51 protein-coding genes, 1 other RNA gene and 1 riboswitch (1 of these 53 running past the window's edge) are annotated in these 56,828 nt (G+C 70.2%); of the genes, 15 read left to right on the forward strand and 37 right to left on the reverse strand.

Translation table 11 applies throughout. The features are described 5' to 3' along the window. Positions 1–19 precede the first annotated feature (19 nt). From serA to I5731_RS16115, 3 genes are all read right to left on the reverse strand, one after another. The gene (gene serA, locus I5731_RS16105; RefSeq protein WP_197312436.1) at positions 20–1,603 is read right to left on the reverse strand and encodes a phosphoglycerate dehydrogenase; all 1,584 of its coding nucleotides are present in this window, start codon (positions 1,601–1,603) and stop codon (positions 20–22) included. Between the two features lie 261 nt (positions 1,604–1,864). After that, the gene (locus I5731_RS16110; RefSeq protein WP_197312437.1) at positions 1,865–3,037 is read right to left on the reverse strand and encodes a phosphoserine transaminase; all 1,173 of its coding nucleotides are present in this window, start codon (positions 3,035–3,037) and stop codon (positions 1,865–1,867) included. 425 nt (positions 3,038–3,462) lie between these two features. Continuing rightward, the gene (locus I5731_RS16115; RefSeq protein WP_197312438.1) at positions 3,463–4,293 is read right to left on the reverse strand and encodes an alpha/beta fold hydrolase; all 831 of its coding nucleotides are present in this window, start codon (positions 4,291–4,293) and stop codon (positions 3,463–3,465) included. Between the two features lie 118 nt (positions 4,294–4,411). Between I5731_RS16115 and I5731_RS16120 the strand changes: the two genes are divergently transcribed. Continuing rightward, on the forward strand, positions 4,412–5,395 hold the full coding sequence (locus I5731_RS16120; protein WP_197312439.1) for a GlxA family transcriptional regulator: 984 nt from the start codon (positions 4,412–4,414) through the stop codon (positions 5,393–5,395). A 114-nt stretch (positions 5,396–5,509) separates the two neighbouring features. Here I5731_RS16120 and I5731_RS16125 read toward each other — a convergent pair whose 3' ends face one another. From I5731_RS16125 to pal, 8 genes are all read right to left on the reverse strand, one after another. After that, positions 5,510–6,265, reverse strand: coding sequence for an outer membrane protein (locus I5731_RS16125; RefSeq protein ID WP_197312440.1), 756 nt, complete (start codon positions 6,263–6,265; stop codon positions 5,510–5,512). A 231-nt stretch (positions 6,266–6,496) separates the two neighbouring features. After that, a complete protein-coding gene (glmM, locus tag I5731_RS16130) occupies positions 6,497–7,843 on the reverse strand; it encodes a phosphoglucosamine mutase (RefSeq protein ID WP_197312441.1) in 1,347 nt (448 codons plus the stop codon). A 198-nt stretch (positions 7,844–8,041) separates the two neighbouring features. Beyond that, entirely contained in the window at positions 8,042–8,731 is a 690-nt protein-coding gene (locus tag I5731_RS16135) for a hypothetical protein (protein ID WP_197312442.1), read from the reverse strand. A gap of 391 nt (positions 8,732–9,122) precedes the next feature. Further along, on the reverse strand, positions 9,123–9,434 hold the full coding sequence (locus I5731_RS16140) for a hypothetical protein (RefSeq protein ID WP_197312443.1): 312 nt from the start codon (positions 9,432–9,434) through the stop codon (positions 9,123–9,125). A gap of 144 nt (positions 9,435–9,578) precedes the next feature. Next, positions 9,579–11,510, reverse strand: coding sequence for an ATP-dependent zinc metalloprotease FtsH (gene ftsH, locus I5731_RS16145; protein WP_197312444.1), 1,932 nt, complete (start codon positions 11,508–11,510; stop codon positions 9,579–9,581). A gap of 336 nt (positions 11,511–11,846) precedes the next feature. Next, positions 11,847–13,178 (reverse strand): tRNA lysidine(34) synthetase TilS, encoded by a 1,332-nt coding sequence (gene tilS, locus I5731_RS16150; RefSeq protein ID WP_235981848.1) that lies wholly within the window; start codon positions 13,176–13,178, stop codon positions 11,847–11,849. 1 nt (position 13,179) lies between these two features. Further along, entirely contained in the window at positions 13,180–14,313 is a 1,134-nt protein-coding gene (ybgF, locus tag I5731_RS16155; RefSeq protein ID WP_197312445.1) for a tol-pal system protein YbgF, read from the reverse strand. Positions 14,314–14,625: 312 nt separating this feature from the next. Continuing rightward, the gene (gene pal / locus I5731_RS16160) at positions 14,626–15,165 is read right to left on the reverse strand and encodes a peptidoglycan-associated lipoprotein Pal (protein WP_197312446.1); all 540 of its coding nucleotides are present in this window, start codon (positions 15,163–15,165) and stop codon (positions 14,626–14,628) included. Between the two features lie 292 nt (positions 15,166–15,457). Beyond that, a riboswitch (TPP riboswitch) is annotated at positions 15,458–15,577 on the forward strand. A 191-nt stretch (positions 15,578–15,768) separates the two neighbouring features. Here pal and I5731_RS16165 point away from each other — a divergent pair. The 4 genes from I5731_RS16165 (at position 15,769) to I5731_RS16180 (ending at position 20,848) form a co-directional block, all read left to right on the forward strand. Beyond that, positions 15,769–16,509, forward strand: coding sequence for an ABC transporter permease (locus I5731_RS16165; protein WP_407941852.1), 741 nt, complete (start codon positions 15,769–15,771; stop codon positions 16,507–16,509). Between the two features lie 44 nt (positions 16,510–16,553). Next, positions 16,554–17,519, forward strand: coding sequence for an ABC transporter substrate-binding protein (locus I5731_RS16170; RefSeq protein WP_407941847.1), 966 nt, complete (start codon positions 16,554–16,556; stop codon positions 17,517–17,519). A 321-nt stretch (positions 17,520–17,840) separates the two neighbouring features. Then, the gene (amaB, locus tag I5731_RS16175) at positions 17,841–19,340 is read left to right on the forward strand and encodes an L-piperidine-6-carboxylate dehydrogenase (RefSeq protein WP_197312447.1); all 1,500 of its coding nucleotides are present in this window, start codon (positions 17,841–17,843) and stop codon (positions 19,338–19,340) included. 308 nt (positions 19,341–19,648) lie between these two features. Continuing rightward, positions 19,649–20,848, forward strand: a complete 1,200-nt coding sequence (locus tag I5731_RS16180) for an NAD(P)/FAD-dependent oxidoreductase (RefSeq protein WP_328839003.1) — start codon at positions 19,649–19,651, stop codon at positions 20,846–20,848. Positions 20,849–20,858: 10 nt separating this feature from the next. On the opposite strand, the gene I5731_RS16185 is transcribed toward I5731_RS16180, so the two are convergent. The 7 genes from I5731_RS16185 to I5731_RS16215 form a co-directional block, all read right to left on the reverse strand. Next, positions 20,859–21,281: a type II toxin-antitoxin system VapC family toxin gene (locus I5731_RS16185; RefSeq protein ID WP_197312448.1), complete on the reverse strand. Its 423-nt coding sequence runs from the start codon at positions 21,279–21,281 to the stop codon at positions 20,859–20,861. Continuing rightward, positions 21,278–21,523, reverse strand: coding sequence for a FitA-like ribbon-helix-helix domain-containing protein (locus I5731_RS16190; RefSeq protein WP_197312449.1), 246 nt, complete (start codon positions 21,521–21,523; stop codon positions 21,278–21,280). The genes I5731_RS16185 and I5731_RS16190 overlap by 4 nt, the downstream gene beginning before the upstream one ends. A 64-nt stretch (positions 21,524–21,587) precedes the next feature. Continuing rightward, a complete protein-coding gene (tolB, locus tag I5731_RS16195; protein WP_197312450.1) occupies positions 21,588–22,955 on the reverse strand; it encodes a Tol-Pal system beta propeller repeat protein TolB in 1,368 nt (455 codons plus the stop codon). A gap of 147 nt (positions 22,956–23,102) precedes the next feature. Then, complete coding sequence (locus tag I5731_RS16200; protein WP_197312451.1) at positions 23,103–24,272, reverse strand: cell envelope integrity protein TolA; 1,170 nt, start codon at positions 24,270–24,272, stop codon at positions 23,103–23,105. 17 nt (positions 24,273–24,289) lie between these two features. After that, on the reverse strand, positions 24,290–24,745 hold the full coding sequence (tolR, locus tag I5731_RS16205) for a protein TolR (protein ID WP_197312452.1): 456 nt from the start codon (positions 24,743–24,745) through the stop codon (positions 24,290–24,292). Positions 24,746–24,748: 3 nt separating this feature from the next. Next, positions 24,749–25,492, reverse strand: a complete 744-nt coding sequence (gene tolQ, locus I5731_RS16210) for a protein TolQ (protein ID WP_407941853.1) — start codon at positions 25,490–25,492, stop codon at positions 24,749–24,751. 480 nt (positions 25,493–25,972) lie between these two features. After that, entirely contained in the window at positions 25,973–26,446 is a 474-nt protein-coding gene (locus I5731_RS16215) for a YbgC/FadM family acyl-CoA thioesterase (RefSeq protein ID WP_197312453.1), read from the reverse strand. Positions 26,447–26,670: 224 nt separating this feature from the next. Between I5731_RS16215 and I5731_RS16220 the strand changes: the two genes are divergently transcribed. Then, complete coding sequence (locus I5731_RS16220) at positions 26,671–28,350, forward strand: methyl-accepting chemotaxis protein (protein WP_197312454.1); 1,680 nt, start codon at positions 26,671–26,673, stop codon at positions 28,348–28,350. 93 nt (positions 28,351–28,443) lie between these two features. On the opposite strand, the gene ruvB is transcribed toward I5731_RS16220, so the two are convergent. From ruvB to I5731_RS16245, 5 genes are all read right to left on the reverse strand, one after another. After that, positions 28,444–29,589: a Holliday junction branch migration DNA helicase RuvB gene (gene ruvB, locus I5731_RS16225; protein ID WP_197312455.1), complete on the reverse strand. Its 1,146-nt coding sequence runs from the start codon at positions 29,587–29,589 to the stop codon at positions 28,444–28,446. Beyond that, a complete protein-coding gene (locus tag I5731_RS16230; RefSeq protein ID WP_197312456.1) occupies positions 29,586–30,293 on the reverse strand; it encodes a hypothetical protein in 708 nt (235 codons plus the stop codon). Before I5731_RS16230 ends, ruvB begins: the two co-directional genes overlap by 4 nt. Before the next feature lie 220 nt (positions 30,294–30,513). Further along, positions 30,514–31,131, reverse strand: a complete 618-nt coding sequence (ruvA, locus tag I5731_RS16235) for a Holliday junction branch migration protein RuvA (RefSeq protein ID WP_197312457.1) — start codon at positions 31,129–31,131, stop codon at positions 30,514–30,516. A 143-nt stretch (positions 31,132–31,274) separates the two neighbouring features. Beyond that, on the reverse strand, positions 31,275–31,790 hold the full coding sequence (gene ruvC, locus I5731_RS16240) for a crossover junction endodeoxyribonuclease RuvC (protein ID WP_197312458.1): 516 nt from the start codon (positions 31,788–31,790) through the stop codon (positions 31,275–31,277). Next, positions 31,787–32,779: a DMT family transporter gene (locus I5731_RS16245; RefSeq protein WP_197312459.1), complete on the reverse strand. Its 993-nt coding sequence runs from the start codon at positions 32,777–32,779 to the stop codon at positions 31,787–31,789. Before I5731_RS16245 ends, ruvC begins: the two co-directional genes overlap by 4 nt. Before the next feature lie 131 nt (positions 32,780–32,910). On the opposite strand from I5731_RS16245, the gene I5731_RS16250 reads away from it, so the two are divergent. From I5731_RS16250 to I5731_RS16260, 3 genes are all read left to right on the forward strand, one after another. Next, the gene (locus I5731_RS16250) at positions 32,911–33,378 is read left to right on the forward strand and encodes an Lrp/AsnC family transcriptional regulator (protein WP_197312460.1); all 468 of its coding nucleotides are present in this window, start codon (positions 32,911–32,913) and stop codon (positions 33,376–33,378) included. A 274-nt stretch (positions 33,379–33,652) separates the two neighbouring features. Then, positions 33,653–34,633 (forward strand): hypothetical protein, encoded by a 981-nt coding sequence (locus tag I5731_RS16255; RefSeq protein ID WP_197312461.1) that lies wholly within the window; start codon positions 33,653–33,655, stop codon positions 34,631–34,633. A gap of 380 nt (positions 34,634–35,013) precedes the next feature. Next, the gene (locus I5731_RS16260) at positions 35,014–36,027 is read left to right on the forward strand and encodes a hypothetical protein (protein ID WP_197312462.1); all 1,014 of its coding nucleotides are present in this window, start codon (positions 35,014–35,016) and stop codon (positions 36,025–36,027) included. A gap of 43 nt (positions 36,028–36,070) precedes the next feature. On the opposite strand, the gene I5731_RS16265 is transcribed toward I5731_RS16260, so the two are convergent. The 9 genes from I5731_RS16265 to I5731_RS16305 all read right to left on the reverse strand — a co-directional run bounded on the left by I5731_RS16265 (position 36,071) and on the right by I5731_RS16305 (position 42,999). Then, the gene (locus I5731_RS16265; protein WP_197312463.1) at positions 36,071–36,667 is read right to left on the reverse strand and encodes a glutathione S-transferase family protein; all 597 of its coding nucleotides are present in this window, start codon (positions 36,665–36,667) and stop codon (positions 36,071–36,073) included. Between the two features lie 167 nt (positions 36,668–36,834). After that, positions 36,835–37,596: a sulfite exporter TauE/SafE family protein gene (locus I5731_RS16270; RefSeq protein ID WP_197312464.1), complete on the reverse strand. Its 762-nt coding sequence runs from the start codon at positions 37,594–37,596 to the stop codon at positions 36,835–36,837. A gap of 340 nt (positions 37,597–37,936) precedes the next feature. Then, positions 37,937–38,686, reverse strand: a complete 750-nt coding sequence (locus I5731_RS16275) for a YebC/PmpR family DNA-binding transcriptional regulator (protein WP_197312465.1) — start codon at positions 38,684–38,686, stop codon at positions 37,937–37,939. 164 nt (positions 38,687–38,850) lie between these two features. Further along, complete coding sequence (locus tag I5731_RS16280; RefSeq protein ID WP_197312466.1) at positions 38,851–40,071, reverse strand: OpgC family protein; 1,221 nt, start codon at positions 40,069–40,071, stop codon at positions 38,851–38,853. Between the two features lie 151 nt (positions 40,072–40,222). Beyond that, on the reverse strand, positions 40,223–41,047 hold the full coding sequence (locus I5731_RS16285) for a TIGR00282 family metallophosphoesterase (RefSeq protein ID WP_197312467.1): 825 nt from the start codon (positions 41,045–41,047) through the stop codon (positions 40,223–40,225). Continuing rightward, on the reverse strand, positions 41,044–41,682 hold the full coding sequence (locus tag I5731_RS16290; protein ID WP_197312468.1) for a 5-formyltetrahydrofolate cyclo-ligase: 639 nt from the start codon (positions 41,680–41,682) through the stop codon (positions 41,044–41,046). The genes I5731_RS16285 and I5731_RS16290 overlap by 4 nt, the downstream gene beginning before the upstream one ends. A 340-nt stretch (positions 41,683–42,022) precedes the next feature. Continuing rightward, positions 42,023–42,178: non-coding RNA, 6S RNA (ssrS, locus tag I5731_RS16295), on the reverse strand. Between the two features lie 96 nt (positions 42,179–42,274). Continuing rightward, positions 42,275–42,643: a cell division protein ZapA gene (locus I5731_RS16300; RefSeq protein ID WP_197312469.1), complete on the reverse strand. Its 369-nt coding sequence runs from the start codon at positions 42,641–42,643 to the stop codon at positions 42,275–42,277. 74 nt (positions 42,644–42,717) lie between these two features. Beyond that, positions 42,718–42,999 (reverse strand): DUF4164 domain-containing protein, encoded by a 282-nt coding sequence (locus I5731_RS16305; RefSeq protein ID WP_197312470.1) that lies wholly within the window; start codon positions 42,997–42,999, stop codon positions 42,718–42,720. Positions 43,000–43,386: 387 nt separating this feature from the next. Here I5731_RS16305 and tkt point away from each other — a divergent pair, with 387 nt between their 5' ends. The 4 genes from tkt to I5731_RS16325 all read left to right on the forward strand — a co-directional run bounded on the left by tkt (position 43,387) and on the right by I5731_RS16325 (position 49,130). Continuing rightward, a complete protein-coding gene (tkt, locus tag I5731_RS16310) occupies positions 43,387–45,375 on the forward strand; it encodes a transketolase (protein WP_197312471.1) in 1,989 nt (662 codons plus the stop codon). 191 nt (positions 45,376–45,566) lie between these two features. Beyond that, a complete protein-coding gene (gene gap, locus I5731_RS16315; protein WP_197312472.1) occupies positions 45,567–46,574 on the forward strand; it encodes a type I glyceraldehyde-3-phosphate dehydrogenase in 1,008 nt (335 codons plus the stop codon). Positions 46,575–46,761: 187 nt separating this feature from the next. After that, positions 46,762–47,958, forward strand: coding sequence for a phosphoglycerate kinase (locus I5731_RS16320; protein WP_197312473.1), 1,197 nt, complete (start codon positions 46,762–46,764; stop codon positions 47,956–47,958). Between the two features lie 281 nt (positions 47,959–48,239). Then, on the forward strand, positions 48,240–49,130 hold the full coding sequence (locus tag I5731_RS16325) for an alpha/beta fold hydrolase (protein ID WP_197312474.1): 891 nt from the start codon (positions 48,240–48,242) through the stop codon (positions 49,128–49,130). A gap of 77 nt (positions 49,131–49,207) precedes the next feature. Here the strand turns inward: I5731_RS16325 and rpmE are convergent, their stop codons facing one another. Beyond that, complete coding sequence (gene rpmE, locus I5731_RS16330; RefSeq protein WP_197312475.1) at positions 49,208–49,432, reverse strand: 50S ribosomal protein L31; 225 nt, start codon at positions 49,430–49,432, stop codon at positions 49,208–49,210. 316 nt (positions 49,433–49,748) lie between these two features. On the opposite strand from rpmE, the gene I5731_RS16335 reads away from it, so the two are divergent. Continuing rightward, a complete protein-coding gene (locus I5731_RS16335; protein ID WP_197312569.1) occupies positions 49,749–51,602 on the forward strand; it encodes an ABC transporter transmembrane domain-containing protein in 1,854 nt (617 codons plus the stop codon). 7 nt (positions 51,603–51,609) lie between these two features. On the opposite strand, the gene I5731_RS16340 is transcribed toward I5731_RS16335, so the two are convergent. The 4 genes from I5731_RS16340 to I5731_RS16355 form a co-directional block, all read right to left on the reverse strand. Further along, complete coding sequence (locus I5731_RS16340; RefSeq protein WP_197312476.1) at positions 51,610–52,638, reverse strand: peptidoglycan -binding protein; 1,029 nt, start codon at positions 52,636–52,638, stop codon at positions 51,610–51,612. Between the two features lie 44 nt (positions 52,639–52,682). Next, complete coding sequence (locus I5731_RS16345) at positions 52,683–53,678, reverse strand: flagellar motor protein MotA (protein WP_197312477.1); 996 nt, start codon at positions 53,676–53,678, stop codon at positions 52,683–52,685. 103 nt (positions 53,679–53,781) lie between these two features. After that, positions 53,782–54,573, reverse strand: a complete 792-nt coding sequence (locus tag I5731_RS16350; protein WP_197312478.1) for an inositol monophosphatase family protein — start codon at positions 54,571–54,573, stop codon at positions 53,782–53,784. Between the two features lie 225 nt (positions 54,574–54,798). Further along, complete coding sequence (locus tag I5731_RS16355; protein ID WP_197312479.1) at positions 54,799–56,013, reverse strand: OpgC family protein; 1,215 nt, start codon at positions 56,011–56,013, stop codon at positions 54,799–54,801. A gap of 298 nt (positions 56,014–56,311) precedes the next feature. On the opposite strand from I5731_RS16355, the gene I5731_RS16360 reads away from it, so the two are divergent. Then, positions 56,312–56,828, forward strand: partial view of a propionyl-CoA synthetase gene (locus I5731_RS16360; RefSeq protein ID WP_197312480.1) — the 5' portion only. Its footprint extends 1,382 nt past the window's final position; only the first 517 of its 1,899 coding nucleotides appear in the window; the start codon lies at positions 56,312–56,314; its stop codon lies off the right edge, out of view.

Consider the following 56,828-nt stretch of genomic DNA (forward strand, 5'->3'; position numbering starts at 1 on the left):
CCCTCCGACGGCACCCCCCTCAGAACGCCAGATGCTTCGCCTGGCGCACCATCGGCAGCGCCGAGACCTCGTCCAGCACCGCCGCCGGCACGTCGCCGTCCACCTCGACGAGGCAGATCGCGTCGGCGCCCTGGGCGTGGCGGCCGAGGTTGAATGTGGCGATGTTGATGCCGGCGTCGCCGAGCAGGCCGGCGAAGCGGCCGATGAAGCCCGGCTTGTCCTCGTTGGTGACGTAGATCATCGACGGGCCGAACTCCGCTTCCATGCGGATGCCCTTGATCTCGACGATGCGCGGCTTGCCGTCGGCGAACACGGTGCCGGCGACGCCGCGCTCCTGGCGCTCGGTGACCACGACGAGCCGGATCAGCGCCTCGTGGTTGGCGGCCGAGTCGCGGCGCACCTCCTCGATGGCGATGCCGCGTTCCTTGGCGACCGCGGGCGCCGAGACCATGTTGACCGACTGCAGCACCGGCCGCAGCACGCCGGTGATCGCCGCCGCGGTCAGGGCGCGGGTGTTCATGCGCGAGACGTCACCCTCATATTCGAGGCGGATGCCCTTGATGCCGGTCTCCGTGAGCTGGCCGGCGAACGAGCCGAGCAGTTCGGCGAGCTTGACGAACGGCGTCAGCCGCGGCGCCTCGTCGGCCGAGATCGACGGCATGTTGAGCGCGTTGGTGACCGCGCCCTTCAGGAGATAGTCGCACATCTGCTCGGCGACCTGCAGCGCCACGTTCTCCTGCGCTTCCGTGGTCGAGGCGCCGAGATGCGGCGTCGCCACCACGTTCGGATGGCCGAACAGCAGGTGCGAGGTGGCGGGCTCGATCTCGAACACGTCGAGCGCCGCGCCGGCGACATGGCCCGAATCGAGGGCGGCCTTGAGGTCCGCCTCGACGATCAGGCCGCCGCGGGCGCAGTTGATGATGCGCACGCCCTTCTTCATCTTCAGCAACGCCGAGATGTCGATGATGTTGCGCGTCTTCTCCGTCATCGGCGTGTGCAGGGTGATGAAGTCGGAGCGGCGGAACAGCTCGTCAAGCTCCACCTTCTCGACACCGAGATCGACCGCCCGCTCCGGCGACAGGAACGGATCGAAGGCGATCACGTGCATCTTGAGGCCGATGCCGCGCTCGGCGACGATCGAGCCGATGTTGCCGCAGCCGATGATGCCGAGCGTCTTCGAGGTGAGCTCGACGCCCATGAAGCGGTTCTTCTCCCACTTGCCCTCGTGGGTCGAGGCGTTCGCCTCGGGGATCTGCCGGGCGAGCGCGAACATCATCGCGATGGCGTGCTCGGCCGTGGTGATCGAGTTGCCGAAGGGCGTGTTCATCACGATGATGCCCTTCGCCGTCGCCGCCGGGATGTCGACGTTGTCGACGCCAATGCCGGCCCGGCCGATCACCTTGAGGGCGCCGGCCTTCTCGATCAGCTTCGCCGTCACCTTGGTGTTGGAGCGGATGGCGAGGCCGTCATAGTTGCCGATGATCTCGGCGAGCTTTTCCTTGTCCTTGCCGAGGTCCGGCATGTAGTCGACGTCGACACCGCGATCCTTGAAGATCTGCACGGCGGTGGGGGAGAGCTTGTCGGAAATGAGCACGCGGGGCATGGAGGCCTCCTGAGAGTGGGGTTCGCGGCACGGCGCTCGGCGCACGGCGCGCGGGGAATTTCGAAAGTCTGGCCGCAACTCCCCTTCTCCCCTCGCGGGAGAAGGTGGCCGAAGGCCGGATGAGGGGGTTTGGGCGCGCGGCGGAGTGGGGAGTTTCGGACAAGCGCGGAATCTGCCGCGCCGCCGCCCCCCTCACCCGCCCTTCGGGCACCCTCTCCCGCGAAGGGAGAGGGGCAATCCGTCAGCTTCGCGGAGAAAGGCTCACGCCGCCTTGGCGAGGTCGGCCTTCACCACGGCGAACGCCCAGTCGAGCCACGGCGTCAGTGCCGCGACGTCGGCAGTCTCCACCGTCGCGCCGCACCAGATGCGCAGGCCCGGCGGGGCATCGCGGTAGGAGGCGATGTCGTAGGCGACGCCTTCCTTCTCGAGCAGGCCGGTCAGCGCCTTGACGAAGGCCTGCTGGCCGGCGTCGTCGAGCGCGGCAACCGCCGGGTCGGCATAGGTGAGGCAGACCGAGGTGTTCGAGCGGGTGGCGGGATCCCGGGCGAGGAAGTCGATCGCCGGCGTCTGTGCCACCCAGGCGGCGATCGCGGCCGCATTGGCGTCGGCGCGGGCCTTCAGGCCGGCGAAGCCGCCGACCGATTTCGCCCAGTTCAGCGCATCGAGATAGTCCTCGACGCAGAGCATCGACGGCGTGTTGATCGTCTCGCCCTTGAAGATGCCCTCAATCACCTTGCCGCCGGAGGTGAGGCGGAAGATCTTCGGCAGCGGCCAGGCCGGCTTGTAGGTGACGAGGCGCTCGACCGCGCGCGGGCTGAGGATGATGACGCCGTGCGCGCCCTCGCCGCCGAGCACCTTCTGCCAGGAGAAGGTGACGACGTCGAGCTTGTCGTAGGGAAGGTCCTGCGCGAACGCCGCCGAGGTGGCGTCGCAGATCGTCAGGCCCTCGCGGTCCACGGGGATGAAATCGCCGTCCGGCAGGCGGACGCCGGAAGTGGTGCCGTTCCAGGTGAAGACCACGTCGTGCGCGAAATCGATTTGCGCGAGGTCGGGCAGCGCGCCGTAGGGCGCCTCGAAGACGCGCGCCTCGATCTTCAGCTGCTTGACGACGTCGGTGACCCAGCCGGAGCCGAAGCTCTCCCAGGCGAGCAGATCGACCGGGCGCTGCCCGAGCAGCGACCACAGCGCCATCTCGACGGCGCCGGTGTCGGACGCGGGCACGATGCCGATCCGGTAGTCGGCGGGAACGCCGAGCACGTCGCGGGTGAGGTCGATCGCCTGCTGAAGCTTGGTCTTGCCGATCTTCGCGCGGTGCGAGCGGCCGAGCGCGGCATCGGCCAGCGCATCGAGGGTCCAGCCGGGGCGCTTGGCGCAGGGGCCGGACGAAAAACGGGGGTTCGCCGGCTTTTGGGCCGGTTTCGCGGTCACGCTCATCTCTGTCTATCCTCTCAGATAGGTGCCCTTCGTTGGGGAAGGGTGTCCCGGGAACGCGTGTACGCTCCGGAGAGAGGCAGTGTCAAGGGCGGGGGTTTTGGTGAGGGGGCCGCCCAGCGCGAAACGCCCGAGTTAAGCCATCAGGACATCCGCAAAGAAATGGGCGGCGATCTTTCAAGAGATGAATAGCACTTTCTCGAAAATTCTCCGTCGCGTGAAGTAGTAACCGGGAGCGCAAAAATCCCTTCTCCCCTTGTGGGAGAAGGTGGCCGAAGGCCGGATGAGGGGTCGCGGCCTCTCCGCAATCCGGAGACCGCCGCACCGCCCTCCCCCTCACCTGCCCGAAGCCTGTCTTCGGGCAGGCCGGAGGCCTGACCCGGGGAGGCACCCTCTCCCGCGAGGGGAGAGGGGAAATCCGCCGAGCCTCACCCCTCGATGAACGCCAGCAGGTCGGCGTTGATCAGGTCCGGGTGGGTCGCGAACAGGCCGTGCGACAGGCCCTCATAGGTCTTCAGCGTGCCGTGGCGCAGCAGCTTGATCGCCTTCAGCGCCGAATCGGCGATCGGCACCACCTGGTCGTCGGTGCCGTGCATCAGCAGCACCGGCAGGTCGATCGCCTTGAGGTCGTCGGTGAAGTCGGTTTCCGAGAAGGCGGTGATGCAGTCGAGGTGCGCCTTGGCGCCGCCCGCCATGCCCTGCCGCCACCAGTTGTCGATCAGCCCCTGGTTGACCACGGCGCCCGGCCGGTTGAAGCCGTAGAACGGCCCCGTCGGGATATCGATGAAGAACTGCGCCCGGTTGGCGATCAGCGCCGCGCGGAAGCCGTCGAACACCTCCTTCGGCAGGCCCTCGGGATTGGCCGCGGTCTGCAGCATGATCGGCGGCACCGCCCCGATCAGCACCGCCTTGGCGACGCGGCCCGGCTCGGCGCGGGCCACGTAGCGGGCGACCTCGCCGCCGCCGGTGGAATGGCCGATGTGGATGGCGTTCTTCAGGTCGAGCGCGCGGGCGAGTTCGATGACGTCGGCGGCGTAGGTGTCCATCTCGTTGCCGGTGTCGGTCTGGTCCGAGCGGCCATGGCCGCGGCGGTCGTGCGCGACGACGCGGTAGCCCTTGGCGAGGAAGAACAGCAGCTGGTTGTCCCAGTCGTCGGCGCTGAGCGGCCAGCCGTGATGGAAGACCACCGGCTGCGCGTCCTTCGAACCCCAGTCCTTGTAGAAGATGCGCGTGCCGTCGGCGGTGGTGATCGTGCCCATGTCCGTCTCTCCTTGGCTTCGGGCGACCCGGCGCCGCCCGTCGATATGGACAGGATTAGCCCTCACCGTGCAGGATGGCGCTTGTCGAAATCGACGATCACCAAGGCAAAATTGACAAATGCCATCACCACCCGACCTCGTCTCGGAAATCGGCCTGCTGATCTATCCGGACTCGCAGCTCGCCGCCGTCTACGGCCTCACCGACCTCTTCCGCATCGCCGGCGAATGGTCGGCGCCGCGGCCCGACAGCGGCCGGCGACGCGAGATCCGCGTCAGCCACTGGCGCACGCCGGACGGCGGCGGCGCGCCCGCCTGCGTCTGGGACAGCCACCCCGACCCGGCGCACCGGCTCGGCTACGTCATCACGCCGCCGAGCCTCGTGATGCCCGCGCGCATGCAGCCGATGCCGGACGAAGCGAAATGGCTGACGGCGCGCCACGCCGAAGGCAGCCGGCTCTGCTCGGTCTGCGCCGGCGCCTTCGTGCTCGCCGAGACCGGGCTGATCGACCATCGGCGCGCCACCACGCATTGGGCGTTCGCCGAGGCGCTCGCCGCGCGCTTTCCGAACGTCGACGTCGCCGTCGACCGCATGGTGCTCGACGACGGCGACATTCTCACCGCCGGCGGCATCCTCGCCTGGACCGACCTCGGCCTGACGCTGGTCTCGAAGCTGCTCGGCCCCAGCGTCATGCTGGCGACTTCCCGCTTCCTGCTCGTCGAGCCGCCGGGACGCGCGCAGCTCCCGTTCGCGCAGTTCATTCCGGTGTTCGAGCACGGCGACGCCGCGATCCTGCGGGTGCAGCACCGCCTGCATGCCACCGGGGCGCAGGAGCAGACGGTGGCCGACCTCGCCGGCCTCGCCGGCATGACGGAACGCACCTTCCTGCGCCGCTTCACCAAGGCGACCGGCCTGCGGCCGACCGACTACGCCCAGCAGGTGCGCATCGTCCGGGCGCGCGAGGCGCTGGAGCTCAGCAACACGCCCGTCGAGCAGATCGCCTTCCAGGTCGGCTACGCCGACCCCGCCGCCTTCCGCAAGGTGTTCGCCAAAATCACCGGCCTCGGCCCGAGCGCCTACCGCCGCCGCTTCGGCGTCGCCTGAGCTCGCAGCGTCGGACGAACAACGCAAAACGGCGGCCCCTCGCGAGGGCCGCCGCTTGCAGGACTTTCGCGCGGCGCCGGTGGCGGTCGGAAGCCGACCGGCCGGGCCGTTCGATCAATAGAAGGCGTAGCGCAGGCCGAGACGGATCTCGTGGGCCTGGAGCTTGTCGGTCTCGGCCTTGGTGACGCAGCCGCAGGCCGTGAAGGTGTCGCCGGTCTTGGCTTCGCCGAGGTTCAGGTAGCGGTAGTTGAGGTCGAGCGAGAGCTGCTCGGTCAGGGCGTAGGACGCACCCGCCGTCAGGGCCCAGGCGAAGTTCCACTCCGAATCGCCGTCGCCGATCTTGCCGATGCCCGGCGAGGTGACGGAGCTGGTGCGGAGGTAGGTGCCGCCGATGCCGGCGCCGACGTAAGGCGTGATGCCGCCGTAGGTGCCGAGGTCGGCGTAGACGTTGACGAGGGTCGTCCAGGCGTCGATGTCGGTTTCGGCGGTGGCGGAGGTGAAGCCGCCGCAGGCGGTGACGCAGTGGAACGTGCCCTTGAAGCCCGACTTGAATTCATAGTCGGTGGTCAGGTCGGCGCGCAGGTAGTCGTTGAACTGGTAGCCGATGCCGGCGCCGATCAGGCCGGTGTCGTCGAGCGAGGTGTTGGTCACCGAACCGACGTGCGGCTTCAGGCTGATATCGGGGTCGCGGTAGAACTTGTAGCCGATGTCGCCACGCAGGTACCAGCCGCCGACGACGTCGAGCGGGATCACTTCGGGGGTCTCGATGATCGGCGGATAGTCGATGATGTCGGCGGCCTGGGCGGCCGACACCGAAAGCACGGCGCCGAGGAGCGCGGATGCAGCCTTCGCAAACGTGCGCATGGTCATGGTCCTTCTTTCGTCTCCCCGGGAGCCAAACTGACCCGGATCGTCCTGGAGTTGATGGGACCGAGACTAGGCAGGAACGGTTAATCGACACTTAACCACGTTTCTTCACCACGATTATTTACCGTGATGACCGTCGCGATGCCCCGCGCCGTGGCGAAACGGCAACAGCCGGGCATCGCGGCGATGCCCGGCTGTGCGCAGAAGAAGCAATATGCGGCCGGATGGCCCGCGTCAGGCCGCGACGGCGCCGATCGCGCTGATGATGTCGTCGACCACGGCCGAGACGAGATCGGCGTCGTCGCCCTCCCCCATCACCCGGATCAGCGGTTCGGTGCCCGACGGCCGCACCACGATGCGCCCGTCGTTGCCGAGCCGGCTGCGGGCGGCGGCGATGGCGCTGCGCACGGTCTCCTGCTCCAGCGGCTGCTTGGCGGTGGTGCGGATGTTGCGCAGCACCTGCGGCGTCGGCTCGAACAAGTGGCAGACCGCGCTGACCGGCTTGTCCTGCCGCTTCACCGCGGCGAGCACCTGGAGAGCGGCGACGAGGCCGTCGCCCGTCGTCGAATAGTCGGCGAGCACGATGTGGCCGGACTGCTCGCCGCCGACGTTGTAGCCCTCGGCGCGCATCGCCTCGACGACGTAACGGTCGCCGACCTTGGTCCGGTGCAGCGCGAGGCCCTGTTTCGCGAGATGCCGCTCGAGGCCGAGGTTCGACATGATCGTCGCGACGATGCCCGGCTTCGTCAGCCGGCCGTCTTCGGCGAACGACTGCGCCACCACCGCCATCAGCTGGTCGCCGTCGACGATCTGGCCCTTTTCGTCGACGATGATGACGCGGTCGGCGTCGCCGTCCAGCGCGATGCCGATGTCGGCGCGCACCTCGTGCACCTTGGCGACCAGGGCGCCGAGGCTGGTGGAGCCGCATTCGCGGTTGATGTTGAGACCGTCCGGATTGACACCGATCGCCACCACTTCGGCGCCGAGTTCCCACAGCGCTTCGGGGGCGACCCGGTAGGCGGCGCCGTTGGCGCAGTCGATGGCGACGCGCAGGCCCGAGAGGTTGATCGCGCGCGGCAGGGTGCGCTTGGCGAACTCGACATAGCGGTCGCGCACGCCGTCGAGCCGCTTGGCGCGGCCGAGGTCGATCGGCTGCGCGAGCCGGCGGGTGAGATCGGAGTCGATCAGCGCCTCGATGTCGGTCTCGATCTCGTCGGAGAGCTTGTAGCCGTCCGGGCCGAACAACTTGATGCCGTTGTCGGCGAAGGGATTGTGCGAGGCGGAGATCATCACGCCGAGGTCGGCGCGCAAGCTGCGCGTCAGCATCGCGATCGCCGGCGTCGGCACCGGGCCGCACAGCACCACGTCCATGCCGACCGCGGTGAAGCCGGCGGTGAGCGCCGGCTCGATCATGTAGCCCGACAGCCGGGTATCCTTGCCGATCACCACCCGGTGGCGATGGTTGCCGCGGCGGAAGGCGAGGCCGGCGGCCATGCCGACCTTCATCGCGATCTCGGGCGTGATCGGCCAGCGGTTGGCGGTGCCGCGGATGCCGTCGGTGCCGAAATAGGTTCTAGCCATGGGACTTGCGCAACTCCGTGCCGTATCCGGTTCGCGCCGGGGCCTGCCCCGACCGCGCGTCACCGTTCGTTGGAGGGAGATTAGCGCCGATCGTTACCGAAAATGGTTCAAAATTGGTGTGCGATTGTATCGGCGCGGCGCCACGCGGCCACGTTGGACGCCGCGGGCCAACTGCCGGCGACGATCCCGCACACCGCCTCATCCCCGGATCGCCTTGAAGATGCCGGCGGCCTGCTGCACCGTGGCGAAGACGCGCTGGGCGGGGCCGAGCAGATCGCGCGCCTGGCCGCGCTTCTCGTGCCACGACTTGACGACGTGCGACAGTGCGGTGTTGGAGATCGTGCCGCTCGCAAAGGCGCGGTTCGGGTTGAAGCGCTGGCGCGGGTCGGCGTTGAGGCCGACACCGAGGCTGCTCTCCTTGCCCGAGGCGGAAATCTGCGCGTCGGCGCTCTTCCGGTCGAGCGAGGCCGAAACGATGATCGCCCGCTTGGCGGACTGGTCGGCCATGCCACCGACAAGGCTGTTGGCGGCGGCGGCGACGTTGCGCAGGTTCTCGTTGCCGCGCCGTTCCTGGTAGCCGAGATAGAGCACGTCGCCGGCGGCCGGCCCGCCGCTGCCGACGACCTTGAACTCCCACGAGCCGCCGCCCTGCGGGTTGGCGAGCAGGTGCGCGAAATCCTTCTTGTGCTGGGCGAGGAAGTAGATCCGGTCGTGCACGCCGAGTTCGACCGTGCAGGCGTCCCTCGCGCCGCTCATCGTGTACATCGGAATGCCGTTCTCGACCGTCCGGGTCACCGCGCCGGTGGTGTTGGCCTTCTCGATCTTCAGGCCGTAGCGGTTGAACTGCGCGGCCCAGTCCTTCGTCAGATCGATCTCGTAGTCGGTCATGGCCCTGGCTCCTCGTTCCGGCGCCGCGCCCGGCGCCCCATCGGGCCGGGTCTTCGTCGCCGCTTCATGAGGATCAGAAAGCCCGATCCGGACCCCGGCCGCTGTTCCCGAGGGAACAGGGCCGCAGAATTTTCGGAAATTCGTCACCGTCCCGTTCGGCCTGCGGTGGCCCGGTCAGCGATCGGCGGTGGTCTGCGCGCCCGGCCTCGCCCTTCGAGACGGCCCTGCGGGCCTCCTCAGGATGAGGTTTTGGAGAGGTTTCTTCTTCTATGTCAGGCGTTTACCCTTTTCCCTCATCCTGAGGAAGCCGCGTTGCGGCTGTCTCGAAGGGCGAGGGAAAAGCCGGGGCGCCGGCTTGATCTGACCCGCGTTCCGCCCGTTCGGCCTGCGATCACGTCTCGTCCGCGTGCTGCGCAGGCGCCGCCGGGCGGCGAGACAGGCCGTAATGCACCGCCTCGATATGGAACAGCGACACGAGGCCTGGTGCCCGCTCGATGCGCGCGTCGAGCAGCGGTGCGTCGAGCAGGAACGCCCGGACCAGCGTCTCCCTGTCCGGGCAACCGGCGTCGCGGCAGGCGACCTCGCTGACCGTGATCACCACCTCGTCAGGAAATTCGAACACCTCCCGCACCCAGTCCTTGATCCGCTGCGAGACGGCGGCGTCGAGCGGAGGCCTGCGGGCGAACGGGTTGAAGAAGGCCAAGCGTTGCATCCTTCGGCATCGACACGTTGCGACCTGCCGGGCAAACCGCCCGGACACGAGGATCTGGATCCGCGGCCGGCGACCATGAAAAAAGGGCCGGAAAATCCGGCCCCTTTGTCATGTCCCGATCCCGCGATCGGCCGGTCAGCCCTGCGGCTGCGGCTCGAGCCCGGGGCCGGCGTCCGGCTCGCCGCGCGGGCGCTGCGTGCCCGCGGGGGGCACGGCGGAGCTGCGCGGCGGGGTCGGGTCGTCGAAGGCATCGCGCACCGGCGGCTTACCGTTCATGATGCCGCGCAGTTCCTCACCCGTCAGCGTCTCGAACTCGAGCAGCGCCTCGGCGACCGCGACGAACTTGTCGTGGTTCTCGGTGATGATCCGGCGGGCGGTCTGCTCGCCCTCCTCGATCAGGCGGCGCACCTCCTCGTCGATCAGCTTCGCCGTCGCCCCCGAGATGTTGGTCGACTGGCTCACCGAATGGCCGAGGAAGACTTCCTGCTCGTTGGAGCGGTAGCGGACGCGGCCGAGCTTCTCGCTCATGCCCCATTCCATCACCATCGAGCGGGCGAGGTTGGTCGCCATCTGGATGTCGCCGGAGGCGCCGGTGGTGACCTTCTCCGGACCGAACGTCTGGATCTCCGCCTCGCGGCCGCCGAACAGCATGGTGAGCCGGGCGATGGCCTTCTCGTAGGTCCAGCTGTAGCGGTCACCTTCCGGCAGCGTCATCACCATGCCGAGCGCACGGCCGCGCGGGATGATCGTCGCCTTGTGGATCGGGTCGATCGTCTTGTTGAGGACCAGCGCGATGATGGCGTGGCCGGCCTCGTGATAGGCGGTGTTGCGCTTCTCATCGGCCGACATCGCCATCGACTTGCGCTCGGCGCCCATCATCACCTTGTCCTTGGCGTCCTCGAACTCGAGGTGGGTGACGAGCCGGCGGCCGCGGCGGGCGGCGAGCAGCGCCGCCTCGTTGACGAGGTTCATCAGATCGGCGCCCGAGAAGCCGGGCGTTCCGCGGGCGAGCACCTTGAGGTCGACGTCGGGCGCCATCGGCACCTTGCGGGCGTGAACCTTGAGGATCTTCTCGCGGCCGTTGAGGTCGGGATTCGGCACGGTGATCTGGCGGTCGAAGCGGCCCGGACGCAGCAGCGCCGGGTCGAGCACGTCCGGCCGGTTGGTGGCCGCGATGATGATGACGCCTTCGTTCTGCTCGAAGCCGTCCATCTCGACGAGCAGCTGGTTCAGCGTCTGCTCGCGCTCGTCGTTGCCGCCGCCGAGGCCGGCGCCGCGATGGCGGCCGACGGCGTCGATCTCGTCGATGAAGATGATGCAGGGCGCGTTCTTCTTCGCCTGCTCGAACATGTCGCGGACGCGGCTCGCGCCGACGCCGACGAACATCTCGACGAAGTCGGAGCCCGAGATGGTGAAGAACGGCACGTTCGCTTCACCCGCGACGGCGCGGGCGGTCAGCGTCTTGCCGGTGCCCGGCGGGCCGACCAGCAGCACGCCGCGCGGAATGCGGCCGCCGAGACGCTGGAACTTCTGCGGGTCGCGCAGGAATTCCACGATCTCCTGCAGGTCTTCCTTGGCCTCGTCGATGCCGGCGACGTCCTCGAAGGTGACGCGGCCGTGCGCTTCGGTCAGCAGCTTGGCCTTCGACTTGCCGAAGCCCATCGCCTTGCCGCCGGCGCCGCCCTGCATCTGGCGCATCACGAAGATCCACAGCGCGAAGATGATGATCATCGGCAGCCAGTTGAGCAGCGCCCCGATCAGCGAGAAGCCTTCACCGGCCGGCTTGGCCGTGATGTTGACGCCCTTCTCGCGCAGTTCGTCGACGTAGTTCGACCCGTCCGGAACGTAGGTCTGGAACGTGCCGCCGTTGGTGTAGCGGCCGGTGACGTTGCGATCCATGATCGTCACGTCGCGCACGGCGGCCTGATCGACGTCCTGCAGGAACTTCGAATAGGAGATCTCGTTCGTCGTCTGACGCTGGCCAGGGCTCTGGAAGAGCTGAAACAGGGCGATCAGCAGCAACGCGATGATCACCCACAGCGCGAAGTTCCGGAAATTTGCGTTCATCGTCGTTCCCTGCGCCGGGACCGGCGCGTGCAAGAAAGGCGGGCGACCCGTATCGCGGCCGGACCCCCGCGCCCGTCCGGCGGACAGAGGTCAGCGGATCAGGCGCGGCACCCGGACCGCCTGGCGACCGGCCGCGTCCGGCGAGGATTTCCCCAGCAAGACTGCGAACGGCACGACCCGGCGGATACGCTAGCGGCCAGCCGTTAAGATAGGTCTACGGCCGGTCATTGCCAACCCGCGCGATTGACGAAGAAGTAACCAAAGCGCGACGTGGTTGACGAGCGGCAAATCCTTGCGCCGCTTGACGTTTCGGGCGAGCGCCGCCGCAGCTCCCGCTCAGGCCGACACCGGCCGGGAGCAAAGCCGCACCCCCGCCACGCAAAAGCCCGCCGCCGGCACCGCGAGCAGCGCCCCGTCGTCCGGCCGCTTGAGAGCCGGAACGCTCTCGCTCGCTCGCGCCGGGCCGGGCAGGCGGTGGCCGAGCCGCGCGAGGTCGCGCCGTCCCGCCGCGCCGAGCGCCGCGAGTTGCAACGTGCCCGCCTTGGCCTCGCGCACGAGTTCGAGCCGCAGCCGACCGTCCCACAGGATCGTGCCGTCGGGCGGATCGTCCAGCACCTCGAAACCGCCGCGCCCGGCTTCCGGATAGAGCCAAAGCCGCTCGCGCCGTGCCGCGTCGATGACGACGCCGCCGAGCGTCAACCTGGTCGGCGGGGCACCGGCGAGGAAGCGCGCATGCCAGTCCTCCAGCGGCGCGAGGCGCGGCCCGTAATCGGCGCGGCGGAGGTCGCGCACCGCGTCGGCGACGACCCGCAGCGCCGCCTCCGGATGCGCCGCGGCGAGGCGCGCGCGGTCGACCGAGAGATAGCCGCCGTGGTCCGTCACCGCCGCCGCGCGAAGATCGCCGGCGACCGCGTCGACCAGCGACGACGCCCGCGCCAGCCGCGCCGCGGTGTCCGCGAGGCGCTCCGGCTGGAGGCCCGCCGCGGCGAGCTCCGGCATCAGCGCCCGCAGCCGGCTGCGGGCAAAGCGCGGGTCGGCATTGGAGGGATCCTCGATCCAGCGCAGGCCCCGCGCGATGAGCGTCGCCCGCAGCCGCGCCGCCGGCACGCCGAGCAGCGGCCGGTGGAAGGCGACGCCGCCGACCAGACGCACCGGCCGCATGCCGGAAAGACCGCGCAGGCCGCTGCCGCGGGCGAGCCGCAGCAGCAGCGTTTCGGCCTGATCGTCGAGGTGATGGGCGAGCAGCACGGCGCCGAGCCCGTGCCGATGGGCGGCGGCGACGAGCAGGTCGTAGCGGGCGCGCCGCGCCGCCGCCTGGATGTCGCCGAGGAGCGGACCGGACCTCAGGTCGGGTGGGCGCACCAGGATCTCCGCCGCGATCCGCCGCTCCGCCGCCATCCGCACCACGGCGGCGCACTCCGCCGCCGCCCCCGGGCGCAGGCGGTGGTCGACGGTGAGCACCACGAGGCGCGGATGGTCGGGGCGACGCGCGGCCCAGTCGGCCGCAAGGTGGAACAGCGCGCTGGAATCGGCGCCACCGGACACCGCCAGTCCCAGCGCGGAAAACCCGGCGAAGGGCGCGAACAGCCGGTCGGCCTCGTCGGGCGTCAACGGCGCCATCGCCGCCGCGCCCGAAGCGACGGCGCCACGGCCGGCGGCGCCGGTCATGTCAGCAGGACGCCTTGGCGCGTTCGGCCGCGACCCGGTCGACCACGGCACGCGGCGCGCCCGGGAATTTCGAGACGAGTTCGGCATAGGTGGCGCAGGCCGCCTCGGGCTCGCCGAGGCCGGCGAGCGACAGGCCGAGCTTCAGCAGGCTTTCCGGCGCCTTCTGGCTGGTCGGATAGGACTTGTAGGTCTCGAGGAACTCGTCGGCCGCGTCGCGGAACTGCTTGCGCGCGAAATAGGCCTCGCCGAGCCAGAAATGCGCGTTGCCGGCGAGGTCGTTGTCGGGATGGTCGCGCAGGAACTGCCGGAAGCCCATTTCCGCCATCTCGTAGTTGCCGGCGACGATGTAGCTGTAGGACTGCTCGTAGGCATCGCGCGGGTTGGACGGCGCGAGGATCGTCGCAACATCCTGCCCGCCGTCCGGCAGCCGCGGCGTGCCGCCGATCGGGCCGCCGGAGCCGAGCACGCCCGGCACGCTGCCGAAATCGGCGCCACCGACCGCCCCGGTGGTGCCCGGCGCGCCGAAGTCGCCGCCGCGGGCGATGGCCGAGAGGTCGAGCGGGCCGTCGAAGACGCCGCTCGCCCCGGCGCCCGCGCCGACCCCGTCGCCCGGCAGGGTGCCGAGGTCGGACGGCGGCGCGCCGAAACCGGTCTCGGCGCCGTAGTCGGGCGCTGCGCGCGTGGTCGCCGGCGGCGCCGCGGCGAACTCGCCGGACGGTGCCGACTGCGTTGCCGGGGGCGCCGCGTCGGAGCGGGGCCGCGGCGCGGTGCCGCCCTCCATCTCCTGGAAGCGGAACTCCATGTCCTCCTGGGCGCGCTGCATCTGCTGCTGCTGCTGGCGCAGCTGGAACAGCAGTTCCTCGATCTGCCCGTTCAGCCGGCGCATCTCCGCCTCGAGCCGGTCGATCCGCATCGACTGCTCGGCGTATTGCGCGGTGGACTGGACCCGCACCACCGGCGCGCCGCCGATGGTGCCCGCGCCCGCCTGCGGGATATCGGCCGGCGGCAGCTGCAGGGCCGACGCAGTGCCGCCGGCGGCCAGCACGCCGAGCACGGCAATGAGCGGACCGGCGAGCCGGGCGCGGGCCGGGCGGCGCGGCTGGCTGGAATGCGACGAGAGGCTGACACGAACCATGACGATGCGATCTCCCCCGGTGCCGCGGCATGGCGGCCGCAGGTGGCTCCGGTACGGGGTTGCGGCGGACGGCGGACGCTAGCAGAGCGGCGGCGGCGATGCAGCCGGCATCTGGTCCTCACCGGTCACCGATGCGGTGACAAGAGCTTTGCACGCAAGAGTTCGGCCAAAGTTTGGTGCCCGCCCCGCCGCGATCGATCTCTCGCGGGGTGTTGCCGAAAAGCCGGTGCCCGGAAACGACGAAGCCCCGGCCTCTCGCGAGACCGGGGCTTCGGATTTCGTCGTCCGGCGCGCGGTGCGCCGGGCCGCAGCTCAGCTGCCGGCGTTGTTCAGCACGGTCACCGCGCGGCGGTTCTGCGCCCAGCACGAGGCCTCGTTGCAGAGCGCGACCGGGCGTTCCTTGCCGAACGAGACCGGGCGCAGGCGCTGCGGGCTGACGCCGCGGCTGATCAGATAGTCGTTCACCGACTTGGCGCGGCGGGCGCCGAGGGCGAGGTTGTACTCGCGGGTGCCGCGCTCGTCGGCATGGCCTTCGACGTTGACGGTGTAGCGCGGGTAGCGGCCGAGCCAGGCGGCCTGGCGGTCGAGCGTGGCGCGCGCCTCGAAGTTCACTTCCGAGCTGTCGGTCTCGAAGAAGATGCGGTCGCCGACGTTGACGACGAAGTCCTGGGCGCTGCCCGGGGTGGCCGCACCGGCGCCACCGGCACCGCCGGCGAGCGACGAATCCATTTCGCTCGGGCTCTTGGCGCAGGCGGCAACGAGCAGGACGAGTCCGAGGACGGCGATGATACGGGCGAAGCCCGTACGGAAGGCGCGCAGCGTGGCGCCCGACTGGATGGAGTAAGCGGACATCCCGGTAGATCCTTCAGCATTGGCCGGAAGCAGTTGTGTTGACCATGCGTGACCGTGGTTAACCGGAGGTCACGAAAGATGGTTGACGGTTCGTTACCCGTCATCCGGTCGCTTTGTGGTGTTCCTGTGTCGCCGCGGGCGATCCCCCGCGACGGGCGGCCACCTCCCATCGACTGTTGCCGAAATGGCACAGACGAAAGCCTGAAATCCGGCCTTTCACGAGAGGTCATCGGGCCCGACGGCGCCCACGACGCAGCGCGCTTGCGCAGGCCGCCCCCGTCGGGCAGACTTCGCCGCGTCTGAGGGGTGCTCCTTGCGAGCTGAGATGGGACCCGGCGCCTCGCGCCGACGACCCGAACCCTTCGAACCTGATCCGGATAATGCCGGCGAAGGGACGGGACACGTCTTCCTGCACGGGATCAACCCCACCCCGGTGGTGGTGCGCCCTTCAGGCGGCGCCCGCTCCCGTTGCAGGCGCCGTCCGGATCTCCCTTGCGGTGCCCTGCACCGCGACGCGGAGGGCGCGGCGTGACCACAGGCAACGGCACGATCCCGGCAGACGGCGCTCGCCAAAGGCGCGCGCCGCTCCGCGCGGCGCTGCGGATCGCCGCCGAGGTACTCCTCGCCGTCACCGTGGTCGCCGCGATCTGGCAGGCGGCGATCCTCGTGCTCGCGCCGCCCCCCTTCATGCTGCCGGCGCCGCTGCGCGTCCTCACCGTGCTCGTCGATCGCGCCGGCTTCCTTTTCGGCCAGGCGGCGATCACGCTCACCGAGATCGTGCTCGGCCTCTGCCTCGGCACGATCTTCGGCGTCGCCTCGGGCCTCGCCGTCGGCGGCTCGCCGCGCGTCGGGCGGGTGCTGATGCCGCTCCTCGTCGTCAGCCAGACCCTGCCGGTGTTCGCCATCGCGCCGCTGCTGGTGCTCTGGTTCGGCTTCGGCCTCGCCTCCAAGGTCGTGATGGCGACGATCATCATCTATTTCCCGATCACCTCCGCCTTCGCCGACGGCCTGCGCCGCACCGACGCCGGCCTGCTCGACCTCGCAAAGCTCTACCGCGCCGATCCGTGGCAGACGCTGCGCCTCGTCCGCCTGCCCTCCGCCCTTCCCGGCCTCGTCTCGGGTCTCCGCGTCGCGGCGGTGTTCGCACCGATCGGTGCCGTCGTCGGCGAATGGGTCGGCGCCTCGCGCGGCCTCGGCTTCGTCATGCTGCAGGCCAACGCCCGCATGCAGACCGACATGCTGTTCGCCGCGCTGATCGTGCTCGCCGTCACAACCCTCGTGCTGCGCCTCGCCGTCGATGCGGCGACGCGGCGGCTCGTGTTCTGGGTCGAGGATCCGGCCTGACCGATCCTCGCCCGCTCCGCCCAACCCGAAAGGAACCGCTCCCCGTGTTCTCCCGCCTCCAGACCCTCGCCGGCGCCGCAGCCCTCGGCACCCTGCTGAGCTTTGCCGCCCCGGCCGCTGCCGCCGACAAGCTCACCGTGCTGCTCGACTGGTTCGTCAACCCGGACCACGCCCCGCTGATCGTCGCCGAACAGGGCGGTTACTTCGCCGCCGAGGGCCTCGACGTCGAGCTGATCCCGCCGGCCGACCCGGCGGCGCCGCCGAAGCTCGTCGCGGCGAAGCAGGCCGAGGTCGCGATCACCTACCAGCCGAGCCTGCACCTCGACATCGCCGCCGGCCTGCCGCTGGTGCGCTTCGGGACGCTGGTCGAAACGCCGCTCAACACGCTGATCGTGCTGAAGGACGGGCCGATCAAGCAGCTCGCCGACCTGAAGGGCAAGCGGATCGGCTTCTCGGTCTCGGGCTTCGAGGACGCCATGCTCGGCCAGATGATCAAGGCCGCCGGCCTCACCACCGCCGACGTCGAAATCGTCAACGTCAACTTCGCGCTCTCCGCCTCGCTGATCGCCGGCCAGGTCGACGCGGTCGTCGGCGGCTACCGCAACTTCGAGCTGACCCAGATGCGCATCGAGGGCCACGAGGGCCTCGCCTTCTTCCCCGAGGAACACGGCATGCCGGCCTATGACGAGCTGGTGCTGGTCGCGCACCAGGATCTCGTCGCCCCCGGCAGCATCGATGACCGCCTGCCGCGCTTCCTCGCCGCGATCGAGGCGGCGACCATCTTCCTCACCAACCACCCGGACGAGGCCTGGCAACTGTTCCTGAAGGGCCACCCGGACCTCGACGACGAACTCAACCGCACCGCCTGGACCGACACCCTCCCCCGCTTCGCCAAACGCCCCGCCGCGCTCGACGCCGGCCGCTACCAGCGCTTCGCGGCGTTCATGCGCGAGCAGGGGCTGATCGAGACGGAGGTGCCGGTGGAGAGCTATGCGGTGGTGGTGCGGTAGGGGGCGATGCTGGAGCGGCTCGGTCGTGCCGTGCGGCTCACCCCTCTCCCCAACCCTCTCCCACAGGGGGAGAGGGGGTGATGGGCCCGTTTTCGGGAGAACGACGCGGGCCGCTGTTCCGAGTAAGAGCCTCGTTTTGAACGGCGGCATCGCCACCAGCGTCCCCTCCCCCCTTGTGGGGGAGGGACAGGGAGAGGGGTGAGCCTCACGGGAAGCCTCCGGACGATTCCGCAGGCCGACGCCGTCGACGCCCCCACCCTTGCACTCCACCCCGCCCCGCCCTACCACATCCGCTCCCAGTCCCGTCCCGGAGCCGCCGTCATGTCCTCGTCCGAAATCCTCGCCGCCCTAGGCCTCTCCGGCGACGTGCTCTCCGGCGGCATGCTCCCCGTCCGCTCGCCCGTCGACGGCGCCGTGATCGCGCAGCTCCGCGAAGCGACCGTCGCCGACGCAGGCGCGGCCGCCGCCGCCGCGGCCGAGGCGTTCAAGGTCTGGCGCAGCGTGCCGGCGCCCCGCCGCGGCGAACTCGTCCGCCTGCTCGGCGAGGAACTGCGCGCCGCCAAGGCCGAGCTCGGCCGCCTCGTCTCGCTGGAAGCCGGCAAGATCCTGCAGGAGGGCCTCGGCGAGGTGCAGGAGATGATCGACATCTGCGACTTCGCGGTCGGCCTGTCGCGCCAGCTCTACGGCCTCACCATCGCCTCAGAGCGTCCCGGCCACCGGATGATGGAAACCTGGCACCCGCTCGGGCCCACGCTGATCATCTCGGCGTTCAACTTCCCCGTCGCGGTCTGGTCGTGGAACGCCGCGCTCGCCCTCGTCTGCGGCAACCCGGTGATCTGGAAGCCGTCCGAGAAGACGCCGCTGACGGCGCTCGCCTGCGGCAAGATCCTCGAGAAGGCCCTCGCCCGCTTCGGCGACGCGCCGGCCAACCTCAGCCAGATCCTGATCGGCGGCCGCGCCGTTGGCGAGGCGCTGGTCGACGATGAACGCATCGCGCTGGTCTCGGCCACCGGCTCCACCCGCATGGGCCGCCAGGTCGGCCCGCGCGTCGCAAAACGCTTCGGCCGCTCGATTCTCGAGCTCGGCGGCAACAACGCGATGATCGTGACGCCGTCGGCCGACCTCGACCTCGCGGTGCGCGCGATCGTGTTCTCCGCGATCGGCACCTGCGGCCAGCGCTGCACCTCGCTGCGCCGGCTGATCGTGCATGAGAGCGTCAAGGACGCGCTGCTGCCGAAGCTGAAGGCCGCCTATGCCTCCGCCCCGGTCGGCTCGCCGCTCGACGCCGGCACCCTCGTCGGCCCGCTCGTCGATCTCGACTCCTACCACCGCATGCAGGGCGCGCTGGAAGCCGCCCGCGCCGAGGGCGGCACCGTCACCGGCGGCGAGCGCCTGCTGGAAGATCGCTTCCCGAATGCTGCCTACATCCGCCCGGCGATCGCCGAGATGCCCGGCCAGACCGACATCGTGCGGGCCGAGACCTTCGCGCCGATCCTCTACGTGATGACCTACACCGACTTCGAGACGGCGATCGCGCTGCAGAACGACGTGCCGCAGGGCCTCTCCTCCTGCATCTTCACCAACGACGTGCGCGAGGCCGAGACCTTCCTCTCCGCCGCCGGCTCCGACTGCGGCATCGCCAACGTCAACATCGGCCCGAGCGGCGCGGAGATCGGCGGCGCGTTCGGCGGCGAGAAGGAAACCGGCGGCGGCCGCGAATCCGGCTCCGACGCCTGGAAGGCCTACATGCGCCGCGCCACCAACACGGTGAACTACTCCCGCGCCCTGCCGCTGGCGCAGGGCATCAGCTTCGATCTGTGAGGGGTCGGGGAGGCCGTGCCGTGTGGCCTCCCCCCTCCCTGTCCCTCCCCCGCTTCGCAGGAGAGGGGACGCAGGAGGCAATTTCACCGGCGTAATCAACACTTCGGTTCGGCGCAGTCTTCGTTTTGCGAGAGTCCGCGCGCCGATCGTCCCCTCTCCTGCGAAGCGGGGGAGGGACAGGGAGGGGGGAGGCTACACGGCACGGCCCCCAGCCGGCTCGGCCATCCGGCCCGGCAAGCAGTTCAGATACGACCGCCCGCAGCCCGCGCCAGTTCCCCAACGCCGGACCGCCAATCGAGGAGCCCATCGTGAGCGGCAGCGAGACATTCGACGTCGTCATCGTCGGCGGGGCCGTCACCGGCTCGTCGATCGCCTGCCATCTCGGCATGGACCCGGCGTTCCGCGGCCGCATCCTCGTGATCGAGAAGGACGCGTCCTACGCGAACTGCGCCAGCGCCCGCTCGGCCGCTTCGATCCGGCAGCAGTTCTCGACCGCGGCCAACATCGCCATCTCGCTCTACGGCATCGAATTCCTGCGCGAGATCGGCGCTCGGCTGGAGGTCGCCGGCGACCGGCCGGAGATCGACCTCGTCGAGGGCGGTTATCTCTTCCTCGCCACCCCGGCCGGGCGAACGGTGCTCGAGGAAAACCACGCGCTGCAGACGCGGCTCGGCGCCGACATCGCCTTCCTCGAGCCCGATGACCTCCGCCGCGAGTTCCCCTGGCTCATGACCGACGACCTCGCCGCCGGCTGCTTCGGCCGCACCGGCGAGGGCTGGTTCGACGGCTACGGCCTGATGCGCGCCTTCCGGGCGAAGGCCCGCGCCCTCGGCGCCGAGTACCGCGCCGCCAAGGTAGCATCGATCGCGGTCGAGGCCGGCCGGGCGATCGGCGTCGTGCTGGCGGACGGCACCGCGATCTCCGCCGGCACGGTCGTCGTCGCCGCCGGCATCGCCTCCGGCCGCCTCGCCGCCAGCGCCGGCATCGAGCTGCCGATCTCGCCGCGGAAGCGGATGATCTTCCCGTTCGACTGCGCCGACGTCATCGCGCCGCGCTGCCCGCTGCTGGTCGACCCGACCGGCGCCTACGTCCGTGCCGAGGGCAAGGGGTTCATCTGCGGCGCCGGCCCGGCGGAGGATGCCGATCCGGAGAACGACCCGGACGATCCCGACTTCGAGGTCGAGCACGATTTCTTCGAGGAAACGCTCTGGCCGATCCTCGCCGCCCGCGTCCCCGCCTTCGAGCGCCTGCGCCTCGGCCGCCCCTGGGCCGGCCACTACGACATGAACCTCTTCGACCACAACGCCCTGCTCGGCCCTTGGCCAGGCCTGGAGAACCTCCACTTCGCCTGCGGTTTCAGCGGCCACGGCCTGCAGCAGTCGCCGGCGGTCGGAAGGGGCATTGCGGAACTGGTCGTGCACGGAGCGTTCCGGACGCTCGACCTCGCGGACCTCGCGACGGCACGGCTGGTCGAGGGGCGAAGGGTGGCCGAGCGGAATGTGGTGTGAGGTGGCGAGTTCAGTCCGCCCGCCACGGATCGACGATGTCGATGCCGCAGCCGACGAAATCCCGCACGTTGCGTGTCGCAAGGACCGCGGACTGGCTGCGCGCGACGGCCGCGATCTGGGCGTCGATCTGACTGATCGGCAGGCCGGTCGCGCGCCGTGTGGAAACGATATCCGCAAAGTGTTCGGCTGCCGCCGTATCGAACGGCAGCACGCGTCCGGAGAACTCGATCTCGAACGTCTTCCGCGCCGCCGCCATGAGGTCGACCCGGCGCCGGCCCTCCGGCAGGATGGCGAGCCCGTAGAGAACTTCGGCTTGGGTCATGGCCGTAGTGAAAAGCACGGCCGTATCCTGACGTGAGATCCAGTCCAGCACGGCAGGCGCAGGCGCTCCGCGCATCAACTCCGACAGAACGTTCGTGTCACAGATGATCACGACCAGTCGCCGGGATCACGCACCGGTTCGCGCAGGGGCATGGCGAGATCGATTCCGCCGAGGGCTGCGAACCGCGCGTGAATGGATCGCCCGATGTCGACGGGCGCCGGGGCATCCCCCGCCAGCGCCTGGCGCAGGATGCTGAGGGCTTCGTCTTCAACAGACCGGCCCTTGGCTGCCGCCCGCTCGCGCAGCCGCTGCGCCAGTTGCTTGTCGATATCTTCGATCACGATCGAGGCCATCACGCTTGCCTCCCGCAAGTGCCGGCCATGCTAGGCGCGGCGCTCGCGGGCGGCAAGTCGCACCTCAGTTCAGCGTCGGCGACCACGCCGGGTCCGACGCGAACGACGGGGTCGGGATCTTCTGCTCGTTGCGGCCGGTGAGGTCGACCGACCAGAGCTGCGGGCCGGAGCCGGTGTCGCGGAAGAACATGATCACGCGGCCGTTCGGCGCCCAGGTCGGGCCCTCGTTGTGATAGCCCTCGGTGAGGATGCGCTCGCCGGAACCGTCGGGGCGCATCACGCCGATCGAGAAGCGGCCGCCGGCCTGCTTCGTAAAGGCGATCAGGTCGCCGCGCGGCGACCAGACCGGCGTCGAGTAGCGGCCCTGGCCGAAGGAGATGCGCGTCGCGCCGCCGCCGCCCGCGCCCATCACGTAGATCTGCTGGTTGCCGCCGCGGTCGGACTCGAACACGATCTGCGAGCCGTCCGGCGAGAACGACGGGCCGGTGTCGATCGCCGGCGTATCGGTGAGGCGGGTGGTGGCGCGGGTCGCGATGTCCATCGCGTAGATGTTGGCGTTGCCGCCCTGCTCGAGGCTCATCACCACGCGGCGGCCGTCCGGAGAGAAGCGCGGGCTGAAGGTCATGCCGGGGAAGTTGCCCACCACCTGGCGCTGGCCGGTGCCGAGGTTGAGCAGGTAGACGCGCGGGTCGCTCTGCCCGAACGACATGTAGGTGATGTCCTGGGTCGAGGGCGAGAAGCGCGGCGTGATGACGAGGTCCTCGCCGCGGGTGAGATAGCGCACGTTGGCGCCGTCCTGGTCCATGATCGCGAGGCGCTTGACGCGGCGGTTCTTCGGGCCGGTCTCGTCGACGAAGACGATGCGGGTGTCGAAGTAGCCCTTCTCGCCGGTGAGGCGCTCATAGATCGCGTCGGCGATGATGTGCGCGACCCGGCGCCAGTTCTCCGGCGTCGTGAAGAACTGCTGCCCGGTGAGCTGCTGGCCGGCGAAGACGTCCCAGAGCCGGAAGTCGGCCTGCAGCCGGCCGTCGCCCGCGCGGGTGATCGCGCCGGTGACGAGGGCCTGCGCGTTGATCACGCGCCAGTTCTGGAAGTTCGGCAGGGCGTTCGGGTCGACGTTGCGCTCGACGAACGAAGCCTGGTCCAGCGTGTTGAACAGGCCCGACCGCTTCAGGTCGGCGGCGATGACACCGGCGATCTGCGCGCCGAGCTGCGCTTCCGCACCGGAGCCGGCAAAGTTCGGGATCGCGATCGGCAGCGGCTCGAAATTGCCGCCGCTGATGTCGATGGTGATCTCGGCGCGGGCCGGCACCATCAGGGCGGCGAAGGCCACGACGGCGACGGCCACCGCGACGGCGCGGGCGAACAGGCGGCTCGCGGGGGAGCGCGCGAAGCGGCGGGCGTTCGTTGTGGCGGCGATCAGGGTGCGCATGGCTGGCTTGTTCTCTCTGCTCATCGTCCGGGTATTCGTCGTCCGGCTGGTCGTCACGTCGGCGCTCTCGTCGTCACCGCTCCGCACACACACCGGAAACCGTTCATTTCTGTGGCCGCGGCGCACGCCGCCGGCCGATGCCGCGGGTCAATAGCTCGGCGGCGGCGAGAAGTTGATGTTGACGACGCTCCAGCTGTCGAACTTCTCCGGCGGCAGGAAGTCGTAGGGCGCGCAGCGGCGCACCGCGCGCAGCGCCGCCTCGGCGACGATCTGGCCATAGGGCCCGCCCGGCACACTCATCGCGACCGGCGTGCCCGACAGCGTGCCGTCGATGTTCAGCACCATCCGGATCGGCACGCTCACCGTCTCGCCGGCAGCCCCGATCGGCGGGTTCCAGCATTCGTAGATGCGGGCGCGCAACGCATCGATCTCGCTCGCGGTCATCGCCCCGGCGCCGCGTCCCGTCGCGGTGCCGAGCGAGGCCGGCCGGTCCGAGGCGCGCGCGCCGCCGCCCGACGGGTCGACCTTGTTGAGAAGGTTGGCGATCTCGTTCGGATCGAAGCTGCTGGTCGACTCCGGCGCGCCCTGGCTGGACGTCCGCGGCCGGGTCTCGGCCGGGGTGCGGGTCGGCTGTGACGGCTCGGCGGAAGCGGTCTCGACGGGGCGCGGCGGCGCCGGCTTCGAGCGCGGCTTCACCGGCGGCGCCGGGCGGGTTTCTTCCACCGGCGTCGCGGCCGGCGTCGCCGGCTGCGGCGGGGCGGGCGGCGCGGGAGCGGGTTCCGGCTCCGCCTGCGGCGCCGGCGGCTCGGGCTCGGGCTCCGGCGGCGGCGGGGCGAGCTCGGCGAGCTCCGCGCGCGGCGGCGGCAGTTCTTCGATCGCCGGCGCCGGCGGGGTCGGCCGCGGCGGCGCGGGAGCGGGGGTCGGCGGCGGGGGCGGCGGGGCGGCGACCTCCGGCTCCGGCTCGGGCTCGGGCGGTGCCAAGGTCGGGGGCGGCGGAGGCGGCGGCGGTGCGGCTTCGGGAACCGCGGCGGTCTCGCTCGCGGTCGGGGTCGGCGGCGCTTCCAGATCCTGCGGCGCGTTGCCGATGCGGGTGGAATCCGGGCGCGGCAGCAGCGGGGTGGCCTCGCCCTGGCTCTGCGTGTCGCCTTCCGGCGCCGTGCGGCTGCCTTCGCTGATGTTGGTCACGTCGGTGATGATGTCGACGGGCAGCGCCTCGATCTGCTCCACGGCGAACGGTTCCGCGCCGGGAAGGCTGACAAGCCCCCAGAGCAGGATCGCGACATGTGCCAGGGCAGATGTGGTGACGCCGACGCGCATGGTTTACGGGCCGCCCGTTACGGGCCGCCCTGTTCCTCCGTTGTGACGAGGCCGATCTTCTTGAAGCCGGCGGCCGAGATCCGCGCCATGATCTGCATGACGGTGCCGTAGTCGGCATCGCGGTCGCCACGCACGTAGATGCGGTCCTCGACGCCGTTCTCGGCGATCGCCTGCAGCCGGGTCACCACCTCGTCGGCGACGATTTCCTGGTCCTGCAGGAACACCTTGCCGTCGCGGTCGACCGAGATGTTGATCGGGTCGGTCTGGCCTTCCATCGGCCGCGCCGAGGTTTCCGGCAGGTCGATCGGCACGCCCACGGTCAGCAGCGGCGCCGCGACCATGAACACGATCAGCAGCACCAGCATGACGTCGACGAACGGCGTGACGTTGATCTCGCTCATCGGCGCGCGCCGACCACGCCGACCGCGCCGCCCGCGTCCGCCTCCACCCGCCGATCCGACGCCCATGCCCATGGTTCAGCTCCGCTCGTCGATCTGGCGCGACAGGATCGCCGAGAACTCGTCGGCGAACCCCTCCATGCGCGAGGAGAGCTTGCCGGCGTCCGCCGACAGCTTGTTGTAGGCGATGACCGCCGGGATCGCCGCCAGCAGGCCGAGCGCGGTGGCGAACAGCGCCTCGGCGATGCCCGGCGCCACCACGGCGAGATTGGTGTTCTTCGAGGCGGCGATCGCCTGGAACGAGCTCATGATGCCCCAGACCGTGCCGAACAGGCCGACGAAGGGCGCCGCCGAGCCGACGGTGGCGAGGAACAGCAGCCGGCTTTCCAGCCGCTCGCTCTCGCGCACGATGGTGACGTCGAGCACCTTCTCGATGCGCTGGGTGAGGCCGCCGACGGCGGCGCGGCCGCCCTCGTGGCTGCGCTTCCACTCGCGCATCGCGGCGACGAACAGCGCACCCAGCGCATGGTTCGGCCGGCTGACCAGCGAGCGGTAGAGTTCTTCCAGCGACTGGCCCGACCAGAACACCTTCTCGAAGCGGTCCATCGAGCGGCGGGTGCGGGCGTAGAGGATCTGCTTGTCGATGATGATCGCCCAGCTCCACACCGAGGCGAGCAGCAGGCCGACCATCACCAGTTTGACGATGATGTGGGCCTGCATGAACATGCCGATCATCGACAGGTCGTGCACCTGGGTGTCGGCGACGCCGCGCTCCACGTCGCCGAGCGGCGCCGCATCCTGCGCCAGCGCGCTGCCGAGCAGCACCAGCTGCACCCCGAGGGCGAGCGTGAGCGCGGCCGCGCCGCCGGCAAGGCCGCGCAGCCGGCCGCCCGCTTCGGAAAGCCCGGCGGCGGACTGCGTCGCCTGTGCTGCGGGCGAACCCGTGGCCGTGGCGCTGGTGCTGGCAAAGCCTTGCATCGATCGGCTGACCTCGTGCGCGGACCGGGCGATGCCGGGCCGCTGGTGGTATGGGCATGCGGCGCGCCGCGGCTCGTTTCCGAGGCCGCGAAGACGCACCGGCGCGGTACTCCGCTGTCTGAAGGGGTCGTGCCTGGTCCGAACGTTCGGCCGGCCGCGCGGGCGCCGCAACGCGGCTGCTGTCACCCGCACCGGCTTCCTGCCGGGAGAATTTGTCGAAACAAGGACTTCTTCAGACTTGTGGCGGCAGTCCGTTCATAAAGCCTTAGGGTTAACGGAACCTTATGCGTGCGCTGCAGCAGAAGTGGCCGTCGCCGCGAAATCCTAGCCGGCGGGGCCGAGCAGTGCGGCGATCGCGTCCGGCACCTTGCGCGGGCGGAAATCCGCCCCGATCGCCACCACCAGCACCTCCGCGCGGGCGAGCAGCACCGGTTCCGCCTCCGCCGCATCCCCCGCGGCGCCGGAAAGGCGAAGCAAGGACTGGTCCAGCGTGATCCGTGGCCCGGAGATCGCCAGCGTGCGCGTGTCCACGGCGAGCAGGTCGTCGAGCCGGCCGGGACGCAGGTAGTCGATCGTCATGCGGCGGACGACGAAGATCAGCCGTTCCGCCTCGGGCGCGGCGGCGAGCACCGACTGGTCGATGCCGAGCGCCCGGAGCAGCTCCGTCCGGCCGCGCTCGAAGAACTTCAGGTGGCTCGCATGGTAGACGACGCCGCCGGCGTCGGTGTCCTCGTAGTAGACGCGCAGCAGATGGCGGTGCACGGCGGAATGGGGCGGGCTGACGAGGGGGGCGCTCATGCACAGGCTGGTAGCCGTCCCGCGGCGCGGCCGCAAGCCTCCGGCGCCCGCGGTGCCGACGACGCCCCGGCAAGGTCTCGCCCGCCACGACCGGGACGCTGCTTGGTTAAGATAAACGCAATCCCGGCCTGCAACAGTGCCCGCACCGGCCAGAACGACGGCCACACGTTCCGTCAGACCGATTCTTCCCACCAAGAACAGTTGTCCCCGGAGATACAGGCAGCATGCGCCTCTCGATCAAGGCCCTCCTCAGCGGGCTGTTCGGCCTGATGATCCTCATCACCACCGGGCTCGGCCTGTTCACCATCTCCGCCCTCTCGACGATCGAGACCGGCGCCGGAATCGTGATCGGCAAGAGCCTGCCGAGCGTGGAACTGCTCGGCCAGATCGACACGGCGATCAGCGACATGCGCATCAACCAGCGTCGCTATGCCGGCAGCAACGATGCGGCGGTGCGCGCCGAGGCACTGAAGACCAACGAAGACTTCGCCGCGTCGATCGCGGCGGAACTCGCCAAGTACCGCCTGATGATTTCCAGCCCCGCCGAGCAGGAGATCATCGACCGGTTCGACGCCGCCTGGGCGAGCTTCCTGGCGCTCTGGCCGGACGTGACCGACATGGTCGAGTCCGGGATGATCCTCGCCGCCGCGACCGTCATCGACGGCGACATGAAGCAGGCTTTCGACACGGCCGGCGGCATCCTCGACGAGGCGATCGCCCTCAACGGCGCCGTCGCGACCGAAAGCGGCCAGGCCGTCGTCGCCAGCATCTCGTCGGCGGCCAGCTCCGCCTATGTCGCCCTCGCCATCTCGGTCGTGGTCGGCATCGGCGCCATGGTGCTGACCTTCGTCCGCGTGGTGCGGCCGCTGACCGGCATGACCTCCTACATGGGCGACCTCGCCGGCGGCGACACCTCGCGCGAGGTGCCCGAGCGGCACCGCCGCGACGAGATCGGCGCCATCGCCGGCGCCGTCGCCGTGTTCCGCGACAACATGATCCGCGCCGCCGCGCTCGAAGCCGAGACGGCGCAGGCCCGGCTCGACGCCGAGGCGCAGCGCAAGGCCGGCATGCGCCAGATGGCCGACCGCTTCGAGGCGGCGGTCGGCGGCATCGTCGACATGGTGTCGTCGGCCGCGACCGAAATGCAGGCGACCGCGCAGCAGCTGACCGGCTCGGCCCAGGCGACCAGCGTGCAGGCGAGCTCCGTCTCGGCCGCCGCCGAGGAGGCCGGCACCAATGTGGCGACGGTGGCGAGTTCCGCCGAGGAACTCGGCGCTTCCGTCGCCGAGATCAGCCGCCAGGTCGGTCGCTCGTCGGCCCAGGCCCTCACCGCGGTGGCGGAGGCGGAAACGACCGCCGGCATCGTCAAGGAACTGACGGAAGCCGCCGGCCGCATCACCGGCATCGTCGACATGATCTCGAACATCGCCGCCCAGACCAACCTCCTCGCCCTCAACGCCACCATCGAGGCGGCGCGCGCGGGCGAGGCCGGCCGCGGCTTTGCCGTGGTCGCCCAGGAAGTGAAGGCGCTCGCCGAGCAGACCGCCAAGGCGACCGCCGAGATCGGCCAGCAGATCGGCGGCATCCAGGCGACGACCGAACGCTCGGTGCAGGCGATCGACGGCATCTCCGGCACGATCAGCGACATCGCCGAATCGGCCGCCGCCATCGCCTCCGCCGTCGAGCAGCAGGGCGCGGCGACCCGCGAGATCGTGCAGGCGGTGAGCCAGGCGTCGATGGGCACCGGCGAAGTCACCGCCAACATCACCGGCGTCGCCCGGGCGGCCGAGGAAACCGGCGCCGGCGCGTCGCAGGTGCTGTCCGCCTCGTCGGAACTCGCCCGCCAGTCCGAAACGCTGCGGCGCGAGGTGCAGAGCTTCCTCGCCACCGTGCGCGCCGCCTGAGCAGGCGGACGGGACAGCATCGTCGACGCGGCCGCCGGGGCGATCCGGCGGCCGTTTCCGTTCCGGGCTCCGGGTCTTCCCAAAAGGCGAAAGTCAGTCGGCGTCGTCGAACAGCTGGAACTGCGGCAGCTCCGGCCCGCTCGGCACGGCGAGGCCGAGGTGGCGGAAGGCGTGCGGGGTGAGCAGCCGGCCGCGCGGCGTGCGCTGCACGAAGCCGCGCTGGATCAGGAAGGGCTCGACGATCTCCTCGATCGCGTCGCGCGGCTCCGACAGCGCCGCGGCGATCGTCTCGATGCCGACCGGGCCGCCGCCGAAGGAGCCGGAGATCGTCGTCAGGTAGCGCATGTCGAGCGCGTCGAGACCGATCGAATCGACGTCGAGGCGCGTCAGTGCCGCATCCGCCGTCTCGCGGTCGATCGCCGACTTGCCGGCGACGACGGCGAAATCGCGCACGCGCCTCAGCAGCCGGCCGGCGATGCGCGGCGTGCCGCGCGAGCGCCGCGCGATTTCGGTCGCGCCGTCCGGCGTCATGCCGATGCCGTGGATGCGCGCGCCGCGCAGCACGATCCGCTCCAGTTCCTCGGTGGTGTAGAACTCGAGCCGCACCGGAATGCCGAAGCGGTCGCGCAGTGGCGTGGTCAGCAGGCCGAGCCGGGTGGTCGCGCCGACCAGCGTGAACTTCGCGAGATCGATCCGCACCGAGCGCGCCGCCGGGCCCTCGCCGATGATCAGGTCGAGCTGGAAATCCTCCATCGCCGGATAAAGGATTTCTTCCACCGCCGGGCTCATGCGGTGGATCTCGTCGATGAACAGCACGTCGCGCTCTTCGAGATTGGTCAGCAGCGCCGCGAGGTCGCCGGCCTTGGCGATCACCGGGCCGGAGGTGGCGCGGAAGTTGACGCCGAGCTCGCGCGCCACGATCTGCGCCAGCGTCGTCTTGCCGAGCCCGGGCGGACCGACGAACAGGACATGGTCGAGCGCGTCGCCGCGCGCCTTGGCGGCGTCGATGAACACCTGCAGGTTGGCCCGCGCCGCCGACTGGCCGACGAACTCGGCGAGATGGCTCGGGCGGATCGAGGTGTCGGCATCCTCACCCTGCGCGGCGCCCGAGACGAGCCGCACCGACGGGTCGTCGGCGCCGAGGCCGGGACCGGGACCCAGGCCGGGGCCGGCGGCGATCTTGCCGCCGCGCGCCGGACCACCCGGCCGTGACCCGCCTCCGCTCGCGCGAGCGCTCATGCCGGCGCCCGGGCCGGCGGCTCGCCCTCGAACGGCATCGCCGCGGACGACGCGGCGGGAGCCGGCCGGGGCGCCGACACAGGGCTCGGCGCCGGCGCCGGCACCGGGGCGGCCTGCTGCGGCGTCACATGCCCCGTCGTCGGTCCCGTCGTCGGCCCCGTCACCGGCCCCGCGGCCGGCGCATCGGTGAGCACGGGCTCGACGTGCTTGTGCTTCTTGTGATGGCGCTTGTGGCGCGGCCGCTCGCTGACCCACCAGAGGAACGGCAGCGACAGCAGGATCGAGGTCACCAGCGTCGCGCCGAGGATGGCGCCGACGAGCGCGGCCAGCGGCGTGATCTTGTCGGCCGGCGCCATCTCGCCGCCGAGCCACAGGAAGGCGGCGAACGGCCCGCCGACCAGCACGACGAACCAGATCGCCGCCTTGAAGCAGGCGCCGACGAAGCGGCCGACGCTGTGGACGTGCTCGGAGATCAGCATCGCGGTCATCGCGAGGAAGAGATTGGCGACCGCCGCGGCGCCCGCCGCGATCACGAAGGGCGACGGCGTGCCCTCGCCGGTCGGGATCAGGCTCGGCAGCTGCTCCGGCGTCATGCCGGTCGACAGCGGCCCGAGCGCGATGATCGCCACCGCCAGCGCCTGCCACAGCGCCAGCCAGACGAGGAAGAACAGGATGACCATCAGGCCGCGAAACAAGCCGTACATCGCGCCAACTCCCCGAAACGCCAGTCGGTCCGGCCGCGCGCACGATCGTCACGCCACCGGACCCCGCCGCGATGCTGCGCTGCATCCGGCCCCGATCGCGCCTTGATAGCAGATCGTCCCCGGCCATGTCGCGCCGCACGCGCCGCCGCCGACGCATGACGGCAACGCGCCGTCCTCATGTGGTTTTTCCGCCCGGTCCCGTCCGCGGCGCGGCGCCGGATCAGCGCGCGAGTTCCTTGAGGCCGAGCCGGATCAGCGTTTCCGTCGTTGCCCCCTCCCCGGCCGAACGCCCCGCCGCGGCGACCGCTGCCGCCGCCTGCAGCTGCGCGTAGCCGAGGTTGACCAGCGCCGACACCGCATCGCCCGCCGGGCCGCGCGAGCGCGGCTCGGCCGCGTCCTGCGCCAGCCGCAACGCCGCCGGGTCGGCGTCCGAAAAGCCCGGCGCCTTGTCCTTCAGCTCGATCGCGATGCGCTCGGCGACGCGCTTGCCGACGCCCGGTGCCCGCGCGATCGCGGTGAGATCCTTCAGCGCGATCGCGGTGGCGAGTTCGCCCGGCGCCAGCACGCCGAGCACGGCGAGCGCCACCTTGGCGCCGACGCCCTGCACCGTCATCAGCAGCCGGAACCACTCGCGCTCGGCCTCGGTGGCAAAGCCGTAGAGCCGGATCATGTCCTCGCGGACATAGGTCTCGATCCACAGCACGGCCGCCTCACCCGCTCGCGGCAGGCGCTGCAGCGTCCGCCCCGAGCAATGCGCGACATAGCCGACGCCGCCGACGTCGATCACGATGTGGTCGTCGCCGAAGGAATCGACGAGGCCCTTCAGTTTGCCGATCATGCCGCGCCGCTCATCGCTTGCCCGCCCGCAGCGTTTCGTCCGGACGCGTCCGCCCGCAACGGATGCTCCGGCAGCCCGATCGCCGCTGCCGCGACACCCGACCCGGACGATAGCGCATCAGGAGAACAAGTCAAGAACATCGATCACATCGCCACGGCGCGGGCGATGCGCCCGGAGGCGACGCCGCGATGGTGGGCGTGGGTGAGCGCGATGGCGAGCGCGTCCGCCGCGTCGTCAGTGTCGAAGGTCGCCTTCGGCATCAGCACCTTCACCATCATGCGGATCTGGATCTTCTCGGCGTGGCCCGCGCCGACGATCGCCTTCTTCACCGCGTTCGGCGCGTATTCGGCAACCAGCAAGCCGCGCCGGGCCGGCACCAGCAGCGCGATGCCGCGGGCCTGGCCGAGCTTTAGCGTCGCGCCGGCGTCCTTGTTGACGAAGGTATGCTCGACCGCCGCCTCCACCGGACCATAGTGCTCGTGCACGGCGTCGAGACCGTCGTGGAGCTGGACGAGGCGCGGCGCGAGTTCGTCGCCGCCGTCCGAGGTGACGACGCCCGACGCGACGAAGCGCACCGAATTGCCGAGCACGTCGATGACGCCCCAGCCGGTGCGCCGAAGCCCCGGGTCGATGCCAATGATGCGAATCGGTGTGGTCATGCCTGCGAAGAGGTAGCCCGCTTCGGCCGGAGCGACCAGAGCCGCGCGGCGACCACGGGCACGAGGCCGCTCGCCGCGACCACGCCGAAGCCGGTGATCACCACGCCGGCGACGGTGGCCGCCTCGAAGCGCTCGCCGAGCAGGATCGCGGCGGCGGCGAGCACGGCGACGGGGGTGAAGCCCGTGATGGCGCTGGCGCGGGAGGCGCCGAGCCGGTTGGCGGCGAGGCTGAAGGCGACGATCGAGAACACGCCGGCGATCAGCCCCTGGACCACCACCTGCCCGGCGATCGCCGAGACCGGCGCCGTGGCGAGCGCGTGGGCCAGCGAGCCGAAGCCCCAGGGCAGCACGATGAGGAACGACCACACCGCGACGACGGCCGCCGCCTGCAGCGCGCCGAGGCCGCTGCGCTTCAGCGACACCGAATAGGCGGCCCAGGCGAGCGCCGCCATGAAGAACAGGCCGTAGCCGCGCCAGGCCGGCCCGCCGGCGAGCAGCCCACCGGCCATGACGACGGCGATGCCGGCGCCGACGACGGCAAGGCCCATGACCCGGCCACGCGACAGCCGCTCGCCGAGCATCAGGGCGGAGAGGATCGCGACCGCGATCGGCATCAGGCCGGTGATGATCGGCGCCGACTGCACGGCGGGGGCAAAGCCGAGGCCGGCCGAGACAAAGGCGACGAACGGCGCCCCGGCGCAGAGCAGGCCGGCGAGCGTGGTGATGTCGACGCCCTTCGGCTTCAGGCCGGTCTTGAGCCAGATCGGCGCCAGCACCAGCGCAGCAATGCCGAAGCGGATCACCGCGAGCCCGGCCGGATCGATCTCGATCGCCCCCGACGCCATCGCATGGCGCGTGCCCACCACCCAGGTCGTCCACCCCGCCACCGTCGCCAGCGCGGCGACGACACCCGCCATCGGCGAGGCGCCGAGGCGGCGGACCATCGCCTGCAGCGCGGCGGTGAGGGCGGGAACGAATGCCGGGTGCATCGGCGGTCTCCATCGGATCGGTATGGAGAGAAGCTAGCGAAGGAAGCCGGGGCGTGTCCTTGCCATCTGTGCCCCGATTTGCTTCAATACTGGCATCTTCTGCCAAGTCTATCCTGAGGAACCAGCCGGATATGCCACGCGATGCGATCGACGGCACCGACCGCAAGATTCTGCGCCACCTGCAGGAGGACGGTCGCCTGACCAATGTGGAGCTCGCCGACCGCATCGCGCTCTCCCCCTCCCCCTGCCTGCGGCGGGTGAAGAACCTCGAGAGCGAGGGGGTGATCCGCGGCTATCGCGCCATCGTCGACCGCAAGAAGGCCGGCCTCGGCCTCACCGTCTTCGTCAGCCTGCGCGCCACGCACCAGAACCGCGAGGAGATGCTGTCGCTGTCGGCGGCGCTGGCGGCGATGCCCGAGGTGGTCGCCTGCCACATGGTATCGGGCCAGGCCGACTTCCTGCTCGAGGTCGCGATGCCCGACCTCGAGGCCTACGAGCACTGGATCACCGAGCGCCTGATCACCCTCAACATGGTCGAGGACGTCCGCTCCAACTTCGCGATCCGTACGGTGAAGGACCAGGCCCCGCTGCCGGTGTGAGCGCGGCGGCCGCAAACGCAACCTGCAGTTACGCCGGAGACATCCACAGGCGCGGCAGCGCGCAGGTGGTCCTGCGCATGCCTGAGCCGCCCCGGCGTTAACCATTAATATTCGCCATGAACACAAGAAGTCATCAGCCGCTAAACATCGCCGAAAATTTCGTGCAATGCGTGTGCTACCGTTCCGGCATCCCAAGTTAAAGACCAGCGTGAGGGTTGCAGAGATGTCGATATTTCTGAGCAAGTTGATGGGCGGCAAACGCGCCCGGAATGTTGTGACCGCCCTGCTCGCGGCCGCCCTGGTCGGCGCGGCGGCAATGCCTGCGGCGCAGGCCGAGGAGGCGTCGCCTGCCTCGACCACCTACGTCAACACGCTGAACCTCGGCGTCGTGCTGCCGACGTTCACCTTCCGCGGCGCGACGCTCGTCGGCGCCGGCACCGGAATGCTGTCGCGCGGCCGGGCCGCGATCCAGATCGACAACGTGACCAGTCGGGTCCGCACGGCCTACATCTACTGGTCCTACGCGCGGGAGACGCCGTACGCCGACACCGAGAGCAAGCTTTCGATCCGCCGCGTCTATCCGAACGAGGCGGCCGAAGCCGTCGAACTGACGGGCGAGCGCGTCGGCAGCTGGCCCGCCTGCGGGATCAGCGGCCGATCCGTCCGCGCCTTCCGCGCGCGGGTGCCGACCAGCGTCGTCATCGGCAACGGCATCTATCTGATCGCACCCGACCGGAGCCTGCAGGGCGACATCGACGGCAACGGCGGCGTACCGGGACAGAAGCGGACCCCGCTCTGGTTCGGGGCTTCGCTGTTCGTGATCGGCACCGGCAACGACGTGGTCTCGATCTACGATGGCGCGTCACGCGACCAGAGCTGGAGCCGGCTCGTCGCGACGCTGCGGTTGCCGGCGGTCTCGGAGGCCTATCGGTCGGTCAAGCTGCACCAGTTCGGTACCGGCGGATCGCGGACCGACAGCCCCGACCCCGTCAACAAGGTGTCCGCGGAGATCACGACGGTCAACGGCGTGCGTATCGCCGGCCCCGGCTCGCCGGCCAACGACAGCGACTGGAACGGCGCCACCGCAGGCCCCAACCTCTTCGGATGGGACCACAGCGTGCATGAGGTGCTGCGGACGACCGAGGGCTCTGAGTACAACCGTTCGCGGCTTCGCATCCTGCTCGACAGCAACGGCAACGACTGCCCGCGGCCGTTCGGTGCCGCCGTGGCGATCACGCCCGAACGGCATCCCTGAGCCTTGAGCCTGCCGTCGATTCCGGAGGCGGACGGATCTCATCGGTCTGCCTCCGGGAATGCCGGGGCCTGCGGTCGGGACATCACGCGGCAGCGTCCACAATCTACCGAGAGATCTGCAGAAGGCCGGCTCGACAACTGAGCCGCCGTTCGTTGGGTTGGCCGAAACACGCGGCTCCTGTAGCCGGAAAGTCGTCTGACGACACGACAAGTGCTCAAGTAGGCCGCGAAATGACAATGCTTGGGCACCCGACGTTAATCTTCAATGGCCTTCATGCACGTCGAAACTCTTCGCCGGTAGCAAACGACGAAAAGCGCGTGTCGTGCGTGCGATAGATCGGTACCAGGCGAGACTTCAGGACGATGCGAGGATCAGACATCATGTCGACAGTTTCGAACATTTTCATGCGTCACAGGATCGTTCGCTGCGCCATTTCGGTTCTCGTCGCCGCGATGCTGGCCGGTGCGGCCGCCACCCCCGCGGCGAGCGCCGAGGAGGTGTCGCCCGGCTACACGTTCCAGGACACCGTAAACCACGGCATTGCGTTTCCGACTTTCACCTTCCGCGGCGCCAGTCTCTCCAGCGGCGGCACCGGCATGGCCGCGCGTCCGCAGTCCGCCATCCAGATCGACAACATGACCGGCCGGGTCCGCGCGTCCTACATCTACTGGTCGTACCTCGCGCATGGATCACCCAGCGCAATGGAAAGCTCGCGGATATCGATGCAGCGCAGCCATCCCAATCCCGCCGCGCAGCCGGTCGAAATGCAGGGTGAACTGATCGGAAACTGGCCGGTATGCGGGGTCGTCGGTCAGCATGCTCGCGTTTTCCGCGCCCAGGTCCCGGGCAGTGTCGTCACCGGCAACGGGCTCTATCTGATCTCTCCGGTCTCGCCGCGTCCCAGCGCCAGCGACGGTAACGCCAGTGTGCCGGGAAAAAAATGGCTCCCGATCTGGTACGGCGCCACCTTGTTCGTCATCGGCACCGGCAGCGATGTCGTCGCGCTCTACGACGGCATCACCCACGACGCAAACTGGAACCGGCTGATCACCACGCTGCGTCTACCGGCGCTGCCGGGGACCTACCAGACGGTGCTCCTGCACCAGTTCGGTCATGGCGGGGGCCGCAGTGATCGAACCGGGCGCGACTACAACATGTCGAAGGAAATCACGTCGGTGAACGGCTTCGCCATCGCCGGTCCCGGCTCACCGGCCCACGACAGCGACTGGAACGGCAATCTGTACGGCTGGAACCTGTCGAAGCACGATGTCGTGCGCGCGACCGTCGGCTCCGAGTACAACCGCACGCGGCTGCGCATCCTGCTCGACCGCAACGGCGTCGGCTGCCCGCGCCCGATCGGCGCTGCGGTGGCGATCACACCGCTGCGGCCCTGACCCTCGGCGCGGGCTCTGGCGTCCCGGCGGCGGACCGACTTCGTCAGTTCGCCTCCGAGATCGCCAATGCCCGCTGCAGCGCCGGGCGTGCCTCGCAGCGGTCGAGATAGGCCGTGAAGGCCGGGCGTTCCGGCACGAGCTTGAACTGGCGGGCGGCGAAGCGCAGGCCGGCGCCGATGACGATGTCGGCGGCGGAGAACCTGTCCCCGAGGATCCAGTCGCCCTTCTGCAATTCGCCCTCGAGCACGTTGAACACCCGCTCGGCGCTGCCCCAGCCGGCCGATCCGCTCGGGATCTCCATCTTCGTGAAGATCTGCGCGATCGCCGGTTCGATGCACGACGAGGCGAACACCAGATACTGCAGGTAGCGCCCGCGCGCCGGGTCGCCGATCGCCGGCGCGAGGCCCGCCTCCGGCACCCGGTCGGCGACATAGGCGCAGATCGCCCCGGTCTCCGCGACGACCGCCTCGCCATCGACCAGCGCCGGCACCTTCATCATCGGATTGATCGCCCGGTAGGCGTCGACCGCCTGCGCGCCCGTGCGGATGTCGATCAGCACCCGCTCATAGGCGACACCCGCCTCCTCCATCAGCCAGACGGCCGTCGTCGCGCGCGACTGCGGGCACCAGTAGAGCTTCATCGTAACCTCCTGCTGGAACATAGGGTGAACTTACCCAACGGCCAAGCATCTCGCAAGCTCGCCGCCCACTGCTGCCGTCGGCGACGGCAAGTTCCGGAGCGCCGTGTCGATCCGCTGACGCGCGTTGAACTCAAGGTGTCCCGGCTGCCCATGCGGCCGGGACACCGTCAGCGCACCAGCGGCGAGCCGAGCACGGCCGCGGCGAGGATCAGGCCGAGCGCCAGCCGGCGGTAGAACCGTTCCGGCGCGATGGGAAACAGCCGGCTGCCGAAGAAGAGGCCGATCGCATAGACCGGGCCGTAGAGCAGCGCGAGCAGCAGCACCTCGCGGGTCAGCAGGCCGGAGACCGCGTAGGTGACGAAACTGGTGATCGTGTTGATGCCGAAGAAGGCGAACACGCTGGCGCGGGTCGCCGCCGCGCTGCCGCCGCCGCCGAGCAGATAGAGCACCACCGGCGGCCCGGAGATCTGCGCCAGCCCGCCGCAGAAGCCGGCGACGGCGCCGACGCCGAGCGAGGCGCCGAGCTTCGGCGGGCCGGGCCAGCGCAGCCCGGCGCCGATCATCAGGGCGGCGGCGGCGATCAGCCCCGAGATCAGCCAGCGGAGCGGCACCGCGTCGAGGGTCAGCAGCACGAAGGCGCCGACCGGCACGAACAGCAGCGCCCCGGCCGCCATCGGCAGCACGACGCGGCGGTCGGCCGCCGGCCACGCCCGGCGCAGCAGCGGCAGCGTGCCGATGCCGTCAAAGAGCAGCAACGCCGGGGCGGCGACCGCCGGTCCGACGGCGGCGGCCGCGATGGGAATGAAGACGAGCGCGCCGCCGAAGCCGGCAAAGCCCCGCACCATGCCGCCGACGAGAGCGGCGCCGAGCGCGACCAGCACGGCGGGATCGGCGAGGAGTGCGAGGATCGAGGCTGCGAAGGCGGTCATGGGCTGGCCGCAGTCCTGCTGCTCGGAAGAGCCGCCGCGTTCCTTGTGCAAGTCGTGACGATCATTGCCAGATCTCGCAGATCGGCGAAAAGGAGCTCAGCGCGCTTCAGCCCGGCGCTCGGGCTTTTCCCTCGTCATTCGAGACAGACGCTTCGCGCCGTCCTCAGGACGAGGGAAAAGGATAAGCGCTTGCCAGGAAACGAAAATCCCCTGAGCCTCATCTGGACGAGGCCCGGACGGCCGTCTCGAAGGGCGAGGCCAGGCGTACCGGGCGTCGCCACTGACTGATCCGGGCAGCCGTGACCGCCGCCGGATCGGGGCGCTCCCGGCAGCACGGCGCTCAGGCGGCCGAGAGCTTGGCCATCACCTCGTCCGACACCTCGAAGTTCGAGAAGACGTTCTGCACGTCGTCGTCGTCCTCGAGCGTGTCGATGAGCTTCAGCATGGTCTGCGCCTTTTCCTCGTCGAGCGCGGTCGACGTCTGCGGCAGCCAGACCACCTTCACGACATCGGCCTCGCCGAGGCTCGACTCCAGCGCCTTCGACACTTCGCCGAGCGCTTCGAAGGTGCAGGTGACGACGTGGCCGTCCTCGTCCGACTTAACGTCGTCGGCGCCCGCCTCGATCGCCGCCTCCAGCATCGCGTCGGCGGAGCCGGCGGCCGGCTTGTAGACGATCTGGCCGACGCGGTCGAACATGAACGACACCGAACCGGTCTCGCCCATCGCGCCGCCGTTCTTGGCGAAGTACGAGCGGACGGCGGATGCGGTGCGGTTGCGGTTGTCGGTGAGCGCCTCGACGATCACCGCGACGCCGCCGGGGCCGCGGCCCTCGTAGCGGACTTCCATGAAGTTGTCGCCGTCGTTGCCGCTCGCCTTCTTGATGGCGCGTTCGATGTTGTCCTTGGGCAGGTTCTCGGCGCGGGCGTTCTGGATCGCGAGGCGCAGGCGGGCGTTCATCGCCGGGTCCTGGCCGCCTTCCTTCGCGGCAACCGTGATCTCGCGCGCGAGCTTGGCGAACACCTTCGCCCGCTTCGCGTCCTGTGCACCCTTGCGGTGCATGATGTTCTTGAACTGACTATGTCCTGCCATGCTCGCCCCGCCATGTCGCACCGCAGTCGGGCCGCGGTACGCGTTTCGGCGTCCTCTCCATAGGTCGGAAACGGAAAATCCGGCCTCTTATAGGGGCGGAGCCGCCGAAAATCCAGCCGGGGCGCCGGCCCGGCGCCAGGGCCGGGCCGAACGGGAGAGCGATATCAGGCCGAGCGCGCCTGCTTGGCCGGCGCCTTGGCGGGAACCGGAGCGGGGGCGCTGCCGAACCAGGTCGCCCGCTCGCGCCACAGCGCGGGAATGGCGAGCGAGGCGATCGCCGTCAGCGCGATCGCGGTCTTCACCGGCTCGGACATAGGCGCGACACTCTGGTCGATGGCGCGGACCATGTAGACGACGAAGACGTGCCAGACATAGACCTGCAGCGAGTGGCGCCCGATCAGTTGCAGGAACGGCAGCGTGAACAGCCGGTGCAGCCCGCGGCCGGCCATCGCGGCAACCGGATTGGCCGAGCGCACGCCAGCCACCATCAGCCAGGCGATCAGGTAGCCCAACACCGCGAAGTTGACGAGATACTGCAGGCTGAACTCGCCGCGCACGTCGCGCGAACCGATCCGCTCGACGATCGCTTCCGGCATCGGGCCATAGACGATCATCAGCCGGACGATGGCGAAGAGCACGAGGAAGCCGAGCGCCGCCACCGCGAACTGCGGCTTCTCCGGCGACAGCACCGCCTTCCAGTCGATCGCCTTCACCGCGGTGAGGCTGCCGAGCACCAGGCCGGACATGAACACGACCTGCCAGGCGAAGATGTTGAAGTGCGCCTGCAGCCGCAGGCCCGGCCAGAGGGCCGCCAGCGTGCCGTCGATGGCGTCGCGCAGCGGCAGATGCAGGCCGAGTTGCACGGCGAGCCACAGGAAGCCGGAGCCGAGCGCGACGTACCAGGCGCGGCCGGTGATGCACAGCCAGACCAGCGGCGGCGCGACCAGCAGGTAGACGATGTACTGCGGCAGGATATCCATGAACACCGGCTGGAACAGCAGCGACGCCGCCGCGACCATGAAGCCCGGGTCGTTATGGGCGAGCCGGTCGAGCCAGTTGTTCCAGAACACATGCGACTGCGGCAGCAGGAAGCCGACCGCAATGATGCCGAAGATGCAGATCAGCGCCCAGCGATAGAGCTCGAAGGCGCGTCGCCGGATCTTGGTCGCGGCGGGGGCGTAGCCGTTCTTCTGCATCTGGCGGGCGTAGACGAGGCCGATCAGCAGGCCCGAGAGGAACACGAAGCCCTGCGCGTCCTGAACGTATCCGAGCTCGCCGTGATTGAGCTTCACGAGCATCAGGCCGCCCGTGAAAATCAGGTGGTTGAGCATCATGAAGACGAGGAAGTATCCCCGCATTCCGTCAAGGGGCGCAAGCCGGTTCATCGTCACGTTCCTTGTCCCTGACCTGTACCCCTCGGTCTTTGAACGTCGCCGAGGGTTCCGTGTTCCATGGCGATGTTCCACGGCGGGCAGGTGGGACGGGAGCGGAGGCCAGCGCCGGTGTCCGGGCGCTGAAATGGAGGATGGGCGCCAGTCAGCTGCGCCAGAAGCTCGGCATGTGCTCGGCGAGCACGCCGCCGAGGCGCAGCGGCTCGATCGCCGTCGCGAGCCCGGTCGCATCGTCGACCTCGACCGCGACGCCCGACAGCGTCGCCGGCCCCGCCGCCGGCTGGAAGCGTTGCGAGGGCACCTTGGTGAGGAAGCGGTGGATCGGCTCGTCCTTTTCCATGCCGAGCACGCCGTCGTAGTCGCCGGTCATGCCGGCATCCGACATGTAGGCGGTGCCGCCGGCAAGAATCCGGTGGTCGGAGGTCGGCACGTGGGTGTGGGTGCCGACGACGAGGCTGGCCCGCCCGTCGACGAAATGTGCCAGCGCCTGCTTCTCGCTGGTCGCCTCGGCGTGCACGTCGATCAGCACGGCGTCGGCCTGCTCGCCGAGCGGGCAGGCGTCGAGTTCCGCCGCCACCATGCGGAACGGATCCTCCATCGCGTCCATGAACACCCGGCCCATGACGTTCATGACCAGCACGCGGGCGCCGTTGCGGGCGATGAAGAGATTGGCGCCGCGGCCGGGGGTGCCGGGCGGGAAATTGACCGGCCGGATCAGCCGGTCCTGCCTTGCGATGAAGACCAGCGCCTCGCGCTGGTCGAAGGCATGGTTGCCGAGCGTCACGGCGTCGGCGCCGGCGTCGAGGAAGGTCTGGCAGATCTCCTCGGTGATGCCGAAGCCGCCGGCGGCGTTCTCGCCGTTGACGACGACGAAGTCGAGCCGGTGGTCGGCCACCAGCCCCGGCAGCCGCTCGGCCAGCACGTTGCGCCCGCTGCGCCCGACGACGTCGCCGATGAAGAGCAGTCTCATGCGTGCGCCTCCCCGCCGGCGGCCGGCGCCGCGTCGATCCATTCGGCCTCGGTCAGCACGGCTTCGAGCGGAATGTCGTGCGGCTCGACCGGCACCGCGCCCACCTCCTGGCAGGCGAAGGCGAGGCCGACGACGCGCGGGAAATGCCCTTCGGCGTGGAAGCGGGCGATGGTCTGGTCGTAGTGCGCCTTGCCGTAGCCGATCCGGCCGCCGCGGCGGTCGAAGGCCGACAGCGGCGCGAGCACGAGGTCGGGCACCACGACGGGCGCCGATCCGGCGGGGCCCGAGGTGCCGAAGCCGAGCGGCACCAGCGCGTCGCCCGGCGTCCACGCCCGGAAGAACAGACCGCCGGTCTTCAGGATGATCGGCAGGCCGATGCGGATGCCCGCCCGCTGGTGCAGCGCGTCCAGCAGCGGCCGCGGGTCGATTTCGGAGCGGATCGGCAGGAAGGCGCTGACGACGCAGCCCGGCGGCAGCGCCAGCCGCTCCGCGTGGCGGGCGAGCGCCAGCGATGCGGCGGCGCGCGCGGCCTCCGGCATCGCGTCCCGCGCGGCGAGCCGCTCGGCCCTCAGCCGCGCCTTCGCCGCCGCAGCCCCCTCCCCTCCGGCCCCCGCCGGGTTACGCCCCACCGCCATGGACTCTCCGCTCCGCACGCTTGATCGGCGCCATGAGGCGCACGCCGGGGCGGTTGGTCAAGCCGCAAAGGAGATGAGGTAGGGGATGGGCGGGTTGCGCTTCGTGCCGTGTGGCCTCCCCCCTCCCTGTCCCTCCCCCGCTTCGCAGGAGAGGGGACGATGGGCGAGAGGACTTTCGAACAGCGGAGGTCGCGCCGAAGCGAAAGCCTTTCGGTGGAAGGCGATCTAACCTCCGGCGTCCCCTCTCCTGCGAAGCGGGGGAGGGACAGGGAGGGGGCAGCAGCCGCGCCGTCAGGGCGCCGCGCTGCGTCCAGAACCGCAATCACCAAGAAATCAGGTCGGCGTGCCGCCTCGGCCGTCGGAATGTCGATCCCGGGAAACCTACAGCGTAGGTGGGAGCCGTATGTCCAGGCCCACGGGCCCAGTCAGGGACAGCCCCCGTTCGGATCGATAAGGCCCCGGGGATAAGAGTTCCTGACGCACCGCGCAGCAACGCCGACCCCGAATATAGGCGGCTTCGACGGCGGCGGCCAGTGGCATCGCCGGACAAGGCCGAAAGATATCCGCGCCGGTCCAACGCCCGGCCGCGGCGTCACTCGCGCGCGTTCTTGTCCAGCGCCGCGGCGAGGGCGTCGATGCGCGCGGCCACCGACGCGATCCGTTGGGAATGCTGGTTTTCCACCGAGCCGTGCCGGTCGATCAGCCGGTCGCGGCTCTCGCGCAGGCTGGTCACTTCGGCCTCGAGCCCGCGCAGGCGCCGCTCGGTCTCGGACAGCCGGTCGAAGATGGTGATCGCCGACATCACGATGAGGCGCTGGTCGCCGATCTCGCCGAAGACGCGGCGGAGCTCGTCGATGGTCTCGTCGAGCCGGCGGGCGAGGCCGAACAGGTGCTCCTCCTGCCCGTCGTCGCAGGCCATGCGGTAGGTCTTGCCCGCGATCGTGACGGTCACCTGCGCCATCGGGAACTCACCTTTGCCGGCGATCGGGCCGGCGCGATTGAAGGACAGGGGAATGCGGCACCGGCGCCCACGCCTCAGCCGCCGTGCGCATCGAGCACGGCGCGGATCGATTCCATCGCCGCCACCAGCCGGCGGGAGACCTCGCGGTTGGCGTCCTCGAGCCGGCCGGCCCGGGCGGCCGAGGCGTCGAGGTCCTGGGCGAGCCGGGAACGATCTTCGCCGAGGCGGGCGAGCTCTTCTTCCAGATCGACGATGCTGCGATCCGCCGCCAGTCGGCGCGTGACGGATTGCTCGAGCCGCCCGAGGGCAGACTCCAGTTCACGCATCGCCGCCTCGAACGCACCGCCCTCGGACATGCACCGTCTCCAGCCGCCGCTGCCGGTCGCGCGGCTGCACCTGTTTTCATCATGACCACGATTCGCCAACGGGTGCCACAGCCGGCGCCCGGGCGCAATCGCCGTCGGCGCATTGGCGCCACCGGCAAATGCCGGCAAAGCGCCGGGTGGCGTCGGCCGGCAGTCTGATTGACAGGAACCGGCGTCCTGCTATTGATCGGGCGGCCTTCGCAAAGGCCGCACGCGGACGGGCCGGCGTCGCCCGGCAGGCGGCCCAGCGGCCGCCGCCGACCCGGGCGTCCCGGCGGCCCGCCTTCAACCGCGGCGATCTCCCGCGCCGCCATCGTTCCGCCAGCCGGACAGCCGATCATTCCACGGCACCCGCTCGCAATTCCCGAGGCTCCCGACATGCTCGATACCGCCGAACACACCGCAATGGCGAACGCGATCCGCGCGCTCGCAATGGACGCGGTGGAAAAGGCCAAGTCCGGCCATCCCGGCATGCCGATGGGAACGGCGGACATCGCCACCGTTCTCTTCACGAAGTTCCTGAAGTTCGATCCGGCCAACCCGCTGTGGCCCGATCGCGACCGCTTCGTGCTCTCGGCCGGCCACGGCTCGATGCTGATCTACTCGGTGCTGCATCTCCTCGGCGTCGAGGACATGACGCTCGACGACCTGAAGAACTTCCGCCAGCTCGGCTCGAAGACCGCCGGCCATCCCGAATACGGCCACGCCGAAGGCATCGAGACCACCACCGGCCCGCTCGGCCAGGGTCTCGCCACCGCCGTCGGCATGGCGCTCGCCGAGCGCATTCTCAATGCGGAATACGGCGACGACCTCGTCGATCACTACACCTATGTGATCGCCGGCGACGGCTGCCTGATGGAAGGCATCAGCCACGAGGCGATCGATTTCGCCGGCCACCTCGGCCTGTCGAAGCTCGTCGTGATCTTCGACGACAACGGTATCACCATCGACGGCCACACCTCGGTCTCGACCTCGATCGACCACGTCGCCCGCTTCGAGGCGTCCGGCTGGCGCGCCGAGCGCATCGACGGCCATGACCCGGCCGCGATCGCCGCGGCGCTGGAACGCGCCAAGACCTCGAAGAAGCCGACCCTGATCGCCGCGAAGACGGTGATCGGCTACGGCGCCCCGACCAAGGCCGGCAGCCATGCCGTGCACGGCGCCCCGCTCGGCGGCACCGAGATCGAAGGCGCGCGCGAGAAGCTCGGCTGGTCCTACGCGCCGTTCGAGATCCCCGCCGAAGTCCGCGACGCCTGGCGCCTCGCCGGCCTCAAGGCCGGCCACGGCCGAAAAGAGTGGGAGAAGCGCTTCAAGGCGCTGCCCGCCGAGACGCGCGCCACCTTCGACCGGCGCATCCGCGGCGACCTGCCGTCGGACCTTGCCGAGAAGATCGCCGCCTACAAGGCGCAGCTCGTTTCCGAGAAGCCCAATCTCGCCAGCCGCAAGGCGTCCGAGAACGCGCTGCAGGTGCTCGCCGCCGCGGCCCCCGAACTGCTCGGCGGCTCGGCCGACCTGACCGCGTCGAACTTCACCAAGGCGAAGTCGCAGAAGCCGATCGTGCCCGGCGACTTCGACGGCCGCTACATCTACTACGGCATCCGCGAGTTCGGCATGGCCGCCGCCATGAACGGCATCGCGCTGCACGGCGGCTTCGTGCCCTACGGCGGTACCTTCCTCGTCTTCACCGACTACTGCCGCCCGGCGATCCGCCTCGCGGCGCTGATGCGGATCCGCGCCATCTACGTGATGACGCATGATTCGATCGGCCTCGGCGAGGACGGCCCGACGCACCAGCCGGTCGAGCACCTCGCCTCGCTGCGCGCGATCCCCAACCTCTACGTCTTCCGCCCCGGCGACGCGGTGGAAACGCTGGAAGCCTGGGAGGCCGCCCTCGGCCTCGAGCGCAACCCGAGCCTGTTGTCGCTGTCGCGCCAGAACCTGCCGGCGTTCCGCACCGAAACCTCGAGCGAGAACAAGGTCTCGCTCGGCGCTTACGAAGCGGCGCCCGCCGACGGCGAGGCCGAGGTGTCGCTGTTCGCCTCCGGCTCCGAGGTCGCGATCGCCTTTGCCGCCAAGGCGCTGCTCGACGAGGCCGGCCATCCGACCCGCGTCGTCTCGGTGCCCTGCTTCGAGCTGTTCGAGGCGCAGTCGCCGGAATACCGCGCCGAGACCATCGGCACCGCCAAGGTGAAGATCGGCGTCGAGGCGGCGATCCGGCTCGGCTGGGATGCGATCATCGGCAGCGACGGCCTGTTCGTCGGCATGACCAGCTTCGGCGCCTCCGGCCCGGCCGACAAGCTCTACGAGCACTTCGGCATCACGCCGAAGGCGATCGCCGCCGCGGCGACGAAGAAGCTCGGCGGCTGAGCCGCTTCGATCCGGCCGCCCCACGCGGGGCGGCCGCAGGCTTGATCCGGCGGTCGGGGTGGGGCGGCCGCAGCTAGACAACCAACGACGGCGATCCGCCGGCCATCGGACCACACCCGCGCTGCTGAGCGCGGGGGCAACCAGCGTCCGTGCCGCCGCGAAGCCGAACCCAAGCGAGGAGCGACAGGACCATGGCTGTGAAGGTGGCGATCAACGGCTTCGGCCGCATCGGGCGCAACGTGCTCAGGGCGATCATCGAATCGGGCCGGACCGACATCGAGGTCGTGGCGATCAACGACCTCGGCCCGGTCGAGACCAACGCGCACCTGATGCGCTACGATTCTGTGCACGGCCGGTTCCCCGGCTCCGTCACGGTCTCGGGCGACACCATCGACGTCGGCCGCGGCCCGATCAAGGTGACCGCGGTGCGCAACCCGGCCGAGCTGCCGCACGGCGAACTCGGCGTCGACATCGCGCTGGAATGCACCGGCATCTTCACCTCGAAGGACAAGGCCTCGGCGCACCTCACCGCCGGCGCCAAGCGCGTGCTCGTCTCGGCCCCGGCCGACGGCGCCGACCTCACCGTCGTCTTCGGCGTCAACCACAACAAGATCACCGCCGAGCACACCGTGATCTCGAACGCCTCGTGCACGACCAACTGCCTCGCCCCCGTCGCCTTCGTGCTGCACGAGGCGATCGGCATCGAGAAGGGCTTCATGACGACGATCCACTCCTACACGGGGGATCAGCCGACGCTCGACACGATGCACAAGGACCTCTACCGCGCCCGCGCCGCGGCGATGTCGATGATCCCGACCTCGACCGGCGCCGCCAAGGCCGTCGGCCTCGTGCTGCCGGAACTGAACGGCAAGCTCGACGGCGTCTCGATCCGCGTGCCGACCCCGAACGTCTCGGTCGTCGACTTCAAGTTCATCGCGAAGCGCGCGACGAGCAAGGACGAGATCAACGCGGCGATCCAGGCGGCGGCCGACGGCAAGCTGAAGGGCATCCTCGGCTACACCAACGACCCGAACGTCTCGATCGACTTCAACCACGACCCGCATTCGTCGACGTTCCACATGGACCAGACCAAGGTCATGGACGGCACCTTCGTGCGCATCCTCGCCTGGTACGACAACGAGTGGGGCTTCTCGAACCGCATGTCGGACACCGCCGTGGCGATCGCCCGGACGCTCTGACCCGTCCGCCGTCCGGCCGGTTCCCGCGCCCTTGGAGACGGCCCTCGCGGGCCTCCTCAGGGTGAGGGAACTGGCCGGATGGCGGAACTCTGGCACCGCACCGAAGGCCTCATCCTGAGGAGGCCCGCGAGGGCCGTCTCGAAGGACGAGGCCGGGCGCTCCGACCGATGAACCGGGAGAGACCCCGATGGCCGCCTTCAAGACGATCGACGACGCCGATTTCGCCGGCAAGCGCGTGCTGGTCCGCGTCGACCTCAACGTGCCGATGGAAAACGGCCACGTCACCGACACCACCCGCATCGACCGCATCGTGCCGACGATCCGCGACCTCGTCCGCGCCCATGCCAAGGTGATCCTGCTCGCCCATTTCGGCCGCCCGAAGGGCCAGCCGAAGGCCGAGGACAGCCTGAAGCCCGTCGTGGCGCCGCTGGCGAAAGCCGTCGGCAAGCCGGTCGCCTTCGCCGAGGACTGCATCGGCGAGGCGGCGGCCGCGGCCGTCGCGGCGCTCGGGCCGGGCGAGATCCTGCTGCTCGAGAACACCCGCTTCCACAAGGGCGAAGAGAAGAACGACGCCGACTTCGTCGCGGCGCTCGCCGAAAACGGCGACGCCTACGTCAACGACGCCTTCTCCGCCGCCCACCGCGCCCATGCCTCGACCGAAGGCCTCGCCCACGTGCTGCCCGCCTATGCCGGTCGCACCATGCAGGCCGAACTCGAAGCGCTGGAAAAGGCGCTCGGCTCCCCGAAGCGCCCGGTGGTGGCGATCGTCGGCGGCGCCAAGGTGTCGTCGAAGATCGACGTGCTGGAGCACCTCGTCGGCCAGGTCGACGCGCTGGTGATCGGCGGCGGCATGGCGAACACCTTCGTCGCCGCGCAGGGCGCCGGCGTCGGCAAGTCGCTGTGCGAGCACGACCTCGCCGACACCGCCCGCCGCATCATGGCCAAGGCGGAAGCCGCAAAATGCGCGATCGTGCTGCCCGTCGACGCCATCGTCGCCTGGCACTTCGCCGCCGAGGCACCGAACCACGCCTACGGCCTCGACGGGATCCCCGCCGACGGCATGATCCTCGACCTCGGGCCGCAGTCGATCGAGCGCATCCGCTCGGTGATCGACGACGCCCACACCCTGCTCTGGAACGGCCCGCTCGGCGCCTTCGAACTCACCCCGTTCGACAAGGCGACCGTCGCCGCCGCCCGCCATGCCGCCGAGCGCACCCGCAGCGGCCACCTCGTCTCGGTCGCCGGCGGCGGCGACACGGTGGCGGCGCTGAACCACGCCGGCGTCGCCGGCGACTTCAGCTACGTCTCCACCGCCGGCGGCGCCTTCCTCGAGTGGATGGAAGGCAAGGAACTGCCGGGCGTCGCGGCGCTGACGAAGGGGTGAGGTTTTTTTGGGGGGCGGCGCAGGCTTCATGCCGTGCTGCCTCCCCCCTCCCTGTCCCTCCCCCGCTGCGCAGGAGAGGGGACGCAGGAGGTGAGTGTCCCCGCTTCAGCTGCGCTTCGCTTCGGCGCGATCCTTGTTTCGCGAAAGCCCTATCGCCCATCGTCCCCTCTCCTGCGAAGCGGGGGAGGGTCAGGGAGGGGGGAGGCCACACGGCAAAGCATCTCGTCAGCTCAGGACGGGACGCACGCCCCTCCCGCCCCACCTGCAGCGAGGGAGCCCAGATGAAATCCGTATCCGCCGGCGTGCTCGAGATCGCCTACACCGACACCGGCCCGGCGGATGGCATCCCCGCCGTCCTGCTGCACGGCTTCCCCTACGACGCCCATGCCTACGACGAGGTCGCCGACCACCTCGCCGCCGCCGGCGTGCGCAGCATCGTGCCGTCCCTGCGCGGCTACGGCGCCACCCGTTTCCTCGATGAGACCACCATGCGTTCCGGTGAACAGGCGGCGCTCGGGGCGGACCTCTTGGCGCTGATGAACGCACTCGGCCTCGAGCGCGCGATCCTCGGCGGTTACGACTGGGGCGGGCGGGCAGCGTGCATCGTGTCCGCCCTCTGGCCGGAGCGCTCGCTGGGGCTGGTGAGCTGCGGCGCCGGCTACAACATCCAGAACATCGCCGCCGCCGGCACTCCCGTGCCGCCCGAGGAAGAAGCCCGCTACTGGTACCAGTACTATTTCCACTCCGAACGCGGCCGCCGGGCGCTGGAAGACAACCGCCGCGGCGTCTGCCGCTTCATCTGGCAGCTCTGGTCGCCGAGCTGGGCCTTCGATGACGCGACCTTCGAGCGCTCGGCGGCGTCGTTCGACAATCCCGACTTCGTCGAGATCGTGATCCACTCCTACCGCCACCGCTTCGGCGGCATCCCCGGCGATCCCGCCTATGCCGGCATCGAGGCGCGGCTGGCGGCGCAGCCGGACATCGCTGTCCCGGCCATCGTGCTGCTCGGCGGTGACGACGGCGTCGACCCGCCCGGCGCGGCCGATCCCGACGCGCCGCATTTCAGTGGCCCCTACGACCGCCGCCTCGTCGCTGGCGCCGGCCACAACCTGCCGCAGGAAGCGCCCGAGGCGTTTGCGACGGCGGTGCTCGACCTCGTCCGCCGAACCTGACCCGCCCCGGAAAACGGGCAACAAAAAAGCCCCGGTCTCGCGACCGGGGCCTTTTCGAATTCTGACGGACGCCGAAATCAGCCGCCGAACAGGCCGCCGAACTTCGACTTGAAGCGCGAGACGCGGCCGCCGCGATCGAGCAGCTGCTGGGTGCCGCCGGTCCAGGCCGGGTGCGACTTCGGGTCGATGTCGAGGTTGAGCGTGTCGCCCTCGGCGCCGTAGCACGAGCGCATGGCGAGCTCGGTGCCGTCGGTCATCACGACCTTGATGGCGTGGTACTTGGGGTGGATGCCCTGCTTCATGTCATCTGTTCCTTCCGGCACCGGCGTGTTGCCGGGCATGCCGAAGCCGTTTGGACGGCCCTTGCGGCATGCGTCGTGATGAGAATGCGCCGCGTCGTTCGTAACGGTCCGCCGCTCGCCGGGACACTACCCCATCGAGAAGCCGCCGTCCGGCAACGAAAACGGCGGTTGCGACGCCGTCCTCGAAGGACACGTGTTTCGGGCGCCCGTATAGCGCAGGATGCGGGCGGATACAAGCCGCGCAACCGCCCGGCAGCCGGGCTTTCGCGGCCGTTCCCCACCCCGCCGCCCTTGCCAAGCCGGAACGGGCATGGTCATGCTCCCGCGCCGCGGCAGAGCGGTGCCCTCGAGGGCGGACGGACGGCGGAGGCAGCGCGTGGCGGACGAGGCGAAGGCGAAGGCGGAGCGGCGACGCTCGCTCCGGCCCCTGAGGACGCTGGTGCCCTATGTCGGCCGCTACCGGCCGCAGGTCGCGATCGCGATCTTCGCCCTGGTCGCCGCCGCGGGCGCGACGCTCGCCGTGCCGCTCGCCGTGCGCCGGATGATCGATTTCGGCTTCTCCGGCCAGAACGCCGAGTTCATCGACCGCTATTTCCTCGTCCTCATCGCCGTCGTCGCCGCCCTCGCCGGCGCCTCGGCGCTGCGCTACTACTTCGTGATCTGGATCGGCGAGCGCGTCGTCGCGGATCTGCGCGCCGACGTCTTCCGACACCTCACCCGCCTGTCGCCGGCCTTCTTCGACACCGCCCAGTCGGGCGAGGTGGTCTCGCGCCTCACCGCGGATACGACGCAGATCAAGTCCGCCGTCGGTGCCAGCGCCTCGATCGCCCTGCGCAACCTCGTGCTCTTCGTCGGCGCGACCGCGATGATGGTGGTGACGAGCCCGCGGCTGTCCGCCTTCGTGCTGCTGGCGATCCCCGTCATCGTGCTGCCGCTGGTCTGGTTCGGCCGCACGGTGCGCGGCCGGGCCCGACTCGCGCAGGATACGCTCGCCGGCGCCGCCGCCTATGCCTCCGAGGCGATCGGCGCGGTGCGCACGCTGCAGGCCTTCACCAACGAGGTGTTCGCCACCGGGCGCTTCGCCGGCGAGGTCGAGAAGGCGTTCCAGGCCGCCCGCTCGCAGATGAAGGCGCGTGCCGTCCTCACCGCGTTCGCGATCTTCGTCATCTTCGCCTCCGTCGTCGCGGTGCTGTGGATCGGCGCGCAGGACGTGCTCGCCGGCCGCATCACCGCCGGCGCCCTCGGCCAGTTCGTGCTCTATTCGGTGTTCGCCGCCGGCGCGCTCGGCGAACTCAGCCAGGTCTGGGGCGAAATCTCGCAGGCCGCCGGCGCCGCCGAGCGCCTCGCCGAACTGCTCGAGGAAAAGCCGGCGATCGCGCCGCCGGCCGATCCGCTGCCCCTGCCTGTGCCGCCGCACGGCGCGCTCGCCTTCGAGGGCGTCGCCTTCAGCTATCCCGGCCGCCCCGACGTCGGCGTCATCCGCGACATATCGTTCGAGGTCGCGCCCGGCGAGACGGTGGCGATCGTCGGCCCGTCGGGCGCCGGCAAGTCGACGCTGTTCCACCTGCTGCTGCGCTTCTACGACCCGACCGCCGGCCGCGTCCTCGTCGACGGCGTCGACGTCGCCCGCGCCGACCCCATCGAGGTCCGCCGCCGCATCGCCATCGTGCCGCAGGATACGGTGATCTTCGCGGCGAGTGCCGCCGAGAACCTGCGCTACGGCCGCCCCGACGCCAGCGACGCCGAGCTGCGCGCCGCCGCCGAGGACGCCCTCGCCACCGGCTTCATCGACGCCTTGCCCGAGGGCTTCGACACCCTGCTCGGCGAACGCGGCGTCACCCTCTCCGGCGGCCAGCGCCAGCGCATCGCCATCGCCCGCGCCATCCTGAAGGACGCCCCGGTCCTCCTCCTCGACGAGGCGACCTCCGCCCTCGACGCCGAGAGCGAAAGCCTCGTCCAGACGGCCCTCGAGCGCCTGATGCGCGGCCGCACCACCCTCGTCATCGCCCACCGCCTCGCCACCGTCCAGGCCGCCGACCGCATCCTCGTGATGGACGCCGGGCGGATCGCCGAAACGGGCACGCACGAGGAGCTGGTGGCGAAGGGCGGCCTCTACGCCAAGCTGGCGCGGCTGCAGTTCGCGGATGGTGGGGCGCGGCCGGTGCTCTGAGGGGAGCTCACCGCTCCGTGAGCTTCAGCTCGATGCGCCGGTTGCGGGCATAGACCTCGTCGGTCTCGCCCTGTTCCAGCGGCTGATACTCGCCGAAGCCGGCGGCGACGAGGTGTTCGGGGCGGACGCCTTGCGAGATCAGGTACTTCACCACCGAGATCGCGCGGGCCGAGGAAAGCTCCCAGTTGTCGCGGAAACGGCCGGTGCCGGACAGCGGGCGCGCGTCGGTGTGGCCGTCGACGCGCAAGACCCAGGCGATTTCGGCCGGGATCTCGGCCTCGAGCTCGAGCAGCGCCGCGGCGAGCTTGTCGAGTTCGCCGGTGCCGGCCGGGTTGAGCTGCTCCGAGCCCGAGCCGAACAGCACCTCCGACTGGAACACGAAGCGGTCGCCGACGACGCGGATGTCGGAGCGGGTGCCCAGAATCTCGCGCAGGCGGCCGAAGAAGTCGGAGCGGTAGCGCGACAGCTCCTGCACCCGCTGCGCCAGCGCCACGTTGAGCCGGCGGCCGAGGTCGGCGATCTTGGTCTGGCTCTCGCGGTCGCGGCCTTCCGAGGCGTCGAGCGCATCCTCCAGCGCCGCGATCTGGCGCCTGAGCGCCGAGATCTGCTGGTTGAGCAGCTCGACCTGCGCCAGCGCCCGCTGGCTGACCTGGCGCTCGTCGTTAAGGGCGGTGGAGAGCTGCGAGGCCTGGTCGCCGGCGGCGGCCCCGGCGCCGAGCTCGGCGGTCAACTGCGCCTGCAGCCGGTCGCGCTCGGCGGTCGCAGCATCAAGGCCCGACTGCAGGATCGCGAGGTTGTCGGCGAGGTCGCGCGCGCCGGCCCGCTCAAGCGCCAAGAGTTCGGTCAGCTCGGCGATCTGCGAGTTGAGCCGGATCAGCGCCTCGTCGCGGCCGGAGATCTCCTGGCTGAGGAAGAACTGCGAGATCATGAACAGCGACAGCATGAACACGACCGTGAGAACCAGCGTCGACAGCGCGTCGACGAAGCTCGGCCAGTAGTTCATCTCGCCGGAGAAGCGGCGCCGGGTCAGTGCCATCGTTCAGCTTCCCTTGCGCGGGCCAGCCCGCCGTCCTCGTCGGATCAGTCCTTGCTGCGCTCGACGGCGCTGGTCAGCGCCTCGAGCAGCCGCTTGATGTCGGCCTGCTGCTTGCCCTGCTCCTCGGCCCACTTGCGCACCAGCTGCTGCTCGGCGCGCATGTGCTGCACAAGGCCCTGGATGCCCTCGGCGAGGCCCGACATCGCTTGCGACGAGGCCGGCCGCTGTTGTCCTTCGGTGACGATCCGCGTCAGCCGTTCGAGCGCGATGTTGATGTCCTCGGCGCTGGTGCCGCCGCGCCCCGTGCGGGTGATCTCGCTCGGGTCGAGGTCGGTGACGGTGGAGAGCCAGTCCTCGAGGTCGATGTAGAAGCGGTTCTGCGCCTGCCCGGCCTGCAGGTCGAGGAAGCCGAGCACCAGCGAGCCGGCGAGACCGAACAGCGACGACGAGAACGCCGTGCCCATGCCGGCGAGCGGCGCCTGCAGGCCGGCCTTCAGGTCCTCGAAGATGACGCCGGAATTGCCCGAGCCGACGTCGAGCTGCTGGATGGTGGCACCCACCGAGGTCACCGTCTGGATCAGGCCCCAGAAGGTGCCGAGCAGGCCGAGGAAGACCAGCAGGCCGGTGAGATAGCGCGAGATGTCGCGCGCCTCGTCGAGGCGGGTCGCGATCGAATCGAGGATCGAACGCATCGTCTGTGTCGAGATCGCCATGCGGCCGAGCCGGTCGCCGAGCAGCGTCGCCATGGGGGCGAGCAGCACGGGCGGCCGGTTGACCTGCAGGCCGGGATCGGCGAGGCGGAAGTCGTTGACCCAGCGCACCTCGGGAAACAGGCGCACCACCTGGCGGAAGGTGAGCAGGATGCCGACGCAGGCGGTGAGCAGGATGGTGCCGTTCAGCGCCGGATTGGCCCCGAACGCGACCTGGATCTGCTGGTAGAGCAGCGAGCCCAGCAGCACCGCGATCACCAGGAACAGCAGCATGCGCCAGAGATAGACCGCCGGGCTCGACAGCTTGTAGGGATCTAGGTCCTTGGCCATGGGCATCTCGTCTCGGGTCAGGTCGCGCAACAGATAACCCGAAATGCCGACGCGAGAAACCGGCGTCGGCCCGGGCCGCGCAATATGTTGCGGCGCCCGCGGGTCAGCCCGCCGCCTCGATCAGGCCGACCAGCTTGCGCTGGATCTCCTCGTTGCCGGCGACGATCTGCCGGCGCTCGATCATCTTGTCCTTGCCCTCGAAGTCGGAGACGTAGCCGCCCGCCTCGCGCACCAGAAGCAGGCCGCCGGCGACGTCCCAGATCTCGAGGCCGGCCTGCCAGAAGCCGTCGAAGCGGCCGGCCGCGACATAGGCGAGGTCGAGCGCGGCCGCCCCGGTGCTGCGGATGCCGGCGGTGCCGGCGAGCACGTGGCGCAGCCGGCGGACGTGGTCGACGTGGCCGTCGGAGCCGATGTGCGGATGGCCGGTGCCGATCACCGCGTCGGCGAGTTCGCGCCGCGCGGCGACGCGCAGGCGGCGGTCGTTGAGGAAGGCGCCGCTGCCGCGTTCGGCCGAGAAAAGCTCGTCGGTCACGGGATTGTAGATCACGGTGGCGATGATCACGCCGGCCCGCTCCAGCGCCAGCGAGATCGCGAACTGCGGAATGCCGTGCAGGAAGTTGGTGGTGCCGTCGAGCGGATCGACGATCCAGCGGTGCTGCGCGTCGCTGCCCTCGACGACGCCGCGCTCTTCCATGATGAAGCCCCAGCCGGGACGGACGCGCGAGAGTTCCTCGAACAGCGTCTTCTCCGCCTTGCGGTCGGCGGCCGAGACGAAGTTGCCCGGACCCTTCATCGACACCTGCAGGTTCTCGATCTCGCCGAAGTCGCGCGCGAGCGCGCGGCCCACCTTGCGGACGGACTGGATCATGACGTTCATCAGCGGTGAGCGGGCCATGGCGGTTTCCTGCGGGCGAGAGGCTGCGGCCGCCACGCGCGGCGCGGCCTGTGACAAAGAGCGGGCGGTGGCCTTCGGCGCGGGCGTCGCGAAGGCCTGTCAACGAACGGGAAGCGCCGGGCGCGTCCATGGCCGTCTGCGGCCGCGCTTTCTGGACCACAAAGCGCCGCGGCTTGCAAGGGCGCACCGGCATCGCAGCCGTGCACGCCCCTTGTCGCGCGGCACTCAGGCCGCCGCCCGCACCACCGCCGGCTTGCCGCGCTCGAAGCGGTCGAGCGCATGGGCGAGCGCGACCTGGATCGCCAGCCCCGCCGCGACCAGCACCGTGTCGAGCCAGAGCAGCGGCGGCATCTCCGGCATCGGCAGCGTGCCGTCCTGATCGAGCACCGCGTAGCGCACGATCAGCCCGGCGACCGAGAGCAGCGTGCCGGTCCAGAACACCGGCAGCGCGTGCCGGCCGATCAGCACCAGCGGATTCCTCGGAGTCAGCCGCGCCGAAAGCCACGGCATCAGCGGGCTGTGGCCGACGACGTAGACCAGCGCCAGCACATGGGCGAGCCGGGCGATCGCGACATAGGTCTTGTCGTTGCCGACGAAGGTCGCCGGCAGCGGCAGGTCGGGCAGCAGGCCCCAGAGGTTGAACCAGGTGTAGCTGAAGCAGGCGACAAGATAGGCCGCCGCGAGCCAGAACAGCGGAGCGACATAGGGCACGCCGCCGAGCCCTGCGCGCAGCCGCCAGCCGATCAGGATGCCGATGGTGAAGATCAGCTGCCAGGCGAGCGGGTTGAAGTACCAGGAGCCCTCGGCCGGAAAGGTCGGCACGTTGAGGCCGGAGGCATGCGACAGCGCATAGACGGCGAGCGAGGCGGCGAGCGCGACGCGCGGGCCGATCGTCACCAGGGCGAGGATCGCCGGCAGCATCAAGAGCAGCGTCACGTAGAGCGGCAGGATGTTGAAGTAGCCGATCTGGTGCGTCATCAGCGGGATGCCGACCAGCGTCCGCGCCGTGTCGGAGAACAGCAGCGGCAGGTTGAGCTCGTTGAGCAGCGGCGCCGTGCCGAGCCACAGCGCCCCGGCGGCGAACAGGCCGAGGCCGACCGCGGTGTTGGAGAGATGCGCGAGGTAGAGCGTCACCGCCCGCTGCAGCGCGCGCCAGACGGCCGCGCCATACTGGCCGGCCGCGATGCCCGGCAGATAGGCGAACGCCGCCGCGACGCCGGCGAGCAGCACGAAGATTTCGGCAGAATCGGTGATGCCGAAGTTCTTGTGCGTCAGCCGCTCAAAGGCGTTGCCGGGCATGTGGTTGATGAAGATCGAGGCGAGCGCGAGGCCGCGGAAGAAATCGATCCGGTGGTCGCGCGCCGGCTTCGCCAGACCGGCGGCGGCGAAGCTGGCGGGGACGTTGCCTGGGCGGGCGACGCTGGGGTCGGCGGTGGTCAACGTCCGGCGCTCCGGCAGGGTGGCGCGGCCGGCGGCGCGGTGGTCGCGCGGCGGCGGGCGGCCCCGTTCCTAAGACCGGCTGGCGCGGCGCGCAACGGCCCCGGCGCCGCAGGCCGCCGATTTCGTCCTCGCCGGCACGGCGCACGCCTCGCGAAAAGACTTAGGCCGAAGGTGTGACGGTGCCTGCCCTTGCGCGGATCGTCCGCGGAGCGAACACTCCGGCGCGGCGACGGCGGCCGAAACGGCCTTGCCGGCCCGGCCCGCCGCAACAACGAAGAAGCCGCACGAGGGGGAACGCATGAGCCGCTATGCCGAGGTCTACGCCGCCTGGAAGGCCGACCCGCAGGGCTTCTGGCTGGAGGCCGCCCGCGCCATCGACTGGGTGGAGCCGCCGACGGCCGCCTTCGATGCCGGCGCCGGCACCTATGGCCGCTGGTTTCCCGACGCCGTCTGCAACACGGCCCACAACTGCCTCGACCGCCACGTCGCCGCCGGCCGCGCCGACCAGCCGGCGCTGATCTACGACAGCCCCGTCACCGGCACCAAGGCCGTCTACACCTATGCCGAGTTGCTGGCGAAGGTGGAGGCGATCGCCACGATCCTCATCGACCGCGGCGTCGTGAAGGGCGACCGCGTCATCGTCTACATGCCGATGATCCCCGAGGCGCTGATGGCGATGCTCGCCTGCGCCCGCATCGGCGCGATCCATTCCGTGGTGTTCGGCGGCTTTGCCGCGAGCGAACTCGCCGTGCGCATCGACGACGCCGCGCCGACGGCGGTGATCACCGCCTCCTGCGGCATCGAGCCGTCGCGTG

It is taken from the genome of Methylobrevis albus (assembly GCF_015904235.1).
In the GTDB taxonomy this organism is placed as follows: Bacteria; Pseudomonadota; Alphaproteobacteria; order Rhizobiales; family Pleomorphomonadaceae; genus Methylobrevis_A; species Methylobrevis_A albus.

Bases quoted from the DNA above. Each gene is read 5' to 3' on its own strand.
- I5731_RS16290 (WP_197312468.1), bottom strand. From the start codon at position 41,682: ATGGCGGTGGGGCGTAACCCGGCGGGGGCCGGAGGGGAGGGGGCTGCG.
- ruvB (WP_197312455.1), bottom strand. From the start codon at position 29,589: ATGAGCGCTCGCGCGAGCGGAGGCGGGTCACGGCCGGGTGGTCCGGCG.
- I5731_RS16245 (WP_197312459.1), bottom strand. From the start codon at position 32,779: ATGCACCCGGCATTCGTTCCCGCCCTCACCGCCGCGCTGCAGGCGATG.
- I5731_RS16320 (WP_197312473.1), top strand. From the start codon at position 46,762: ATGGCCGCCTTCAAGACGATCGACGACGCCGATTTCGCCGGCAAGCGC.
- I5731_RS16125 (WP_197312440.1), bottom strand. From the start codon at position 6,265: ATGACCATGCGCACGTTTGCGAAGGCTGCATCCGCGCTCCTCGGCGCC.
- I5731_RS16270 (WP_197312464.1), bottom strand. From the start codon at position 37,596: ATGACCGCCTTCGCAGCCTCGATCCTCGCACTCCTCGCCGATCCCGCC.
- amaB (WP_197312447.1), top strand. From the start codon at position 17,841: ATGTCCTCGTCCGAAATCCTCGCCGCCCTAGGCCTCTCCGGCGACGTG.
- I5731_RS16285 (WP_197312467.1), bottom strand. From the start codon at position 41,047: ATGAGACTGCTCTTCATCGGCGACGTCGTCGGGCGCAGCGGGCGCAAC.
- I5731_RS16120 (WP_197312439.1), top strand. From the start codon at position 4,412: ATGCCATCACCACCCGACCTCGTCTCGGAAATCGGCCTGCTGATCTAT.
- I5731_RS16135 (WP_197312442.1), bottom strand. From the start codon at position 8,731: ATGACCGACTACGAGATCGATCTGACGAAGGACTGGGCCGCGCAGTTC.
- I5731_RS16230 (WP_197312456.1), bottom strand. From the start codon at position 30,293: ATGTACGGCTTGTTTCGCGGCCTGATGGTCATCCTGTTCTTCCTCGTC.
- I5731_RS16110 (WP_197312437.1), bottom strand. From the start codon at position 3,037: ATGAGCGTGACCGCGAAACCGGCCCAAAAGCCGGCGAACCCCCGTTTT.
- I5731_RS16345 (WP_197312477.1), bottom strand. From the start codon at position 53,678: ATGGCCAAGGACCTAGATCCCTACAAGCTGTCGAGCCCGGCGGTCTAT.
- tilS (WP_235981848.1), bottom strand. From the start codon at position 13,178: ATGACCGGCGCCGCCGGCCGTGGCGCCGTCGCTTCGGGCGCGGCGGCG.
- tolB (WP_197312450.1), bottom strand. From the start codon at position 22,955: ATGCGCACCCTGATCGCCGCCACAACGAACGCCCGCCGCTTCGCGCGC.
- I5731_RS16280 (WP_197312466.1), bottom strand. From the start codon at position 40,071: ATGAACCGGCTTGCGCCCCTTGACGGAATGCGGGGATACTTCCTCGTC.
- serA (WP_197312436.1), bottom strand. From the start codon at position 1,603: ATGCCCCGCGTGCTCATTTCCGACAAGCTCTCCCCCACCGCCGTGCAG.
- I5731_RS16220 (WP_197312454.1), top strand. From the start codon at position 26,671: ATGCGCCTCTCGATCAAGGCCCTCCTCAGCGGGCTGTTCGGCCTGATG.
- I5731_RS16340 (WP_197312476.1), bottom strand. From the start codon at position 52,638: ATGGCACTGACCCGGCGCCGCTTCTCCGGCGAGATGAACTACTGGCCG.
- glmM (WP_197312441.1), bottom strand. From the start codon at position 7,843: ATGGCTAGAACCTATTTCGGCACCGACGGCATCCGCGGCACCGCCAAC.
- I5731_RS16275 (WP_197312465.1), bottom strand. From the start codon at position 38,686: ATGGCAGGACATAGTCAGTTCAAGAACATCATGCACCGCAAGGGTGCA.
- I5731_RS16190 (WP_197312449.1), bottom strand. From the start codon at position 21,523: ATGGCCTCGATCGTGATCGAAGATATCGACAAGCAACTGGCGCAGCGG.
- pal (WP_197312446.1), bottom strand. From the start codon at position 15,165: ATGTCCGCTTACTCCATCCAGTCGGGCGCCACGCTGCGCGCCTTCCGT.
- I5731_RS16260 (WP_197312462.1), top strand. From the start codon at position 35,014: ATGTCGACAGTTTCGAACATTTTCATGCGTCACAGGATCGTTCGCTGC.
- I5731_RS16300 (WP_197312469.1), bottom strand. From the start codon at position 42,643: ATGGCGCAGGTGACCGTCACGATCGCGGGCAAGACCTACCGCATGGCC.
- I5731_RS16335 (WP_197312569.1), top strand. From the start codon at position 49,749: ATGCTCCCGCGCCGCGGCAGAGCGGTGCCCTCGAGGGCGGACGGACGG.
- I5731_RS16350 (WP_197312478.1), bottom strand. From the start codon at position 54,573: ATGGCCCGCTCACCGCTGATGAACGTCATGATCCAGTCCGTCCGCAAG.
- I5731_RS16305 (WP_197312470.1), bottom strand. From the start codon at position 42,999: ATGTCCGAGGGCGGTGCGTTCGAGGCGGCGATGCGTGAACTGGAGTCT.
- ruvC (WP_197312458.1), bottom strand. From the start codon at position 31,790: ATGACCACACCGATTCGCATCATTGGCATCGACCCGGGGCTTCGGCGC.
- ruvA (WP_197312457.1), bottom strand. From the start codon at position 31,131: ATGATCGGCAAACTGAAGGGCCTCGTCGATTCCTTCGGCGACGACCAC.
- ybgF (WP_197312445.1), bottom strand. From the start codon at position 14,313: ATGGTTCGTGTCAGCCTCTCGTCGCATTCCAGCCAGCCGCGCCGCCCG.
- gap (WP_197312472.1), top strand. From the start codon at position 45,567: ATGGCTGTGAAGGTGGCGATCAACGGCTTCGGCCGCATCGGGCGCAAC.
- I5731_RS16115 (WP_197312438.1), bottom strand. From the start codon at position 4,293: ATGGGCACGATCACCACCGCCGACGGCACGCGCATCTTCTACAAGGAC.
- rpmE (WP_197312475.1), bottom strand. From the start codon at position 49,432: ATGAAGCAGGGCATCCACCCCAAGTACCACGCCATCAAGGTCGTGATG.
- I5731_RS16265 (WP_197312463.1), bottom strand. From the start codon at position 36,667: ATGAAGCTCTACTGGTGCCCGCAGTCGCGCGCGACGACGGCCGTCTGG.
- tolR (WP_197312452.1), bottom strand. From the start codon at position 24,745: ATGGGCATGGGCGTCGGATCGGCGGGTGGAGGCGGACGCGGGCGGCGC.
- I5731_RS16215 (WP_197312453.1), bottom strand. From the start codon at position 26,446: ATGAGCGCCCCCCTCGTCAGCCCGCCCCATTCCGCCGTGCACCGCCAT.
- I5731_RS16200 (WP_197312451.1), bottom strand. From the start codon at position 24,272: ATGCGCGTCGGCGTCACCACATCTGCCCTGGCACATGTCGCGATCCTG.
- I5731_RS16250 (WP_197312460.1), top strand. From the start codon at position 32,911: ATGCCACGCGATGCGATCGACGGCACCGACCGCAAGATTCTGCGCCAC.
- ftsH (WP_197312444.1), bottom strand. From the start codon at position 11,510: ATGAACGCAAATTTCCGGAACTTCGCGCTGTGGGTGATCATCGCGTTG.
- I5731_RS16325 (WP_197312474.1), top strand. From the start codon at position 48,240: ATGAAATCCGTATCCGCCGGCGTGCTCGAGATCGCCTACACCGACACC.
- tkt (WP_197312471.1), top strand. From the start codon at position 43,387: ATGCTCGATACCGCCGAACACACCGCAATGGCGAACGCGATCCGCGCG.